At 66.3% G+C, this 56,204-nt stretch carries 54 protein-coding genes, 1 tRNA gene and 1 pseudogene (1 of these 56 running past the window's edge); 32 read left to right on the plus strand and 24 right to left on the minus strand.

Going from position 1 to position 56,204, the window contains the following annotated elements; genetic code table 11:
* The 4 genes from IEX72_RS02010 to IEX72_RS15135 all read left to right on the plus strand — a co-directional run.
* Positions 1-381, plus strand: a 381-nt coding sequence (locus IEX72_RS02010; RefSeq protein WP_188785723.1) for a zinc ribbon domain-containing protein, incomplete at its 5' end; no start/stop codon positions are given.
* A gap of 262 nt (positions 382-643) precedes the next feature.
* On the plus strand, positions 644-1,075 hold the full coding sequence (locus tag IEX72_RS02015; protein ID WP_188785724.1) for a DUF5805 domain-containing protein: 432 nt from the start codon (positions 644-646) through the stop codon (positions 1,073-1,075).
* Positions 1,072-2,130 carry a tyrosine-type recombinase/integrase gene (locus tag IEX72_RS02020; RefSeq protein ID WP_188785725.1) on the plus strand — a complete coding sequence of 353 codons (1,059 nt, stop codon included), beginning with the start codon at positions 1,072-1,074 and terminating at the stop codon, positions 2,128-2,130. The genes IEX72_RS02015 and IEX72_RS02020 overlap by 4 nt, the downstream gene beginning before the upstream one ends.
* 618 nt (positions 2,131-2,748) lie before the next feature.
* Positions 2,749-3,000: a hypothetical protein gene (locus IEX72_RS15135; RefSeq protein ID WP_229663708.1), complete on the plus strand. Its 252-nt coding sequence runs from the start codon at positions 2,749-2,751 to the stop codon at positions 2,998-3,000.
* 107 nt (positions 3,001-3,107) lie between these two features.
* On the opposite strand, the gene IEX72_RS02025 is transcribed toward IEX72_RS15135, so the two are convergent.
* Complete coding sequence (locus tag IEX72_RS02025; RefSeq protein ID WP_188785726.1) at positions 3,108-5,282, minus strand: amino acid permease; 2,175 nt, start codon at positions 5,280-5,282, stop codon at positions 3,108-3,110.
* Positions 5,283-5,721: 439 nt separating this feature from the next.
* Positions 5,722-6,210, minus strand: a complete 489-nt coding sequence (locus IEX72_RS02030) for an Lrp/AsnC family transcriptional regulator (protein ID WP_188785727.1) — start codon at positions 6,208-6,210, stop codon at positions 5,722-5,724.
* Positions 6,211-6,335: 125 nt separating this feature from the next.
* Here IEX72_RS02030 and IEX72_RS02035 point away from each other — a divergent pair, with 125 nt between their 5' ends.
* A complete protein-coding gene (locus tag IEX72_RS02035) occupies positions 6,336-6,839 on the plus strand; it encodes a phosphopantetheine adenylyltransferase (protein ID WP_188785728.1) in 504 nt (167 codons plus the stop codon).
* Between the two features lie 123 nt (positions 6,840-6,962).
* Here the strand turns inward: IEX72_RS02035 and IEX72_RS02040 are convergent, their stop codons facing one another.
* Positions 6,963-7,271, minus strand: a complete 309-nt coding sequence (locus IEX72_RS02040; RefSeq protein ID WP_188785729.1) for a transcription initiation factor IIB family protein — start codon at positions 7,269-7,271, stop codon at positions 6,963-6,965.
* 402 nt (positions 7,272-7,673) lie between these two features.
* Here IEX72_RS02040 and IEX72_RS02045 point away from each other — a divergent pair.
* The 7 genes from IEX72_RS02045 (at position 7,674) to IEX72_RS02075 (ending at position 14,585) form a co-directional block, all read left to right on the plus strand.
* Positions 7,674-7,758: transfer RNA gene (locus tag IEX72_RS02045), tRNA-Leu, on the plus strand.
* Between the two features lie 211 nt (positions 7,759-7,969).
* Positions 7,970-12,037, plus strand: coding sequence for an Eco57I restriction-modification methylase domain-containing protein (locus tag IEX72_RS02050; protein WP_188785730.1), 4,068 nt, complete (start codon positions 7,970-7,972; stop codon positions 12,035-12,037).
* A gap of 294 nt (positions 12,038-12,331) precedes the next feature.
* Positions 12,332-12,601: a type II toxin-antitoxin system HicB family antitoxin gene (locus IEX72_RS02055; RefSeq protein WP_188785731.1), complete on the plus strand. Its 270-nt coding sequence runs from the start codon at positions 12,332-12,334 to the stop codon at positions 12,599-12,601.
* Positions 12,602-12,853 (plus strand): type II toxin-antitoxin system HicA family toxin, encoded by a 252-nt coding sequence (locus tag IEX72_RS02060; protein WP_188785732.1) that lies wholly within the window; start codon positions 12,602-12,604, stop codon positions 12,851-12,853. It begins immediately after the preceding gene.
* 600 nt (positions 12,854-13,453) lie between these two features.
* Positions 13,454-13,729: a type II toxin-antitoxin system HicB family antitoxin gene (locus tag IEX72_RS02065; RefSeq protein ID WP_188785733.1), complete on the plus strand. Its 276-nt coding sequence runs from the start codon at positions 13,454-13,456 to the stop codon at positions 13,727-13,729.
* 2 nt (positions 13,730-13,731) lie between these two features.
* Positions 13,732-13,989 carry a type II toxin-antitoxin system HicA family toxin gene (locus tag IEX72_RS02070; protein WP_188785734.1) on the plus strand — a complete coding sequence of 86 codons (258 nt, stop codon included), beginning with the start codon at positions 13,732-13,734 and terminating at the stop codon, positions 13,987-13,989.
* Between the two features lie 176 nt (positions 13,990-14,165).
* Positions 14,166-14,585 (plus strand): VOC family protein, encoded by a 420-nt coding sequence (locus IEX72_RS02075; RefSeq protein WP_188785735.1) that lies wholly within the window; start codon positions 14,166-14,168, stop codon positions 14,583-14,585.
* A gap of 13 nt (positions 14,586-14,598) precedes the next feature.
* On the opposite strand, the gene IEX72_RS02080 is transcribed toward IEX72_RS02075, so the two are convergent.
* Complete coding sequence (locus IEX72_RS02080) at positions 14,599-15,042, minus strand: SRPBCC family protein (RefSeq protein WP_188785736.1); 444 nt, start codon at positions 15,040-15,042, stop codon at positions 14,599-14,601.
* 85 nt (positions 15,043-15,127) lie between these two features.
* Between IEX72_RS02080 and IEX72_RS02085 the strand changes: the two genes are divergently transcribed.
* The 3 genes from IEX72_RS02085 to IEX72_RS02095 all read left to right on the plus strand — a co-directional run bounded on the left by IEX72_RS02085 (position 15,128) and on the right by IEX72_RS02095 (position 18,661).
* Positions 15,128-16,252, plus strand: a complete 1,125-nt coding sequence (locus tag IEX72_RS02085; RefSeq protein ID WP_188785737.1) for an ABC transporter ATP-binding protein — start codon at positions 15,128-15,130, stop codon at positions 16,250-16,252.
* Complete coding sequence (locus IEX72_RS02090) at positions 16,249-17,061, plus strand: ABC transporter permease (protein ID WP_188785738.1); 813 nt, start codon at positions 16,249-16,251, stop codon at positions 17,059-17,061. Before IEX72_RS02085 ends, IEX72_RS02090 begins: the two co-directional genes overlap by 4 nt.
* A gap of 862 nt (positions 17,062-17,923) precedes the next feature.
* Complete coding sequence (locus IEX72_RS02095) at positions 17,924-18,661, plus strand: SDR family NAD(P)-dependent oxidoreductase (RefSeq protein WP_188785739.1); 738 nt, start codon at positions 17,924-17,926, stop codon at positions 18,659-18,661.
* Positions 18,662-19,120: 459 nt separating this feature from the next.
* Here the strand turns inward: IEX72_RS02095 and IEX72_RS02100 are convergent, their stop codons facing one another.
* From IEX72_RS02100 to IEX72_RS02110, 3 genes are read right to left on the minus strand one after another with little or no spacing between them, the layout of a single operon-like run.
* Complete coding sequence (locus IEX72_RS02100; RefSeq protein WP_188785740.1) at positions 19,121-19,288, minus strand: hypothetical protein; 168 nt, start codon at positions 19,286-19,288, stop codon at positions 19,121-19,123.
* Between the two features lie 60 nt (positions 19,289-19,348).
* A complete protein-coding gene (locus IEX72_RS02105; protein ID WP_188785741.1) occupies positions 19,349-20,845 on the minus strand; it encodes an ATP-binding response regulator in 1,497 nt (498 codons plus the stop codon).
* Between the two features lie 53 nt (positions 20,846-20,898).
* Positions 20,899-21,816: an SDR family NAD(P)-dependent oxidoreductase gene (locus IEX72_RS02110; RefSeq protein WP_188785742.1), complete on the minus strand. Its 918-nt coding sequence runs from the start codon at positions 21,814-21,816 to the stop codon at positions 20,899-20,901.
* 192 nt (positions 21,817-22,008) lie between these two features.
* Between IEX72_RS02110 and IEX72_RS02115 the strand changes: the two genes are divergently transcribed.
* Together IEX72_RS02115 and IEX72_RS02120 are read left to right on the plus strand one after the other, a co-directional pair.
* Positions 22,009-22,824, plus strand: a complete 816-nt coding sequence (locus IEX72_RS02115) for a bacteriorhodopsin (protein WP_188785743.1) — start codon at positions 22,009-22,011, stop codon at positions 22,822-22,824.
* A gap of 301 nt (positions 22,825-23,125) precedes the next feature.
* On the plus strand, positions 23,126-23,458 hold the full coding sequence (locus tag IEX72_RS02120; RefSeq protein ID WP_188785744.1) for an FUN14 domain-containing protein: 333 nt from the start codon (positions 23,126-23,128) through the stop codon (positions 23,456-23,458).
* Positions 23,459-23,473: 15 nt separating this feature from the next.
* Here the strand turns inward: IEX72_RS02120 and IEX72_RS02125 are convergent, their stop codons facing one another.
* On the minus strand, positions 23,474-24,199 hold the full coding sequence (locus IEX72_RS02125; RefSeq protein WP_188785745.1) for a ribosome assembly factor SBDS: 726 nt from the start codon (positions 24,197-24,199) through the stop codon (positions 23,474-23,476).
* 163 nt (positions 24,200-24,362) lie between these two features.
* On the opposite strand from IEX72_RS02125, the gene IEX72_RS02130 reads away from it, so the two are divergent.
* The gene (locus IEX72_RS02130) at positions 24,363-24,554 is read left to right on the plus strand and encodes a hypothetical protein (protein ID WP_188785746.1); all 192 of its coding nucleotides are present in this window, start codon (positions 24,363-24,365) and stop codon (positions 24,552-24,554) included.
* A gap of 18 nt (positions 24,555-24,572) precedes the next feature.
* Here IEX72_RS02130 and trxA read toward each other — a convergent pair whose 3' ends face one another.
* The 3 genes and pseudogenes from trxA to IEX72_RS15495 form a co-directional block, all read right to left on the minus strand.
* Positions 24,573-24,911 (minus strand): thioredoxin, encoded by a 339-nt coding sequence (gene trxA, locus IEX72_RS02135; RefSeq protein WP_188785747.1) that lies wholly within the window; start codon positions 24,909-24,911, stop codon positions 24,573-24,575.
* Between the two features lie 107 nt (positions 24,912-25,018).
* Positions 25,019-25,702: a 2,5-diamino-6-(ribosylamino)-4(3H)-pyrimidinone 5'-phosphate reductase gene (locus IEX72_RS02140; protein WP_188785748.1), complete on the minus strand. Its 684-nt coding sequence runs from the start codon at positions 25,700-25,702 to the stop codon at positions 25,019-25,021.
* Positions 25,703-25,878: 176 nt separating this feature from the next.
* Positions 25,879-26,037: pseudogene (locus IEX72_RS15495) on the minus strand (RNA-guided endonuclease TnpB family protein); the annotation flags it as partial.
* Positions 26,038-26,152: 115 nt separating this feature from the next.
* Between IEX72_RS15495 and IEX72_RS02145 the strand changes: the two are divergent.
* Positions 26,153-27,178 (plus strand): glycosyltransferase family 4 protein, encoded by a 1,026-nt coding sequence (locus tag IEX72_RS02145; RefSeq protein ID WP_188785973.1) that lies wholly within the window; start codon positions 26,153-26,155, stop codon positions 27,176-27,178.
* Between the two features lie 61 nt (positions 27,179-27,239).
* On the opposite strand, the gene IEX72_RS02150 is transcribed toward IEX72_RS02145, so the two are convergent.
* The gene (locus IEX72_RS02150) at positions 27,240-27,719 is read right to left on the minus strand and encodes a DUF7510 family protein (RefSeq protein ID WP_188785749.1); all 480 of its coding nucleotides are present in this window, start codon (positions 27,717-27,719) and stop codon (positions 27,240-27,242) included.
* Positions 27,720-27,844: 125 nt separating this feature from the next.
* Here IEX72_RS02150 and IEX72_RS02155 point away from each other — a divergent pair, with 125 nt between their 5' ends.
* Positions 27,845-28,600 (plus strand): GNAT family N-acetyltransferase, encoded by a 756-nt coding sequence (locus tag IEX72_RS02155; protein WP_188785750.1) that lies wholly within the window; start codon positions 27,845-27,847, stop codon positions 28,598-28,600.
* Positions 28,601-28,630: 30 nt separating this feature from the next.
* Here IEX72_RS02155 and acs read toward each other — a convergent pair whose 3' ends face one another.
* A complete protein-coding gene (gene acs / locus IEX72_RS02160) occupies positions 28,631-30,619 on the minus strand; it encodes an acetate--CoA ligase (protein ID WP_188785751.1) in 1,989 nt (662 codons plus the stop codon).
* Positions 30,620-30,783: 164 nt separating this feature from the next.
* Here acs and IEX72_RS02165 point away from each other — a divergent pair, with 164 nt between their 5' ends.
* The 4 genes from IEX72_RS02165 to IEX72_RS02180 are packed head-to-tail and all read left to right on the plus strand — an operon-like array spanning position 30,784 to position 35,174.
* On the plus strand, positions 30,784-31,389 hold the full coding sequence (locus tag IEX72_RS02165) for a nitrous oxide reductase accessory protein NosL (protein ID WP_188785752.1): 606 nt from the start codon (positions 30,784-30,786) through the stop codon (positions 31,387-31,389).
* A complete protein-coding gene (locus IEX72_RS02170; protein WP_188785753.1) occupies positions 31,389-33,395 on the plus strand; it encodes a NosD domain-containing protein in 2,007 nt (668 codons plus the stop codon). The genes IEX72_RS02165 and IEX72_RS02170 overlap by 1 nt, the downstream gene beginning before the upstream one ends.
* The gene (locus IEX72_RS02175) at positions 33,392-34,192 is read left to right on the plus strand and encodes an ABC transporter ATP-binding protein (RefSeq protein ID WP_188785754.1); all 801 of its coding nucleotides are present in this window, start codon (positions 33,392-33,394) and stop codon (positions 34,190-34,192) included. Before IEX72_RS02170 ends, IEX72_RS02175 begins: the two co-directional genes overlap by 4 nt.
* Positions 34,185-35,174, plus strand: coding sequence for an ABC transporter permease (locus IEX72_RS02180; RefSeq protein WP_188785755.1), 990 nt, complete (start codon positions 34,185-34,187; stop codon positions 35,172-35,174). Before IEX72_RS02175 ends, IEX72_RS02180 begins: the two co-directional genes overlap by 8 nt.
* A 123-nt stretch (positions 35,175-35,297) precedes the next feature.
* Here IEX72_RS02180 and IEX72_RS02185 read toward each other — a convergent pair whose 3' ends face one another.
* On the minus strand, positions 35,298-35,936 hold the full coding sequence (locus tag IEX72_RS02185) for an FAD-dependent oxidoreductase (protein ID WP_188785756.1): 639 nt from the start codon (positions 35,934-35,936) through the stop codon (positions 35,298-35,300).
* A 769-nt stretch (positions 35,937-36,705) separates the two neighbouring features.
* Here IEX72_RS02185 and IEX72_RS02190 point away from each other — a divergent pair.
* The 7 genes from IEX72_RS02190 to IEX72_RS02220 all read left to right on the plus strand — a co-directional run bounded on the left by IEX72_RS02190 (position 36,706) and on the right by IEX72_RS02220 (position 45,130).
* On the plus strand, positions 36,706-38,466 hold the full coding sequence (locus tag IEX72_RS02190) for a 2-oxoacid:acceptor oxidoreductase subunit alpha (protein WP_188785757.1): 1,761 nt from the start codon (positions 36,706-36,708) through the stop codon (positions 38,464-38,466).
* Positions 38,463-39,326 carry a 2-oxoacid:ferredoxin oxidoreductase subunit beta gene (locus tag IEX72_RS02195; RefSeq protein WP_188785758.1) on the plus strand — a complete coding sequence of 288 codons (864 nt, stop codon included), beginning with the start codon at positions 38,463-38,465 and terminating at the stop codon, positions 39,324-39,326. The genes IEX72_RS02190 and IEX72_RS02195 overlap by 4 nt, the downstream gene beginning before the upstream one ends.
* A gap of 253 nt (positions 39,327-39,579) precedes the next feature.
* Positions 39,580-40,719 carry an outer membrane protein assembly factor BamB family protein gene (locus IEX72_RS02200; protein ID WP_188785759.1) on the plus strand — a complete coding sequence of 380 codons (1,140 nt, stop codon included), beginning with the start codon at positions 39,580-39,582 and terminating at the stop codon, positions 40,717-40,719.
* Positions 40,720-40,927: 208 nt separating this feature from the next.
* Positions 40,928-42,163, plus strand: a complete 1,236-nt coding sequence (locus IEX72_RS02205) for a digeranylgeranylglycerophospholipid reductase (protein ID WP_188785760.1) — start codon at positions 40,928-40,930, stop codon at positions 42,161-42,163.
* A 55-nt stretch (positions 42,164-42,218) separates the two neighbouring features.
* Positions 42,219-43,049 carry an aldo/keto reductase gene (locus IEX72_RS02210; protein ID WP_345782300.1) on the plus strand — a complete coding sequence of 277 codons (831 nt, stop codon included), beginning with the start codon at positions 42,219-42,221 and terminating at the stop codon, positions 43,047-43,049.
* A 641-nt stretch (positions 43,050-43,690) separates the two neighbouring features.
* Entirely contained in the window at positions 43,691-44,173 is a 483-nt protein-coding gene (locus IEX72_RS02215; protein WP_188785761.1) for a DUF7529 family protein, read from the plus strand.
* A 138-nt stretch (positions 44,174-44,311) separates the two neighbouring features.
* Complete coding sequence (locus tag IEX72_RS02220; RefSeq protein ID WP_188785762.1) at positions 44,312-45,130, plus strand: class I fructose-bisphosphate aldolase; 819 nt, start codon at positions 44,312-44,314, stop codon at positions 45,128-45,130.
* A 15-nt stretch (positions 45,131-45,145) separates the two neighbouring features.
* On the opposite strand, the gene ptsP is transcribed toward IEX72_RS02220, so the two are convergent.
* The 9 genes from ptsP to IEX72_RS02265 form a co-directional block, all read right to left on the minus strand.
* The gene (gene ptsP / locus IEX72_RS02225) at positions 45,146-46,897 is read right to left on the minus strand and encodes a phosphoenolpyruvate--protein phosphotransferase (RefSeq protein WP_188785763.1); all 1,752 of its coding nucleotides are present in this window, start codon (positions 46,895-46,897) and stop codon (positions 45,146-45,148) included.
* 3 nt (positions 46,898-46,900) lie between these two features.
* Positions 46,901-47,170 carry an HPr family phosphocarrier protein gene (locus IEX72_RS02230; RefSeq protein WP_188785764.1) on the minus strand — a complete coding sequence of 90 codons (270 nt, stop codon included), beginning with the start codon at positions 47,168-47,170 and terminating at the stop codon, positions 46,901-46,903.
* Positions 47,171-47,315: 145 nt separating this feature from the next.
* A complete protein-coding gene (locus tag IEX72_RS02235; protein ID WP_188785765.1) occupies positions 47,316-48,314 on the minus strand; it encodes an isocitrate/isopropylmalate dehydrogenase family protein in 999 nt (332 codons plus the stop codon).
* A gap of 57 nt (positions 48,315-48,371) precedes the next feature.
* Entirely contained in the window at positions 48,372-48,980 is a 609-nt protein-coding gene (leuD, locus tag IEX72_RS02240; RefSeq protein ID WP_188785766.1) for a 3-isopropylmalate dehydratase small subunit, read from the minus strand.
* Between the two features lie 55 nt (positions 48,981-49,035).
* Entirely contained in the window at positions 49,036-50,457 is a 1,422-nt protein-coding gene (leuC, locus tag IEX72_RS02245; RefSeq protein WP_188785767.1) for a 3-isopropylmalate dehydratase large subunit, read from the minus strand.
* Positions 50,458-50,496: 39 nt separating this feature from the next.
* Positions 50,497-51,531 (minus strand): ketol-acid reductoisomerase, encoded by a 1,035-nt coding sequence (ilvC, locus tag IEX72_RS02250; protein WP_188785768.1) that lies wholly within the window; start codon positions 51,529-51,531, stop codon positions 50,497-50,499.
* Positions 51,532-51,538: 7 nt separating this feature from the next.
* Positions 51,539-52,234, minus strand: a complete 696-nt coding sequence (gene ilvN, locus IEX72_RS02255) for an acetolactate synthase small subunit (protein ID WP_188785769.1) — start codon at positions 52,232-52,234, stop codon at positions 51,539-51,541.
* On the minus strand, positions 52,231-54,039 hold the full coding sequence (gene ilvB, locus IEX72_RS02260; RefSeq protein ID WP_188785770.1) for a biosynthetic-type acetolactate synthase large subunit: 1,809 nt from the start codon (positions 54,037-54,039) through the stop codon (positions 52,231-52,233). Before ilvB ends, ilvN begins: the two co-directional genes overlap by 4 nt.
* A gap of 397 nt (positions 54,040-54,436) precedes the next feature.
* Entirely contained in the window at positions 54,437-55,684 is a 1,248-nt protein-coding gene (locus tag IEX72_RS02265; protein ID WP_326838255.1) for a LeuA family protein, read from the minus strand.
* A gap of 177 nt (positions 55,685-55,861) precedes the next feature.
* On the opposite strand from IEX72_RS02265, the gene IEX72_RS02270 reads away from it, so the two are divergent.
* Positions 55,862-56,143, plus strand: a complete 282-nt coding sequence (locus IEX72_RS02270; protein WP_188785771.1) for a DUF5779 family protein — start codon at positions 55,862-55,864, stop codon at positions 56,141-56,143.
* Positions 56,144-56,173: 30 nt separating this feature from the next.
* Here the strand turns inward: IEX72_RS02270 and IEX72_RS02275 are convergent, their stop codons facing one another.
* Positions 56,174-56,204: the 3' portion of a VOC family protein gene (locus IEX72_RS02275; protein WP_188785772.1), read on the minus strand. It continues 782 nt past the right edge of the window; 31 of the gene's 813 nt are visible here — the last part of the coding sequence; the start codon falls outside the window, past its right edge; the stop codon is at positions 56,174-56,176.

Below are 56,204 nucleotides of genomic sequence, written 5' to 3' on the forward strand. Positions count from 1 at the left end.
TTCGCCCGGCTCGAAGGGCGCATCGAGGACAAGGCGACGGAAGCAGGCATCCCGGTCGAGTACGTGAACCCGGCGTACACGTCGCAGACGTGCCACTCGTGCCGCCATATCGGTCGGCGGGACTCACAAGCTGAGTTCCGGTGTCCGAACGACGATTGCCACGTTTCGACGTTTCAGGCTGACATCAACGCTTCCGCGAATATCGCACGGCGGGTTGACCCGTGGGGAGAGAGCGTCCCTCTTGACAAGGCGGAACGCGATGACTCACCTCGGGATGGGAGCGGTTGTGACACCGCCACGACTCACCGTGAGAAGAGCGTACCAGCGCAGATGACGCTCACGGGCTACAAAGAGTCGAAACCCTCTGCCAGCGACGACTGACTGGTATTCCCGATGCGTGGGAAGCCTCGCCGTTTACGGCGAGGAGGATGTCACCAACGGGTGAACTCCGGAGAGAGGCCACACGCTAGTGCGCTAGTCGGTCGGTGACGCAGCCAACTTTATTTGTGTACCTAGAGCCTTTTTGAGAAAGTAAAACTGTATACACAACTAAAAAGATAAAATATGATACTACGTGCCCATCTAATCTTCCTTATTCTGATGTATGCAGTACACTGAAGTGAGACGCGGTCGCAGGACCGGTATGGCGACCGAGAATCCCGACACGGACCGGGCGACGGTCTCGACGTACGTCCCGGAGTACCAGAAACAACGGTGGGCCGACCACGCCGATCGGATGGGGATGAGCCAAAGCGAGTTCGTCCGGACGATGGTGCAGGCCGGGCGCCGTGAGTTCGCGGTTGAGGGGGCCGAAGCCGGGGGCGAGACGGCAGAAACCGAAGGCCGTGAAGACCTGTCTCGGCCGTCTAACCCCAGGGGTGAAGCATTCGAAGACCGGGTTGTAGAGACCCTCTCGGAATCCGGGCATCTGTCGTGGGACGAACTGGTCGCGTCGCTCACTGACAACATCGAGGGTCGGCTCGACGAGACCCTCCAAGAACTACAGGCGGACAACGTCGTGCAGTACAGCGGCCGACACGGGGGCTACAGCCTCGCTTCGGAGGGCCCGGAATGAGCACCGGACCAACGCCGGATGCGGAGCAGGACGTCGACGACCCGGTCGCATATTTCCTCCAAGACATGACGTACCACGGGAAGTCCGGCCGGACACGGACGGCCTACGAGCGCGTGCTCCGGCGGTTCGAGAGGTTCCTCTCCGAGGAGGCCCCAACATCGGTTGTGGCAGCATCACACCGAGACTGTATGGCGTGGGTCCATACGTTGCGTCGCTCCGGAGCCGCGGACAGCACGATCGCGACGTACGCATCGTACCTCCACCGTTTCTACGCGTATATGACACAGGTTGGCGTCTTCGAGTCGAACCCGATGGCGCTCGTCGTCGATGAGATGGACGAAGCGATCGATACCAACCCATCCAGACGCGAGATCTCGCTCCCGGAGATGCGGGAATTTCTCAGTGGGGTCGCACACCCGCTCGACCGCACGGTGATCGTGACCCTGCTCAAGACGGGAATGCGGGTCGGAGAGCTGTGTAACCTCGACCTGCGAGACGTGACCCTCGCCGACCGGACGCCCATAGAGGCCGTCGCGAGCACCGAGATCACACCGCGAGCACAACTCGACGGGCGCGGTCCGTCGGTCTACGTCTCCTCGGACCCCGCTGCCGGCGAGGTGGTCGCCGGCGAGGAGCGCTCAGCGTCCAACAAGCGCAAACGAAATACGGTGATTCCGGTGGATTCGGGGCTCGAAACCGCGCTCCGGCAGTGGCTCGCGATCCGCCCGGACACACGGTCGGAGGCGGAGCCGCTGTTCGTGAGCACCTCGGGGAGTTGGGGCGCCCGGCTCACGCCTGATATGGTCCACCACATCGTTGAACGGCACGCGGGCGCCTTCGGGTGGCACCGTCCCGGCGGCGGCGCCGAGGAGAACGTCACCCCGCACTACTTCCGTCACTTTTTCACGACACACCTCCGGGACCGTACCGGAGACCGGGGAATCGTGAAATATCTCCGTGGGGATGTCGGTGGCGACATCATCGACACGTACACACACAACTGGGGCGACCGGGTTCGCGAAACCTACGAAACGCATATTTATTCACTGGAGTAATGTTTTTTCGACGCGTGCAGAACTAGTAAATTCTATATTGCTATATCAAAATCCGGGCCTTCCGCACGATGGGAGCGAGGTCGTACCGGGGGCGAGTCCCGCCCGCCGCAGGATCGGTCACGCTAGATGACACCGGCCGCAACGATGGCAGAACCACCAGAAACCGCGGGCCTTGAGAGGCGCTCTCGTCGGAATCGGGGGGAAACGGGAGGGTCGTCGGACGCTTGGAGCAGCGACCGGAGTCGGTGTGGTCCGTTGAGGATGAGCCGGTAGTGGCCCAGGTGGTCGATCAGTTCGTGCACTCGAAACCTGACTTCCTCGGCGATCTCCACAGTGTACAGTTCAGCGAGGAGCAAACCATTGCGGCGGGGATCGTCGCACACTGGGACTCTGGAGGTGTTCACGAGCGATCACGGGGGGCGGCAGAGCAGTACGGACTGAGGACGAGGAAATGCGAGGTGCGAACCGATCCGAACGACCGAACCACCGACAACACCAGTCACACGGGAACAGAAACACCGCCCGGAGCCGCGGGATTCGAGAACGCAAACTACAGCAGCGGTTGCAAGTCCGTACTCACTCGATCGCACGCAGTCGTGCGGTCTGCTGCGCAATCAGTTGCAAACGCCACCGTACGCCGGGAGCAAGAGCGGCGGCGAGGCCGTCGCACAGGTGGCGCAGAGGCCAGCCACGATCATAATGAGTTCGGAGTTCGCGGGGCTCGGTCTGATATTGGAGAGTCTCATCGACGATATCGGAGACGACTCGGCGGACGGATCCGGTCGAACACGGTTCGGAAGGCTCGACGAGACGGGAACAACGGTCGGGGTGACCGCGGTTGGGACGGACTGGGTGACACGGGTCGACTGAGTCGAGCAGTACAGACGGCTACGGTCCTTCTACCGGCTGATCGGTCGCGCGTAGTTGACCGACACCCCCCGAAGACCCGTGGTGGGTGCGAGTGGAAGGACCGATATTCAGAACGTCAGTCGTTCGAGCAGCCGGTGGATGAACCCGCGCTGCCGCGATTCGTGGGGGTAGACCGTGATCGTCGTACACCCCGGGCTGGGAACGAGGGGTCGGTCGTCGAACACCACGTCCCGAAGCCGGTCGTCGGCACCACGTCTAACCACGAGGTCTGGGGTGTGCCCTCCGTCGGGTCGAGACGGCTCGGCCGTGACAGGAACGGAAAGCAGTTCAGCAAGCTCCGTGCGGTAGTCGTCGATCGTGGTGACGTGTGGGCCACTTTCGCCCGCCTCAATCGGATACCGGAGCGCGAGGCTCCCGGTGTTCGCCGCGGCGACGGCGCCGGCGACATCCACGGCGGCCGGTGAGTAGGGGCCGCCCTGCCCGGAGAGCACCACCTGCTGTGGTGAGTCGTAGCCGAGGTTATCCACGAGCAACACGTCACAGGGCGCGTGTCGGACCACCCAGTCGATGGGGTCGCCGACGATCCGAGAACGGAGCCGGAGGGGTTCGTGTTCCGCGATGATGGTTTTCACCCCGCGGCGGTCGGCGAAATTGATGATCGCGTGTTTGGTGTCGTGGCTGACGATCTCGTCAGCCTCAATAGCGACACCGAGTTCTTCGGAGTGCGCTGTCGTCCGGGCCTCGAAGGAGCGGTCCGACGACGACTGGTCGGTCACGTCCTGGGTCAACGGCGCCTGGTCGGGGACCTCTTGGAACTGGACTGCCACCACGCGTCCGTCGTCACCCCGGACGAGATCCGCGGCGAACGCGAGCAGCGAGCGCTCCCGCTCCTCGTCGGTGCCTCGGGTGAGTGCGACGAGCACCTCGTGGGTGCTGTCGTCGCGAGCGGAGGCTACTTCGGTGATCGTCTCCCGGCCGACCTGCCGCCGGATCGCGTCGGTCGCAGCGCCCTCGCGGTCCACTCGCGGGCGGACGTACGCGAAATACCACAGCACGCTCCCAGCGGTGATGACGACGGCGCCGAAAAGCGCGGTCGTCCCCATCTGCGTCAGCAGCAACACGCCGGTTATTGCGCCGAAAATCTGCGTCCACGGGTATAGCGGCGAGGTAAACTCGGGTTCGTACGCCGCGTTTCCCTCCCGAAAGGCGATCAATGCAAGATTGATCAGCGCAAACACCATAATCTGGAAGGCGCTCGCGAGTTTCGCGATGTCGAGGATCGGGACGAACGCGATGAGGATCAAAAGCACCGCACCCGTCAGTGTGATCGAGGCGACCGGGGTCCCGAACCGGTCGCTCACGCTCGCCAGCGACGGGGGAGCGAGTTTGTCACGACTCATCGCGAGGGGGTACCGCGACGACGACAGGATCCCCGCGTTCGCAGTGGAGATCAGCGCGAGGATCGCCGCGAGGATGACAGCCACCACACCCGCTCGGCCGAGGGTGGCCTCCGCGGCGACCGCCACCGGCGTCAGCGACCCCGCGACCGAACCGGGGTCGGTCACGCCAACCAGAACCGCCACGATCGCAACGTAGAGAAGGGACGTAAACGCGAGCGAACCCAAGATGCCGAGCGGAATGTTCCGACCGGGGTCTTCAACCTCCTCGGCGACGCTCGCGACCTTGGTAACACCCGCGTACGACACGAACACCAGCCCGGTGGCGGCCAACAGGCCGCCGATCCCGTCGGCGAAAAAGGCGGCGTAGTTCGTGGAATCGACGCTGGGGGCGCTGCCAGCCGCGAACCACCCGAGCGCCGCCAGCATCACGACCACGATGCCGACTTGGAGCCGCCCGGTCTGTTTGGCGCCGGCGACGTTCACCAGAATCAGGACGGCCGCGAGCCCCAGCGCGACCGGCTTCAGCGGGAGGTCGAACAGCAAAAGCAGGTACGGTACCCCGCCGACCAGAGCGAGCGCACCCTTAAACGAGAGCGAAAACCAGGTTCCGACGCCCGCGACCGTCCCCAAGAGCGGGCCCATCCCGCGCTCGATGTAGATGTATGTCCCGCCGGCCTCGGGCATCGCGGTCGCCATCTCCGATTTCGAGAGCGCGGCGGGAACGACTAACAGTCCCGCGAGGCCGTAGGCGACAATCACGGCCGGACCCGCGATCCCCAAAGCGAGCGCGGGGAGAATGAAGATCCCGCTTCCGATCATCGCCCCGACGCTGATCGCAAGCACCGATGGCAGTCCGAGGTCGCGCTCGAGGTCCTTCGTCATCGGTTGCGGCGGTCTGGGAGTGGTACGTCGTCGAGCCCCCAAGCGGAGCGCCCCGGCGGGCCGGCGGTGCGGGCGAGCGGTCCGGAATGTGTGTCGTGTGTCATGTGAGCCACCGAAGGGAGTAGTTCGCAGTCGGACGGATTCGACGGGTCAGGTCGAACCGACCGGGACGTTCGTCGTGGGTGATCGTGGGTCACGATCGATATCTCTCGTTGAGTTCCGACCCGGATAAAAGAGTTGTTTCTATCTCTGGTCTGGAAGGATTGTTCGACACAAATCAGGGTGCGGAACCGGAAGCCGAAACCGGAGTCGAACGTGGTCCGGCTATCGCCGAACTCCGTGGGCGGCTACCGGCCTCGACACCGTCGGCTCCTGGGCCGTGACGGACTCCGACGTCCGCAACCGGGTCGGCAATCCGTTGCGGGTTCCGTCGCCGGTCTCACTCAACGGCGTCGGTCGGGGTGTCCCGGAACTGGTGGAACGGGCGGGTGTACTCGTTGCGGATCAGGTCTTCGTCGACCACTTCGAGCCCGATCTCGTTGAGGTCGCGCCCGATCCGGCTGAGGTCGTTGCTGTCGATCCCGACGACCTCAACGTGGACGTTCTCCGCCCCGGTCATCACCTCCCTGATCGCCACCACGCCCTCGACGTCGAGCGCGCGGCGGGCAACCTCCTCACGCTGGTGGATCGGCGCAGTACAGACGATCAGGGTGTGGAGTTGGTAGCCCGCGGTCTCGTAGTCTACGTCCACGTCGTACCCGCGGATCACCCCGGCGTCTTCGAGTTTGTGAATTCGGTTCCGGACGGTCCGCGCAGAGACGTCGAGAGACTCCGCAATCGTCGTCGCTGACGTGTGTCGCGCGTCCCGCTGGAGCGCGTGGATAATGTGCCTGTCGAGGTCGTCGATCGAGTGCTCCGAACCGGGCATACGTTTCCGTAGGACGGGTGCGATACAAAAACGACCGGGCAGCACCCGCTCGTGTCGGGTGTCGGGTGTCGGGTGTCGGGTGTCGGTTTCGCCCCGTTTAAGTTTCGGGGGGTACTGGCCGCGGTATGTATGTCGCGCTGGGTGGGACATTCGATCCGGTCCACGACGGCCACCGCGCGCTGTTCGAGCGCGCCTTCGAGTTGGGGGACGTGACTGTCGGGTTGACCACCGACGACCTGGCCGCCGAGACGCGCCACGTTGACCGGTACGTCCGCGCGTTCGCCGACCGGAAGCGTGACCTCCGCACCGAGCTGTCCGAGGCCGCGACCGAACACGAGCGTGACTTCGAGATACGGCCCCTGGAGACGCCCACGGGTATCGCAACGGAACCGGGCTTCGACGCGCTCGTGGTCTCGCCCGAGACCCGGGAGGGCGGCGAGTTGATCAACGAGATCCGTCGGGACCGTGGTCTCGATCCGCTGGACATCGATGTCGTCGACCACGTCACCGCGGCGGACGGGGACCGGATCTCATCGACCCGAATCGTGCGCGGCGAGATCGACCACCACGGCAACCCCACTCCGGACCGCGACGGCCGCGGTCCCGACCGCCCCACCGAGAGTGGGTGATACTGTCGGCTATAATTATGTGAATATTTTCGACACCCCGGGGTGTCGAAATACGTCACGCGACTATAGCCGACAGTATGAGTCCCCGTCGTGGATCGGACGCGTGGGCGTTGTGAGCCGAGGTCACCACGATGGCGGTTGAAACCCCGCGGCCGCCAGGATCGGCTTCCAGTGCTGGTGGACGCTGAGTCGGCTGACCTCCATCGCGTCGGCGACACGTGACTGCGAGCGCTGCTCGCCCGCGACGAGCGCGCCGGCGTAGAGGCTCGCAGCCGCCACCGCGGGCTTCGACCGGTCGGCGTCGGGCGCCTCCGAGAGGAACAGGTCGGCCGCGACCGACCGGGCGTCGGCCCCGAGTTCGAGCCTGTCGGCGCCGCGCTCGATTCGGTTGAGCCACCGCTTGTTTTCGACCCGGTCCCGGGCACTGTACATACCCGGTAATGAGCCGGCGTGGTATAAGAAGCCACCGCGCGCCGGGTGGTCCTCGGACGTCGCTCTGCGGTCGTCGGGGCCGCCACCCCGCGAGTTCGATCCTGGTGATCTCGGATCGCGCACCGTCTCGTGTCCCCGCAACGGCGCGGACCGACCACCCGTAGGCCTCGACGATGCGTTTCACGACACGACGCGTGAAGCCGAGTCCATTGTCCGGCGCGGAGGACGCGAACGCGGCCGTCCGTACACCGCACCGTACGGAGACCGTGTTGAACACAGGGATGAACTCCCGTTTGGACCGGAAACGCCCTGGGTCGTCTGAGCAGCCTGGTGGACCCGCGGCGACAACGTAACATTATCAACCCGACGCCTCGAACACGCGGTTGGATTCGGAAACTCCGGGCGCGGGTAGCCAAGCCAGGCCAACGGCGCAGCGCTTAGGACGCTGTCCCATAGGGGTCCGCCGGTTCGAATCCGGTCCCGCGCATATTCTGCCCGAGCGACAGCGAGGGCGAATATCGGTACGGAGGATTCGAGCCAGGGAGGTCGCGCGCAGCGGAGCGAGCACGTCCGACCGTGGTTCGAATCCGGTCCCGCGTGGAGTACACACACGACACCGGGCGGCGTGTTCGGGGGCAGGCAGCCGCGTGTCGGCATCATCTATTTGTGAGTGCCACGGTGCATACGTGATAGATCAGATGAGCCAAGCGACCATCTCGGAACGGCCCTACCTCAACGCGGCGCTGTTCTCCAGCCACTACTTGGACGAGCGTGTTCGAGAGCGTGACGAGTGGGACTGCGACGACGCGGCCCGCGAAGCGATGAACGACCTGCGGACGCTCTACGAGTTGGAGGGGCCGCTGGTCGAGGGGTACGGCGAGGACGCGCTCGTCGACAACTGGATCGACGAGGTGCTCGACGTGCTCGGGTTCGGGACCCAACAGGAGGTGGCGCTTCCGGACGGCGGCGGCTTCGTCGACGAACTCCTCTTCGAGACGGCGGCCGCTCGCCGGGACGCTGCGGGCGTCTACCTCGATACCGACGACACCACCGACCTGTTCGCGCGCGGCCTCGGTATCGTCGAGGCCAAACAGCGGGACGCCGCGTTCGACGTGCGGTACGACGAGCGCCGGCCCTACCGGAACGCCTCCCACCAGACCAAACACTACCTGGAGAACACGCCGCCGAACATCCAGTGGGGCGTGCTCACGAACGGGCGGAAGTGGCGGCTCTACGGCACCAACGACTACGAGACGCAGACCTACTACGAGGTCGACCTGCCCGAACTGCTGGAACGCGGCGACCTGGAGGCGTTCAAATACTTCTACGTGTTCTTCCGACCCGGCGCGTTCCACGAGTCCGGCGGCACGACCTTCCTCGACGAGGTGTGGTCCGAGAGCGAGACCGCGTCCCAGGAACTCGGGGAGAACCTCCAGGACAACGTCTTCACCGCGCTCCGGGTGCTCGGGCGCGGCTTCGTCGAGACCAACGACACCCTAGACATCGACCCGGACGACGAGGAGCGGCTGGACGAACTGAAAGAGCAGTCGCTCGTGTTCCTCTACCGGCTGATGTTCGTGCTCTACGCGGAGGCGCGCGGGCTCATCCACCCCGAGGGGCAGTCGGCGCAGGACGAGTACGAGGAGAACTTCAGCCTCGACGAGCTCCGGCTGGAGGTCCACGACGCCATCGGCGAGGTGGACGAGGGGTTCACCGAGGAGTTCAGCGACTACTCCACGACGATGTGGAGCCGACTCGAAGACCTGTTCCGGCTCATCGACGAGGGCGAGGCGGACCTGGGGATCCCGCCGTACAACGGCGGCCTGTTCGACCACGACGCCCACGACTTCCTCACGGACCACGAGGTGAGCAACCGGTACCTCGCGGAGGTGGTCTACCGGCTGTCGACCACGCGGAACGCCGAGGGCCGGTACGTGCTCGCGGACTACGCCGACCTCGACACGCGCCACCTCGGGAGCGTCTACGAGGGCCTGCTAGAGCATCAGTTCCGCATCGCGCCCGAGCAGTACGCCGCGGTGTCCGAGGACGGCGGGCAGGTCTGGAAACCGGCCACCGAGGTCTCGGTCGCCGACGCGGTCGAGACCGTGCCCGAGGGCGGGCTGTACGTCGTCAACGACGAGGGCGAGCGGAAGGCCACAGGGGCGTACTACACGCCCGACTACGTGGTGACGTACATCGTCGAGGAGACGGTGGGGCCGCTGGTCGAGGAGATCCGCGCGGACCTCCGAGAGCAGGGGTTCGAGCCGGGGACACAGGAGTTCATCGGCCCGTTCATCCGGCGGATCACCGACCTGCGAATTCTCGACCCCGCGATGGGCAGCGGGCACTTCCTCACGAAGGCCACGGGGTATCTGTCGAGCGAGGTGCTGACCGAGTACCGCGCGGCGGAGGTGGAGATGGGGCAGGCGTTCGACGAGGAGTCGCTGCGGCGCGACATCGCCAAGGAGTGCATCTACGGCGTCGACCTGAACGGGATGGCCGTCGAACTCGCGAAGTTGTCGATGTGGCTGGAGACGCTCGCCTCCGACCGCCCGCTGGCGTTCCTGGATCACCACTTCAAACAGGGCAACTCGCTGGTCGGGTCGGACATCGAGGCGATCGAGGAGTTGGAGTCCGACGCGAGCGCCGACGACGACTCCCAGGCGTCGCTGGCGGAGTTCGGCGCGACCCGGGAGGGAACCATCGAGCGGCTGATGGCGGTCTACAGCGAGTTCCTCGCGATCGAAAACGAGGGGATCGACGACGTCCAGGCGATGAAGCGGAAGTACGCCGAGATCGAGCAGGACGACCTCCGGCAGCGGCTGGTGGCGATGGCGAACGTGCACACCGCGGAGCGGTTCGATCTCGACGTGCCCGGCGGGGCGTACGAGCGGATGGCGAAAGCGCTGGAGGACGACGGGGAGTGGGCCGATGTTGTGGAAACGGATTGGTTCGAGTCGGCGCAGGCGTTGGCTGAGAATAAAGACTTCTTCCACTGGAAGCTGGCGTTTCCTGAGGCTTTTTACCGGGAAGATGGCGGGGTAAGAGGCGATGCAGGGTTTGATGCGGTAATCGGAAATCCACCATATGGGGCTGAGTTCTCTAAGTCGCTACAGTCGTACTTGGATTATAGATATACTGTCCGTGGGATTGAGTATGATAGCTATATTTTTTTCGTCGAGTTGGGGCATAAATTGCTACGTACGAATGGAGAATTTGGATATATCATCCCAACGGTTTGGACGAAGCTGGAGAATAACGAGCCTCTGAGGACCTTTTTACTCAAAAATTCGCGGATTCGACATATCGTTGATTGCGGAAAAATATTCAAATCTACTGGGAGACAGCCGATTGTAGACACGCTTATCCTGATTGTTAGAAAATCAATAGAAGACCAATCTACACTCGTACGGTCAGTTCCGGGGAATTCGGTAGAAGACCGACTTGCCAACCTTGGAGAACGACGATGGGATGTCGAATATGAAACCGATCAAGAGCGTTTTACCCAAAATCAACCCAATTCTATAAAATACCATACATATGACCCAGATCATCTTAATCTAATTAGAAAAATAGAGGAGCAATCAGTTAGACTCGAAGAAATTTCTAAAATCGGACAGGGAGTTACAGCATATGATCGTCGAGCAGGTCAACCAGATGAGGTTGTTGAAAATAGAGCATACCATTCAAATAATAAAGAAAATGAAACATATGGGAGATGGTTGAACGGGAGAAACATTAGCAGATATGAATTGAGTTGGTCTGGTGAGTGGTTAAGTTATGGCGATTGGCTGGTGTTCTCAAGGGACAAAGATCTGTTCACTAAAGAGCGGCTCCTGTTCCGTGAAGTTACTGGCGGTTTAAATCGAATTATTGCAACCCACTCGGACGAAGAATATTATTATGGGCACAGTATCATTCCAGCAGTAGTTAGTGAATCAAAATTCGACGGGCTCACTCTATTGGGTATTGTAAACTCTAATGTACTCAGTTATTACCACTTATCAGAATCTCCGAATGCTCAAAAGGAGGTCTTTCCAAAAATGAATCCCAGTGATGTTGAGTCGCTACCTATTACCTCAGGTATTCCTCCCGAAGCTGAGGATAAAATTTCCTCAAATTGCAATGAAATGCTGAGTCTCAAACAAGATCGGAACGATATTAATCTAAATCTGCTTGATTACCTTGGCAACTATAGAGTGAAGTCTACATTGCCTGATATCGGGTTCTACACACCAGTTGCAGACTCCAGCTCGTACCTTCATCGAACCACCAAGGAAATGCCGAATCTCCGCATCGGGTCTGTGGAAGTTGAACGCGAAGCTGAGGACACCGTACGCATCCACGCCACAGCACGCTACAAGCCCGACAACGAAGACGAGTACGACACCGACCGCTGGGGCTACACCGAGACCGACCCGATCCCCGCGATGCGGCTGACCGACCTGACCGGCACCGAGGCCGCGCTGGTCGAGGCGTTCGTCCCGGTCGCCGTCGACGAGGCCGGGGGGTTCGCGAACTTCCGCGAGACCGCGACCAAGACCAACTCCTTGATCGACCGCCTCGAAGCGTTGACGCTTCCCGATCCCGACGACGTCGCCGACGGGCTGGAGCGGTACGTCGACGCGAGAGACCGCGCCGCGGACCTCGACGCGAAGATCGAGCGCACCGACGCGCTGATCGACGAAATCGTGTACGAGTTGTACGGGCTGACCGACGAGGAAGTCGAGATAGTCGAGGAGGCGGTCGGCGAGGACGAGGAGTAGCACCGCGCGAGCGACCAGCGGGAGCGAGCGCGGGGGTGTTTTGGTCCAGCTTTTGCGACGAGCGGTGGCGAGCGAAAGCGAGCCACCCGAGGAGTAAAAGGTGGGAGTGAGATCGCGATCGTCGAGGAGGCGGTTGACGGAGACGAGGAGTAGCACCGCGCGAGCGACCAGCGGGAGCGAGCGCGGGAGTTTTTCGCCCACGTTTTTGCGGTGAGCGGTGTGCTCGCTTTCGCTCGCACACCGCTCACCGCAAAAACGTGGGTTTTAATCCGATCCATCGGCATACAGTACGTGATGGCAGCCTCGACGCGGGACGGTGACGATCGCGACGAGGAGATCCGCCTGTGGCGGGAAGGCAGTGGTTGGATCGCCGAAGACGTCGAGACGGGCGTGACGACGCAGGGTGCCTCGCGAACCGCGGCGCTGGAGAACCTCGACGACGCGGTCGCTCTCAGAAGGGGCGAAGCGGGACGGGAGCCCACCGAGGCGGAACTCAGGGCGGCGGGGGTCGATCCCGAAGCCAACACGACCGGTGATCGTGCTCCTCCGGACGTACTCGAGTAGATGGGGAGACGAACGTTCGCTGGACTCGAAGTGGTCTCGGTCCTCGTCAACATCGGCAGGTTCGAGTGGCGTCGGACGACCGGCGACCACGCGCAACTGTACTACGAGCACCCGACAAACGACGACGACCGGCGGCAGGTGACTGTTCCACTTCACGACGAGCTACGGATCGGCACGTTGCGGGCGATCGCCGACGACGCCGGTGCGGAGGACTTCGACGCGTTCTGCGAGTGGATCGACCGGAACTCGTGAGACGGACAGTAAGTAGTGGAGGAGAGGTAGCACCGCGCGAGCCCGGGGGCCGGCTTTTGCGACGAGCGGTGGCGAGCGAAAGCGAGCCACCCGCAGAATAAAAAGTGAGAGTGAGATCGCGACCGTCGAGAACGCAGTTGGGGGACAAGGAGTAGCACCGCGCGAGCGACCAGCGGGAGCGAGCGCGGGAGAGTTTTGGTCCAGCTTTTGCGACGAGCGGTGGCGAGCGAAAGCGAGCCACCCGAGGAGTAAAAGGTGGGAGTGAGATCGCGATCGTCGAGAACGCAGTTGGGGGACAAGGAGTAGCACCGCGCGAGCGACCAGCGGGAGCGAGCGCGGGAGAGTTTTGGTCCAGCTTTTGCGACGAGCGGTGGCGAGCGAAAGCGAGCCACCCGAGGAGTAAAAGGTGGGAGTGAGATCGAGATCGTCCAGGAGGCGGTCGGCGGAGACGAGGAGTAGCACCGCGCGAGCGACCGGAGGGAGCGAGCGCGGGGAGTTTTGGTCCAGCTTTTGCGACGAGCGGTGGCGAGCGGAGCGAGCCACCCGAGGAGTAAAAGGTGGAGGGAAGCAGTTTTGAGCGTGGGGACGGTATCGAACGGTATGGCACGGGCCGACTCGGGCGAGGCCGACGCCCCGGACCGGGAGATCCGGCTGGTGGGAAATCCCGACGGACAGTGGACGGCCCGCGACCTCCGCGTCGGGGTTACCGCACAAGGGGAGAGCCGGGGCGCCGCGCTTGAAAACCTCGACAGCGTCGTCGACGCTATCGAAAACGACGGCGGACATCCCCCGACCGACGACGAGATTCGTGACCTCGGCGTCGATCCCGACATCGCTCGGTCCCGGGGCGACGAACTCCCCGACGTACTACAGTAGGGATGGCGAAGCGGGATTTCTCGGGCGAGGACGTGTACAAGGTTTTAGTGAACGTCGGGGGCTTTCGGCACATTCGGACGGCGGGCGACCACCTGATCCTGCGGTGGGAGCCACCGGACAGTCACGGGGAAACGAAACCGCGTACCGTGGTCGTCCCAGCGCACGATTCGCTCAGTATCGGCACGTTGCGTGACATCGCAGACGACGCCGGTGCGGAGGACTTCGACGCGTTCTGCGAGTGGATCGACCGGAACTCGTGACCCCGGGGAGCCGAAGCAACACCCGAGGAGTAGCACCGCGCGAGCGACCGGGGGGAGCGAGCGCGGGAGAGTTTTGGTCCAGCTTTTGCGACGAGCGGTGGCGAGCGGAGCGAGCCACCCGAGGAGTAAAAGGTGGCGAGCGAAGCGACTTTGAACCCGCCGCTTGTCGCCTCGGTATGCCCGAACCAACAGCCCACCACGTCGGCATCACGGTTGCGGATCTCGACCGCGCGGTGGCGTTCTACACCGACACCTTCGACCTCGACGTGGTGGCGGAGTTTTCCGTCGGCGGCGACGCCTTCGCCGACGCCGTTGCTGTCGACGGCGCAACCGGATCGTTCGCCCACCTCGACGCCGGCGGCGCCCGGATCGAGTTGGTGGAGTACGACCCGGAGGCGGCCGGCAGCGACCCGCCCGAACTCAACCACCCGGGCGCGGTCCACGTCGGGCTGGCAGTCGACGACCTGGACGCGTTCTACGAGGGCCTCGACGACGACATCGAGACGCTGAGCCAACCGCGGACCACCGACAGCGGGACGCGGATCCTGTTCGTCAGGGATCCCGAGGCGAACCTGATCGAGGTGCTGGAAGCGTAACCGGGGTACCGAGTCAGTTCTCCGCGGGAGCCGTCAGCCCGTCCGCGAGGTTCCGGACGGTCGCCTCCAGCTCCCGGCGATTGAACCGGTTCGTCAGCGGGGAGACCAGCCACCGAACCAGCCACGGGAGCCCGAGGTCGTAGGTCGCGGTGTAGGTGAGTCGGGTCCCGGCGTCGACCGGCTCGAACTCCCACTCGATCCGCCCGTCGATGTCGCCGGAGAGCTCGAAGACGATGCGCTCCGGCGGGTCGTGGACGACACCCCGAACCTCGCCCTCGAACGAGAGCCCAAACAGCCGGTAGGTGTAGGTCGCGCGCTTGCCACCGTTGTCGAGGACGCCGACAGTTTCGACGCCGGAGAGCCGCGGGGAGATACGGCCCTGGTTCTCGGGGACGTCCATGTACTCGAACACCGCTTCTGGCGGCCGATCGATGACGGTCCGGACGGAGGCTTTCATACGCATTCGTTCGGACGCGACCAATAAAACCTCCGAGGGTCGGCGTCGGGTGGAGCTTTTCCCTGCGGACACCCTGAAGGCGGTAATGGCCACGCGCGAGGGGCGGTCGACCGACGCGACAGCAGGGAGCGACCCGGCCGCCGGTGAAGACGGCGCGGATCGAGTTGCCGACACTCCTGACAGCGGCGACCGCCGCAGGGATCGCCGGAGCGCAGAGGCTTCCGAATCCGGGCCCGGTGGCGCCGGCGCCGCCGTCCCGGCGGTGGCCGTCTCGGGGCTCTCGAAACGGTTCGGGAGCGGGCCGGACGCCGTGACGGCGGTCGACGACGTCTCCGTCGAGATCGAAGCCGGCTCGATCGTCGGGTTGCTCGGCCCGAACGGTGCGGGGAAGACAACGCTCATCAAGTCGATTCTCGGGATGGTGCTGCCCGACGAGGGGTCGGTCCGGCTGCACGGCATCGATGTGCGCGAGGACTCCCGGGCGGCGTACGCACGTGTCGACGCGATGCTCGAGGGCGCGCGCAACGACTACTGGCGGCTGACCGTCCGGGAGAACCTCAGATACTTCGCCGCGATCGGCGGTGTCGACCCCGACTCGGTCGCGGAGCGTCACGACCGGCTGCTCGACCGGTTCGGGCTCGACTCGAAGGTCGACACGGCGGTCCGGAACCTCTCGCGGGGCATGAAACAGAAGGTGTCGATCGCGAGCGTGCTCGCGGGCGACGCCGACGTGGTGTTTCTCGACGAACCGACGCTCGGCCTCGACGTGGAGAGTTCGCGCACGCTCAGGGCGGAACTGCGGCGGATCGCGGAGGAGCGTGGGCTGACAGTCGTCGTGAGTAGTCACGACATGGACGTCGTTGAGGCGGTCTGTGACAGGGTTTTGATCATGTCCGGCGGCCGGATCGTCGCCGACGACGCCGTCGAGGCGCTGCTCGCGGGCGACGACCGGCACCGTCTCCGGGTCGTCGCCCGCGGCATAGACCCCGGGCTGGTCGCCGACCTCAGGCGGGAGTTCGACGGCGTCGCCGTCGACACCGAGGCCGGGCGCACGCGACTCCGGGTTGCCGTCGATACCGACGACCTCTACGCGCTCGTGGCCCGACTCCGCGAGCACGACGTCACCATCGACCGGTTAGACACGGTCGAACCGGATCTCGAAGACGTGTTCGTGGATTTGACCCGCGGCACCGGGGGCCACAGTAGATGAGCCGCGAGCCCCGACGCGGGAGCGACGGACCCAGCCCCGCGGGCCACTACCGACTGGCGCGGGCGGTTCTCTACCGGGAGGCCGTCCTGTTCGTGCGGTACCCTGCAAACGCGATCGGCGGCGTCGTGATCGCGGTGTTCTTCTTCGGGGTGCTGTTCTACGGCGGCCGGATGGTCGCGGGGCAGGCGCTGACCGACTCCATCGAGGGGATCATCGTGGGATACTTCCTGTGGACCCTCTCGGTGGGGGCGTACTCCGCGATCTCGAATGACATCGGCAGCGAGGTGCAGTGGGGGACCCTAGAGCGTCACGTCATGACTCCGTTCGGGTTCGCGCCGGTGGCGCTGCTGAAAGGCCTCGCGAAGGTGATTCGGACGTTCCTCACTTCCGGGGTCGTTCTGGGCGTGATGCTCGCCGTCACCGGGACGGCGCTCGAACTCAACGTCCTCACGATTGTGCTCGTCTCTGGGCTGTCAATCACCTCGGTCCTGGGGTTGGGCTTCGCTGCGGGTGGGATCACCCTGCTGTACAAGCGAATCGGAAACTGGCTGAACCTGCTACAGTTCGGGTTCGTGGTGCTCGTCTCGGCGCCCTCGCTGGACGTTCCGTGGCTCCGAGTTCTGCCGTTGGCCCACGGCAGTGGCCTCCTCCAGCGGGCGATGGTGAACGGCACCCGGATCTGGGAGTTCCCCGTCGCCGACCTGGCGCTACTGGTCGTTGTCGCCGTGGGCTACTTGGGGGCGGGCTACCTCGTCTTCCAGTACGCGACGCGCCGCGCTCGGCGGCTGGGCGTGCTCGGCGACTACTGACGACCAGGTGTCCGGTGGTGGTCGGCCGCAGGTTCGTCCGGACACACGGCGGCCGACGCTCCTATGGGGACTCATACTGTCGGCTATAGTCGCGTGACGTATTTCGACACCCCGGGGTGTCGAAAATCTTCATGTAGTTATAGCCGACGGTATCAAAACGCTGCGCATTCGGATGGGTACTGTGAGCGGGGAGTGAACTCAGTGAGAACCGGAGAGAGACGAGCGTGGAAGCCCCCGCGCTCTCGACTCGATGGGCTTGCTGTCGCTCACGGGGTCGCTGCTCACGGGCGCTTCGCGCCCGTTCGTACGGCTTGCGGCGGCGAAGCCGCCGGGGGCGCAGACCACTTCCGAGTCCACGGCGGCTGCGCCGCCGCGAACGCTTCACTGCTTGCGTCGCGCGCCTGCACCAGAACGTGTCGCGTTCTGGGTGGCTGACGAGAGCTCTCCCGTCACCGTCGTTGAGACCGCGGCCCCGTGTCCAGTCTCACCCAGCGGCGGTTCGCCGGTCGGTCGTCGCTTACCTAAACACGACCTTCGGACGGGTCGTGTTCAGATAAGCTGGTGACCCTGTGACCACCTCGAAAGTCCCGGCCGGCGGCGGCCGGTTAGCCAGCCGATGTGGGCGGGACTGAAACGGGCCGGTCGCTCGTCAGCCGAGACGACGTAAGCACCGCAACGTAGTGAGGAGCGCAACGAGTCGCAGGCAGGGAGGGACCTGCGGTCCCTCTGGCAGCCGGCGCAAAGTGCCGGCGACGGCGAGCGACCGGGGGCTTTCGAGGTGTCTCCAGTCGCACCGCCCTCATCTCAACACTGCCTTCGGACGCCCGGACGAATTCAAGTACGTCGGGTCACAGGTGGCGGTATGGAGTTGACACCCGATCTCAATGGCCGGACCGCGCTCGTGACCGGGAGCGCAACCCGGGTTGGCCGCGAACTGCTTCTGACACTCGCCGCGTGCGGCGCTGACGTGGTTGTCCACTACCGGACGAGCGAGGCCGCCGCCGAAGCGACCGCCGAGGAGGCACGCGAGTGCGGCGTCAACACCACGACCGTCGCAGGCGACGTCACCGATCCCGACGCAGTCGACGCGCTGTTCGAGAACGCCGAGTCCGCGCTCGGACCGGTCGATATCCTCGTCAACAACGTTGGCAACTTCGATCCCAGACATTGGTCGGAGATCGAGTGGCCGGCGTGGCGCGATGCCGTCGAGAGCACGTTCTACGGGACGGTCCTCTGCTCGCGCCGGGCGCTCAAGGGGATGCGCGAACAGGGGTGGGGTCGGATCGTGAACATCGGCTTCGCCGACAGCGATCGGATGCACGCCCACCCGGTGAACTTCCCGTACTTCGTCGGAAAGACGGGGGTCGTGATGTTCACCCGAATGCTCGGGGCGGACACGCAGGACGACGGCATCACCGTCAACGCGGTCTCGCCGTTCGCCGTCGAGAACACCGTGTCGGACGTGTCGTCATTCCCGCGTGGGCGGGCAGCGAGCGTCGAGGAAGTCGCTGCACCGGTGCTTTTCTTTCTCGGTGACCACGCCGGGTACATCAGTGGCGAGAACGTGGCCGTCGACGGCGGTCGCCTTCCGGAGCGCTGATACAGATACGATCGGGTACCCCTGTGGTGGGGGTCAAGCGGACACGTGGCCCAGTTGTCGGTGTATGTATACCCGTGGTGCTTGGGAGTGTGGATGCTACGGACTCGGTGAGATGCCGTCCCCGAACCACAAGGGGTGGCGGGCAGTGGGTCACACGGCGATGACACGGAGTTCGATGGGGGCTCAGTGGCCGGGCCACAGCCCTACGAGAGACAACCGAGAGTTCCCCCGGCGTGTGGCCGGGTCCCCCCGAGTGCGGGGTGGAGCCGACGGGCGACGACCACCCGAATCCAGTGGTCGGATCGCCGCGCCTTCAGCCGCGGGAGGAGGACGAACCGTGGTCTCTCGTCACGAGACGGCGTTCAACACTCGAGGGAGTGTCGAAGACCTACGCGTGGTTGCGGCCGCCAGTACGCCTCCGTGGCCGGAGCCACGAGGCGGCGCGTGCTCCGGCCCGTGTCACTCCGAACGGTCGTGGAGCCCCCGGGTGAAGTACGCGGCAGCCGCCGGATCCGACGGAAGTGGGTCGAGCCCCGTCGCTCCGCACTGATCGCACTCGTCGTGATCCTCGGGGACTGCATAGACCGTGCCGCAGTCGGGACACGAGCGGTAGTGAAGGCCAGACATTACGTTGGTAACCCTCGCCGTCGGCAAAACCGTGTCGCCGTGCCGCGCGATCCGCGCGATTCACGTCGCCGAGTTGACCGGATCTGCGCTCTTCGAGGGCTGCTCGACGCCGGTGAACTCGAACCGGGCGCCGCCCGCGTCGCTCTCCGTGAGCGTCACTTCCCACCCGTGGGCCGCCGCGATCCGCCCCACGATCGCCAGCCCGAAGCCGGTCCCCGCTTCGGCGGTGGTGTAGCCGGGCTCGAAGACGGAGTCGCGCGTCCCCGGGGGGATGCCCGGGCCGTCGTCGGCGACGTAGAACCCAGTCCCGTCGTCGAGCGACCCGACCGTGATCGCGACGCCGGGAGCCTCGTGAGCCACCGCGTCCTCGGACGCCGACCGACTTCCCGTCGAGCCGTGCTCTGTGCTGTTCCGGAACAGGTTCTCGAGCAGCCGCCGCAGCCGTCCGGTGTCGGCCTCAACCGTCGGAGACGACGTCACCGAGAGGTCCGCCGCGTCGGAGCCGACGGTCTCCCACGCCGTCCGTACGGCAGCCTCAAGATCGATCGTCTCGGTCACGGCCACGCCGTCACCCTCGCGGGCGAGCGTCAGGAGTTCGTCGAGCATCCGCTCGAACCGGTCGTGAGCGTCGTCGATTTTCTCAAAGAACTCCGCCTCACCGGTCTCTCTAGCCAACTCAGCTGCGGTTCGCGCGGTCATCAGCGGGGTTCGGAGGTCGTGTGAGGCCACGGAGACGAACTCCTCTAACCGCTCGTTCTTTCTCGCTAACTCCTCGCGCCGGCGGTGCTGAGAGGTGATGTCGCGGAGGATTCCGGCACACCCACGGTACTCGTCGTCGAAGGGCAACGGCGCGAGGTGGTCTCGGCACGGGATCACGTCGCCCTCCTTGGTCCGGATCTCGATCTCGAACTGCTCGGCGTCGGGGCCCGACGAGGACACGACCGACCGCAACGCGTCATCGGCGTGCTCGACGCTCGCGTCGGTCTTGACGATCGAGGGCTCGGCCCCGACGAGTTCATCCCGGTTGTAGCCGGTGAGGTCGGCAAACGCATCGTCGACGTACGCGAAGCGACCCTCGGCGTCAACCACGTAGGTCGGATACCCAAGCGCCTGCAGAACCGCGGAGTATCGCTCTGTTTCCAGACCGGCGCGGTACTCCCGTACCGCGTGCTCGACACGGTTTGCCAGCCGTTCGTGTTGTTCGGGGCCACCCTTCTGGAGGTAGCCGGTGACGCCCGCGTTGATCGCCCGACTCGCGATCGACTCGCTGCCCTTTCCCGTGTACAGCAGGAACGGCAGGTCCGGGGACCGCGCTCTGACCTGTGACAACAGCTCCAACCCGTCGGTTCCGGGCATCTCGTAATCGCTGACAACACAATCGAACGACTCCTCTCGGAGCCGCTCGATCGCCGCCGCCGGCTGGCCGACTGTCGTGATCTCGACCGACTGGAGTTCCCGGGTCAGAAACGCTTCGGTCACGTCCAGAAACGCCGGGTCGTCGTCAACGTGGAGCAGACGGATTCGACCGGGTGCGTACCGATGCTCGGTTCCGTTCATCTCTCGTGCGCGCACGTACGAGCGCGAGAAATAATATGGGTTTCCCTTACACGTTAGGTTCCGTCCACCGCGCCCGGAAGCGGCTCGTTGATGCCGAGGAGGACCGTGCTCCGTTCCCAGAGCCGCCGGGCCGCCCCGTTGTCGCGGGCCGTTGCCGACGGCGTCTCCGGGTCTTGGCCCGAGAAATACCGCCCGGAGACGCCGGCGACCCGGGGGGAGACCCCGAGGAACAGAAGCGCCGCCGCGCCGTCGGCGACCGATGTGACCCCGGGAATCGAATCGAACAGCCGGATGACGGCCGGGAGCGGCCCGGGGAGGAACCGGCTGAACCCGCTGCCGGGGATCGCACCCGGGTGGAGGCTGTTTGCGGTGATCGGCCGTCCGGCGGCGTCGAGCCGGCGGGCGAGTTCGTTCGTGAAGAGCACGTTCGCGAGTTTGGAGTGGCTGTACGCCCAGGTGCCCGAGTATCGGTCAAGTGTCGTGGTTCGGTCGAGATCCAGGTCGGTGCCGCGGTGGGCCGCCGAGGCGGTCGTGACCACGCGGGCACCCTCTCGCAGGTGATCCACCAACTCGGCGGTCACCAGAAACGGCGACAGGTGGTTGACGTGGAACGTCCGTTCGACGCCGAGTTCGGTGATTCGGCCGTCGCGGAAGAATCCCCCGGCGTTGTTGACCAGCAGGTCCACCCCGTCGGTCTCGGCGCGGACGGTTGTCGCAAACTCCCGGACGGCCGACCGGTCCGTGAAATCAGCCGGTACAAACGTCGCGTCCGCGCCGACGGCGTTGAGTTCGGCAACCACCGCCGACCCGGCGTCGCGGTCGCGCCCGTGGACGACCACGTCCGCACCCAACCGCCCCAGCGCCACCGCCGCGGCGCGGCCGATTCCGCTCGTCGACCCGGTGACAACCGCTTGTGTTCCGGCGCGGTCGGCGTCCGCAACGCCGGCGCGGGCTTCCGGAGGTGTCTCCATACGGTCGGAACGGGCCCGACGGACAAAAACGACCCGCGCGTGGACACCGCGCGACTCGTGTTGGAGGTGTCGGAGGTGGAAACGCATCCCCGGGGTCACCGCCGGAAAGTTGGGCAATTGAAAAAGATTGTGGCCGTTTATTTTCCGAATCGGTTGTACTTATTTATACAGCGAGTCCGTACGTGTTGATGTATGCCGGGAGTAAACGCACTGAACGGAATCGCCGTACCGCTGCAGCAAACACAGGCCGACGCGGCCACGGAGATCGCGAACAACGCGTTGCTCGCTTCGTCGCTGTGGGTCAACGTCGCCCTCGCCGGGTTGTCGGCCCTGCTGTTCGTGTATATGGGTCGGAGCATAACAAACGGTCGCGTGAAGGCCATCTGGGGTGCGACGCTCATGATCCCGCTGGTGTCGATCTCTAGTTACCTCGGGCTTTTATCCGGACTCACAGTCGGATTCATCCAGATGCCGGCGGGGCACGCACTCGCCAACGAAGTGATACTCAGCCAGTGGGGCCGGTATCTCACGTGGGCGCTGTCAACACCGATGATCCTGCTCGCGCTCGGCCTGCTCGCCGACGTCGACCTCGGTAGCATCTTCACCGTCATCGCCGCCGATATCGGGATGTGTATCACGGGGCTTGCGGCCGCGCTGATCACGTCTTCCTACGGGCTTCGGTGGGCGTTCTACGCCGTCAGTTGTGCGTTCTTCCTGGCCGTGCTGTACGCCCTGGTCGCCCAGTGGCCGGACGCCGCTGCGGACGCCGGAACAAGCGAGATCTTCAGCACGCTGCGGGCGCTCACGATCGTGCTGTGGCTGGGGTACCCCATCATCTGGGCGATCGCTCCCGAGGGTCTCGCGCTCATTCCGGTCGGCATCTCGTCGTGGGGGTACTCCGCGCTCGATATCTTTGCGAAGTACATTTTCGCGTTCCTTCTGATTCGGTGGGTCACCGACAACGAGTCGTCGATCCGCGATTTCGCACTGCACTCCTCCTCCGCGTGACGCGGAGGAGTCCCGCCACGGGGTTTCAGGCCGAGTGAAGCGGCCTGTTGGGTTCAACAGTCATACGTTCTGCTCTGTTGAATAGCGGGTTCTGTGTTAAGCCGAAGGCACGCCAATGCTGAGACCACCGGCCACAGAGGCGTACAAGGGTACGCAGATTCCGACTGTCGACGGGGACACCCCTATGCAACGGCAGATTGTCACACCATAATTCGGCTCAACGCCCGGCTGTGCGGTGTTTTCGTTCCGGGCACCCGGTTCCTCCACAAACCACTTATACCGTCACCGGGGAGTGAGTGGTATGCTTGACCCGCTGCAACTGTCGCTTGACCCCACGCAACTCGGCCTCGAGTTCGGGAGCGGCGCAGTCATCGGCGGCATCGTCGGCTTCGCCGCCAAGAAGGTCGCCAAGATCATCGCCGTGCTTGTCGGACTGGAACTGGCGCTGTTCAAATTCTTGGAATCCCGCGGCATCCTAACGGTCGACTGGGAGCGGTTGAGTTCCGGGGCCCTCCAGAACGCGCAGGTGGCGGCCGGCGGTACGCCGCCGGGGTGGGTCTCGACGATTCTCTCGACGCTGTCGATTTCGGCGGGGTTCACCGGCGGGTTCCTAGCCGGGTTCAAGAAGGGATAGTTCGGATCGACGCCGCTACCGCGTACTGAGTTCGTCCTTGTCTTTGATGACCTGGGTCTCGGCCTCGCCCGAGGTCAGTTCGTTGACCAGGTCGTAGAAGTCGTTCCGCATCCCTGCGGGGAACGTCACGACGCCCACCCACGAGCCGTCGGGTTGCCACTCCTCACGCGCTAAGTCGCCGTACTGCCGGACCTGTGCCTGAGTGCTGCCGGCGTAGTCGGCGGGGACCTGCACGGCGACGGTCACCTCGTCGAACCGGATGGGGATCACCGGTCGGAGCGCGTCCAGAGCGTCGTCGACTTGCGTCTCTACGGGTTCCATCGGGTCGACCTGGAACCCCCCCTCCTCGAGGGCGCGCTCGATCCGCTCGGGCGGGTGCGGAGCGTTGTCCATCTGGGGGTTGACCGCGTTCCGTGCGATCCGGGTTATGAGGTTCTTCCGCTTCTGTTCCTGCATCTCTCGCCGTTGTTCGGCGGTAATCTGGATCTCGCCGTCCCGGACGACCTCCGGGATGATCTCTAAGGGGTCGGTCGTCTCGAACACCGTCTCGAGGTCGGACTCCGCAGGGCGGTCGCCGCGGGAGGCGTCCGAGAAGACGTCTTCAGCCGCGATCACGTCTTCCAGCTCGTCCTCGAATTCCCCGCGCTTCATCGAGAGCGCCGCGTCGGGATCAACGAGAACCTCGAACCGCTCGCCGTGCGATTCGAGCCTGGCCGTCACCGCTTCGTCGAGCGAGATCATACCGTCTCCTACTGGCTCCGAGGTAAAAAGCCCTCCCTGCCGGGGGACCGACCGCGGGCGCTCGCAGGACGGGATTAAGCGGTCGTTAACCCCGTATTTGACCGTGGTATCGATCGGCAACCGGCGATTAACTAAATACCCTTGCCCTGAATCGTGGGGTACGATGGTACCTGGAACAGCCGACACCGCAAACGACGACCTCGGCGCCTACCACATCGTCTGCCACGACTGCCCGACGGAGCTGCTCGCCGACGGGGAAGCGGAGGCCCAACGACACCTTTCGGAGCACCGGTCCTCCACGGGCCATAACGTGGAGTTCGCGGCGCTGCGTGGTGTGGATATGGAAAACGAGTGACCGGGCGGTCGACCGAGATCAGGCCGACAACTGCTCGATGACACCGACCAGATCTGACTTGTCCTGCACACCGACGACGCGTTCGGCTTCCTCGCCGTTCTCGTAGAACGCCAGGGTGGGAACCGACCTAACGCCGGCGTCCTGTGCGACCGCCCGCAGATCGTCGATGTCGACTTTCAGAACCGTGGCTTCGGTTTCGGCCGCGACCTCCTCAACGGTCGGTTCGAGCATCTTGCACGGACCACACCACTCGGCGTGGAAGTCGACGAGCACGACGTCGTGTTCGCCCAGTAGCTCTTCGAGGTGGTCTTCGCTCTCAACGTGGATCGGCGCGCCGGTCGTTTCGGGTGTACTCATCACCTGTTCATTGAACGGGCAGCCTCTTACTTATTTCGTAGGTGGGACTGCGGGCCGCACGACCGCACCGAGCGGGTGGTGGGCCTCGACGCTCCCGTGAACGGCCCTTACCCGTTCGCCCCGGATCGCCCGGTCACCGTATACTCGAGGAGGACGCCGTCGTCGACCGCCCGGACGTCCTCCAACGACAGGTCCGGAAACGACCCCACGAAGCCGTCGCCGTCGGCGAGTGTCGGCGCGTCCCGGCCACCAACGATCACCGACCCGACGTACACGGAGAGTTCGTCGACCAGCCCCGCAGCGAAAAACGAGTAGATGACCTCTCCACCGCCTTCGATCATCAGCGTCTCGATTCCGCGGGTCGCCAGTGCCGAGACCGCGTCGTCGAGAGCAACGCGGTCGTCGCCGGCGACAACGACCTCGGCGCCCGCGTCGGCGAGCGCCTGCCGCCGCGACCGGGTCGCGGCCGACGAGACGACCGCGTAGGTCGTGGCTGCGTTGTCGAGGATCCGCGCGTCGGTCGGCGTCCGGCCGGTTGAGTCGAGCACCACGCGCGCGGGGGTCGCCGGGTCGTCGCGGTCGGTCCGCGCCGCCCGGAGCGACGAGTCGTCGACAGTCAGGTGCGGATCGTCGGCGAGCACCGTCCCGACACCGACCAGCACCGCATCGGCGCCGGCACGGAGCCGATCCACCCGAGCGAAGTCCTCGGGGCCGCTGATCCGAACCTGCTCGCGACGGCGGGTCGAGAGTTTGCCGTCCGCGCTCGCTGCGGCGTTGACGAAAACGTGCACACAGACGGGTGACACCGGGGGGCAAAGCGGGTTTCGGTGCGGTGAGTGTGGTCCGGTACCACCTACACGGGGATACTGTGGTGATTGTATCGGATGGACTTTTGACCTCTTCGTCCGCGTGAACGCGGAGGAACCCCGACACGGGGTTTCAGGCCGAGTGTAGCGGCCTGGTAGTTTCAAGACGCGTACGTTCCACGCGTCACCTGCTGGGCTTCAGGATCGTCCCCAGAAATCGAAGATTTCTGGTGTGTGAACGAATCGCTGCGCGATTCGGTAACGGCGTGGCTGTTTTGTGGCCCGGTCAACGAGCCCCCATCCGTAGCCGAGTCATCATCGGGATGAATCGGGCGAAAAAACACAGCAGTGCGGCTGAATACGGAAACCGTATTACCAACAACTGTTATGTGCCGGTGCGTGGTGGGATAATCAACGATGTCGCCGAACGTACTGATGCTCGGCTGGGGGTTCCCGCCGAACGTGAGCGGCGGACTCGACACCCACGTTGGCGAGCTGTTCGACGGGATGCAGACCCGGGAAGTCGACATCGAACTCGTGCTGCCCGCGGAGTACGCACCCGAGGACAGAGCCGGGATCGTGGGCGTCCCCACCGGCGACGGCGACATCATCACCCGAGTGGGGCGGCTGAGCGAGACGTTCGCGGAACGCGCCGCTGACGCTGACATCGTCCACACACACGATTGGTTCGGCTACGGTCCGGGGTCGCGGGCAAAGTCGAACGCCGACGTCGAGTGGGTCTCGACGTTCCACTCGCTGTCGACCGATCGGAACCTCGACCCCCCACAGCGGGAGGTCGAGACCGAGCGCCGGCTCGCCCAGCGCGCGGACCACCTCATCGCGGTGAGCGAACTCACCGCCGCGAACGTGCGCGAACAGTACGGCGGCGACCCCACCGTGATCTACAACGGGTTCTCGGAGTGTCCAACCACCGGCCGCGAGCTCAAATCCGAACTCGGCGTCGACGGCGAGATGCTGTTTTTCGTCGGACGGCACACCGATCAGAAAGGGATCGCCCACCTGGTGTACGCGATGGAACGCCTCGACCGCGCGAACGTCACCTTAGTGATCGGCGGCTCCGGCCACCTGACCGACCAACTCGAGCGGTTCGCGGAACTGCTCGGGGTCAACGACCGGATCGAGTGGGTGGGCTACGTCCCCGAGACCGAACTCGGCGACTACTACGCCGCCGCGGACCTGTTCGTGTCGCCGTCGCTGGCGGAGCCGTTCGGGATCACGATCACGGAGGCGCTGTCGGCGGGGACGCGGGTGGTCGCCACCGAGAGCGGTGTCAATGAGGTGCTCTCCGAGGCGTCGGTCGTGGAGGTGAAACCGGACTCGAAGTCCATCGCCGCCGGGATCGAACGCGCGCTCGAACTCGACGGCCGACCCGAGTTCGACCCGATCACGTGGGCGGACGTGGTCGACGAGACGCTCACGTTCTACGACGAGATCCTGTAGAACGGGAGTCGGCGCGTCGTGGCCCCGTTCGAGGCCCTACCGCCCTTTCATCGACCGTGCGTTACCGCAGGACCCGCACGTCGGTCACGGGCTCGGGGTGTCTGATCCGGTAGCCGTCTGTGGTCGCGGTGAGCCCTTCGCTTGGTGTCGTCTCGCCGGCCGCCTGGTAGGGGCTGTCGCTCTCGGCGCCCTGATACGGGCTGTCCATCGGCATCGATTGATATGGGCTCTCGCTCTCTACGCCTCGGTAGGGGCTGTCCGTCGGCACCGACTGGTAGGGGCTATCAGGTCGGAGCCCGCCGTAGGGGCTGTCGGCCCCCGCTGACGGGGATGCGCCGCCGCTTCCGGAGGCCGCGCGATCGAACCCTTCGGGTGGGAGGTAGATCCGCTCGCCGGACGCCGAACGGACCACCACTGCGGTGTCGCGGTCGCCGCGCATCCTGATCACGGTCTCTCCACCCTCGATGGTCACCGAAAACGAGACGGTGTCGTCGCCGGCTCCCCCGTCGGCCCCGGCGGATTCCTCGTGCGGTGGCGTCATACCGAACGGGTCGGCGGCAAGGCACTTATAGTACGGTCGTGCGCGTCGACGGCAGCGTGCGCCCACGCGGAACGAGCCGGTGATGTGGCCCCGAACCTCAAGTGGGGGGCCCACGAACTGCGGGTATGGATATTCGGGACGCGAGCACGGACGACGTCGATGCGATCCGCCGGGTTGCGATCGAATCGATGCGGGCGTCGTACGGCCACGCCATCGACGAGGAGACAATCGCGGCGGCCGTCGACGAGTGGTACAGCGCCGAGCGGCTAACCGACGCTCTAGCCGATGACGACGCGGTGTTCGTCGTCGCGATCGATGCGGGGTCGGTGGTCGGATTCGCACAGAGCGAGGTTTCGGAGGGTCGCGAGTCAGTCGGGTACCTAGACTGGCTCCACGTGGTACCCGACCACCGCGGCGCCGGGATCGGCTCGCAACTCCTCACCCGGCTCAAACAGGAACTGGTCGCCGCCGGTGTCGACCGCCTCGAAGGCCGGGTTCTGGTCGATAATCAAGAGGGGGTGTCGTTCTACGAGGAACAGGGGTTCAGCGAGGTCGGGACCCGGCCCGTCGAGATTCACGGCGAGACGTTCGAGGAGTGCGTCCACACGACGTTCCTCGAGGATACCGACTCCGACCCCAGCGGGCTCGTGGAACGGGAGATCGACGGCCAGACCGTCTACGTTGCGTACGACGAGTCCGCGCGCGGGTCAGACTCGCCGTTCTTCGCGGTCTATCTCGACGAGAGCCGGGAGAACCCCTACGGGTGGATGTGCGGCGGCGACGAGGGGTTCGACATCGCGATGGACACGATGGAGCGACTGGAGTGCAACGAGTGCGGCAACCGCCGGAAGGCGGCGCGGTGGGACGCCGCGTATCTGTAGGTTCGGACGCTCACGTCCGCAGGATCCGCCTCAGTCGCCGCTCGCCTGCTCTTGGATGTCGCTGACGACCTCGGGGTTCCGGAGGGTCGTCGTGTCGCCGAGTTCCTCGCCGTTCGCGATCTCTTCGAGCAGCCGACGCATGATCTTCCCTGAGCGGGTCTTCGGGAGTTCGGGCGTGAACGTCACTGACTCGGGCTTGGCGATCGGGCCGATAGCGTCGTCGACGCCCGCGACGATCCGGTCGCGCATTTCGTCGTCTCCCCCGTAGCCGTCCTCGAGGATGACGTACGCGTAGACCGCCTCGCCTTTGATATCGTGGTCCCCGCCGACGACCGCGGCCTCGGCGACTCCCTCGACGCCGACGATCGCGGACTCGATCTCCATGGTCCCCAGCCGGTGGCCGGAGACGTTGACAACGTCGTCGACGCGGCCGAGGATCGTGATGTAGCCGTCGTCGTCGATCTTCGCGCCGTCCTCCGGGAAGTAGACCCACTCCCCGGCGTCGGCATCGGAGTGTGTCTGCCAGTACTCATCGACGAACCGCTCGTCGTTCCGGTAGAGCGTCCGCAACATCCCGGGCCACGGGCGGTCGACCGTGAGGTAGCCCGCCTGTCCCGCCTCGACCTCGTCGCCGCCGGTGTCGACGACGTGGGCGCCGATCCCCGGAAGCGGCGGGCCCGCCGACCCGGGCTTCATCGTGCCGACACCGGGGAGCGTCGACACCATCATGCCGCCGGTCTCGGTCTGCCACCAGGTGTCGACGATCGGACACTCCTCGCCGCCGATGTGTTTGTAGTACCACTTCCACGCACGGGGGTTGATCGGTTCGCCGACCGTCCCCAGCAGCCGGAGCGTGGAGAGGTCGTACTCCGCGGGATACTCCGGGCCCCACTTCATGAACGCCCGAATGGCGGTCGGGGCGGTGTAGAACACGTCGACCGCGTACTTCTCGACGAGTTCCCACAGCCGACCGCGGTCGGGGTAGTCCGGCGTGCCTTCGTACATCACCGTGGTCGTCCCGAGCGCCAGCGGGCCGTAGACGATGTAGGAGTGGCCCGTGATCCACCCGATGTCGGCCGAACACCAGTAGGTGTCTTCGGGTTCCAGATCCAGGACGGAGTGAGAGGTCCACGCGGTGTACGCGAGGTAGCCGCCGGTGGTGTGTTTCACCCCTTTGGGCTTCCCGGTGGTGCCGGAGGTGTACATCAGGAAGAGCATGTCCTCGGCGCCTCGCTCAACGGGGTCGACCCGGTCGCCCTGATGAGCAGACATCAGGCTATCCCAGTCGTGTTGGTTACGCTGCAGGTCGTGACCGAACCCGTTGTCCCCGAGGCGGTCAACGACAACGGTCGCGTCTACCTCGTGGTCGACGTTCGACAGCCCCTCGTTGGCCTTCGCCTGGTGGTCGAGCGGGTCGCCGCGGCGGTAGTAGCCGTCACAGGTGACGAGATACCGGGATTCGGCCGCGTTCATCCGCGTCGCGAGTGCCTCCGCGGAAAACCCCGCGAAGACGACCGAGTGTGGCGCGCCGATCCGAGCGCACGCGAGCATCGCGACCGGCAGCTCCGGCACCATCGGCATGTACAGCGTGACGACGTCATCCTCTTCGACGCCGAGGTCGCGGAGCGCGGCGGCGAACTCGTTGACCTCGCGGAAGAGATCCTGGTAGGTGTACGTTCGCGTCTCCCCGTGCTCGCCTTCCCACTTGATCGCGACGCGGTTTTTCGCGCCGTTTTCCACGTGGCGGTCGACACAGTTGTACGACGCGTTCAGCGTGCCGTCCGCGAACCACTCGTAGAACGGCTCCTCGGAGTCGTCGAGCACCTGCGTGTACTCTTCGTCCCAGTCGAGAAGGTCGGCGGCGCGAGTCCAACACGCCGGCCAGTTGTCCGCGAACTCGTCGTAGATGGACGCATCGGACACGTTCGCCTGCTCGACGAAGTCGTCGCTGGGCTCGAATGCCTCCTGCTCGGCCAGTCGCGCTTCGAGTTGTCCGTCACCGCTCTCGTCGTCTGCCATATTCATCCTCATTATTCGAACACCAGTTCATAAATCCCGGCGACGGAACCGCGCCCCGTCCCCCGGCCACGCCGTCGGCGCCGCCCGGGCGGTCCGCGGCGACGATTCCCACTCGTTCGGAATCTCCCGGGCACGCTTTTGACGTTGGCGTCCGACGTAGAGGTATGCTTGGTGTGTCGATCCGGTCGGGCCGCACAGCAGCGTCAACACCGGTCACTCGACGCCGAGTCTTGGTCGCGGGCGCGGGGACAGCGGCCGTCTCCGTCGCGGGGTGTCTCGGCGGCGGGGAGGCCGAGACCCCGGATCCCGTCACTGTCCCCGAGAAAGCGACGTGCGACGTCTGTGGCATGGTGATCAGCCAGCACCCCGGACCAACGGCCGAGGTCTTCTATCCCGACCGCGACCCGAGCGGCCACGACAACCCCGCCCGCTTCGACAGCGTGTGGGAGGCCTACCAGTACGAGTTCGGGAAGGACAGCGCAGGCTGGGAGGACGCCGCCTTCTACGTCACCGACCACTCGAGTGTGTCGTACGAGACGTTCGAGGACGGCAGCGACACGCTGATTTCACGCCACTACGATGCATCCTCGTTCGCCGCTGCGAGCGACGTGACCTACGTCGTCGGTTCGGCGGTCAAAGGGACGATGGGACGGGACCTGCTCGGATTCTCAGGCCGGAGTGACGCGGAGGCGTTCCAGTCGGAGTGGGGCGGGTCGCTCACGACACACGACGGCGTCACACCCGAGGTCGTCGCCGGGCTCGGACGCTGATGGCGGTTCTGACGCCGGCCACGACACAGTGGCTCGCAGCGGCGGTGGCGGGAGTCGTCGTGCTCGCCGGCGTTTCGTTCGTGCTGACGCCCGCGGGCGGGGCGTCGCTGCGCCCGGCGGAGTTCTCCGAGACGGTGACCGTTGGCGGGACGGGAGTCGACCAGCGCCGCGCCGAGAGCGAAGGGTTCGTGCTCCCCCGGGCGCAGGTGTTTTACTCCGGGTACCGGTACGTCGTCGGATACGTCGGCGTCGAGACGGCGGCGAGCGCGCTCGCCGACGGGGACGCGAGCCGACAGTTCGGCGACCCGCTGACCGTCTACGTCTCGGATCTCTCCGATATCACGCCGACGCTCACCGATCAAGGGTACGTCGTTGCCGAACGGGGTCGGCACGTGGGGTGGGCCACCGCCGACACGGCGTCGTTCGTCGTCGGGAGCGACGCCGCGATCCCCTCCGGGCCGGTGGCGGTTCCGTTCTCCGAGCGCGCGGACGCGGAGCGGTTCGCCGCGGCCCACGGCGGCGAGGTGATCGACTGGGAGACGCTCCGCGCGACCGTCGCCGACCCGCTCCCCGGCCGACTCGACCGGTTCGAGGCAGCCACCGAGCGGCTCCACTCGTGGGGCGACCGGGTGGCCGCGGCCGCGGCGGACCGTCGGGAGCGGCCGGTGGGGGCGGTCGTCGGGAATCGGTCCGACATCCCGGAGCGGATCGGGCCCGGCCGGCAGCTGGGGGAAGGAGTTGTGGCCGAACCGACGGTCGAGGACGCGATCGCCGCCGCGCCGACAAACACGACCGTGTACGTCCCGCCGGGGACCCACGCAGTCGACCAGGTCGTCGTGAACCGCTCCGTGACGCTCGCGGGTGCCGGGAACGGAACGGTCGTTCGCGGCGACGGGAACGGCAGCGTCGTGCACCTACGGGCCGACGGCGCGGCGGTCGCCGACCTCCGGATCACCGGCGTCGGTCCGGTCGGGAGCCGAGGCGGCGACAGCCGAAACGACACCGTCGACTGGGACACGACCGTCCAGTTGGCGTACGGGTACGGGGACGCGGGCGTGGTCCTCGACGGCGCGGCCGACGCGTCGGTGTCGAACATAGAAATCGACACGCCTGCAAGCGGCGTGATCGTCCGCGAGAGCCCCCGGTCGGCGGTGACGAACCTGACAGTCCGCGGGGCGCCGACCGCGCGTGAGGGCTTCATGGGCGCCGTACTCATCGGCGCACCGAGTCTGGTGCAGAACTCGACGTTCCACGACGGTCGCGACGGGATCTACACCCACCGCGCGGACGGGAGCGTGGTGCGCGACAACCACGCCGAACCGGGGAGGTACGGCGTCCACGAGATGTACACCTCCAAGTCGCTGGTGGCCGAAAACACCGTCGAGGACGCACAGGCGGGCGTCATCGTGATGACGCGCCCGACCCGGAACCTCGTCGTCGACAACGCCGTCCGCGGGAGTACGTACGGCGTCGTACCTGCGGGCGGAGATTCCTACTACGCGGACAACGTCGTTGTCGACAATGAGTACGGTCTCCAGGTGGCCGGCGGCCGGAACGTTTTCGTCGACAACGTCGTCGTCGGCAACGATGTCGGCGTGCGGGCCAACGAGATCCTGCCCTCGAACCAGGTGCTCCGGAACGACGTTGTTCACAACGACCGGGCGGTGGCGTCAACCATCGGCCCGCTCCGAGTGTGGGCCCACGGCGGGGTGGGCAACCACTGGGGACGGCTGCCGATCGCCGACAGTGATGCCGACGGCGTCTACGACCGGGCGTACCGGCCGTCGGGAACGGTCGACTCGCGGCTCGGGACGGTCCGTGGCGCGACCGCGTTAGCGGAGTCCCCGGCCGTCGCGGTGCTCCGGCGGGTCCAACAGGCCGTCTCCGGACTCCGGCAGTCGGGCGTTGTCGACACCGCGGCAAGAACCCGACCGTTCGACCCCGACACGGTCCGGAACGCGACCGACCGACGGCAAAACGCCACCCGCGCGGGTGACGAACCGTGACCGGGGAGTCGACACCGCTTCGGGCGACCGGTATCGAACAGGCGTTCGGCAACGTTGTGGTCCTCTCGGGGGTCTCGGTGACCGCCGACCGCGGTGAGGTCGTCGCCGTCGTGGGACCGAACGGCTCCGGGAAGTCGACGCTGCTCCGCATCCTTGCGGGTGTTCGTCCGCCCGATCGGGGGACCGTGGCCCTCCCTCCCGCCGCGGGCGGCGCCCGCCGCCTCGGCTACCTCCCACAGCGGCCGGCGTTCAGGTCGGGGTTCACCGCTCGCGACACACTGCAGTTCTACGCGCAGTTGCTCGACGGCGTCAGCGGCGACGACGTCGTCCGAACGCTCGACCGCGTGGGGCTTGCCGGCGTCGCCGACCGGGACGTGGGGTCGCTGTCGGGCGGAATGACGCGGCTGCTGGGGCTGGGGCAGGCCGTGCTCGGTAACCCTGGGGTGTTGCTTCTGGACGAACCCGGAAGCGGGCTCGATCCGGGGATGGTCGAGCGGCTGTTCACCGTCGTCGGCGACCTCGCGAGTGACGGGACAGCAGTGATGGTCGCCTCTCACGAACTCCCGGCCGTCGAGACGCACGCCGACACCGTCGCAGTGCTCGCCGACGGCGGATTTCGCGCGGTCGACACGCCGGCAGCACTGCTCGACGACACCGACACCGACTCGCTGTCGGCGGCGTTCCTCCGACTCGTCGGGACCGAACCGGACAACGCAACAGTCGCGTCGGGAGCCGAGCGGTCGACGACCGAAGCCGGGTCGGACACCGACTCGGGGGGTGGACGCGACAATGCCTGACGGACCCGCGCCCGGAGGCGACCCGCCGGACGCGACCGAGCACACCCCGTCCGGAGGCGACCCGCCGGACGCGACCGAGCACACCCCGTCCGGTGGGCGAGAGGCCGGACCGACGGATGGACCCGGGTGGACAGACCGTGCGGCGGTCGTCCGCACCTGGCAGGACCTCCTGACGGTCGCGACGCGGGAACTCCGGACGGTCGTCCGGACGCCCGCGCTGCTGGTCATCTCGATCGCGTTCGTGGTGAGTGTGGTCGGCGTCGCGTGGGCCGGCACCGGCGCCGGGGGCGGGTTCGTGCCGCTGACGCTCGATCTCCTCACGTTCATCGAGGTGCTGGTACCGCTTCTGGCCGTCGCGTTCGGCTACCGATCGATCCTGGGGGACCGTCAGACCGGGGAACTCGACGTGCTTCGAACCTTTGACGTGGACCGGGTCGCGTACGTCGGCGGCGTCTACCTGGGGCGGGCGCTCGCGCTCGTCGGTTTGGTCGTCGCCGCGCTGCTGGGTGTGGGGCTATTGGTCCCGGTTCTCACAGCGGACATCCCGACGTTCCTGGCGATCAACGAGGCGGTCGATTCGGGGGTCCGGTACGTCCGGTTCGTCGTGTTGTCCGTGGCGTTCGCCCTCGTGGTACTCGCCGCGACGGTGGCGATCTCGGCCGCGGCCCGAACCGTCCGGACGGCGCTCGCGCTGGCTGTCGCGCTCGTGATCGCGCTCGTCCTCGGGTTCGACACGGTACTGGTTGCCGGGATCGCCGGCGGCGCGATCCCGGATGACGGGCTCGCAGTCCTGGTGGCCGCCAGCCCGAACAGCGCCTACCGTGGCCTTGTGCTCTCGGCCGCGGTCGGTGTGGTCGGCGGCGCGGACGTCACCGCGGGGAACGCGGCGGTGAACCTGCTGGGACTGGCCGCGTGGTGGCTCGGAAGCGTGGCCGTGGCCGTCTGGCGGGTGTGGCCGGCGGTCGGGGAGACGACAGCGTGACCGCGGTCCCGCAGTGGACAACCGAACGAACTCGGCTCTCGCCGCGGGATCGATTCCGTTCGCTCGAAACGGCTCCGGGCTGCTCGTTCGTCGGGGGGTCCGTTTCGTTTCGGTGGCGGCGTCTCACCCGAAGTTCTCGGCTTTCGCGTCGTCGGGGTCGACCCCCGCGGCGTCGAGCGCCGCGGACGCGTCGTCGATGAACCCCTCGAACCCGTAGACGAACACCTGTTCGGCAGCATCGGTCCCGACGGCCGCTGCGACGTGCTCGTCGATGTCACCGTCGGTGACGACGACGGACGCGCCCGTGTCCCGGAGCGCCTCAAGCCGGTCCTGGTGGGCCGGCGCGTCCGTCCGGTAGACGATTGCGACCTCGTTCCCGTCGGCCACCGCGGCCTCGCCGATTCCGACTGCGGGACCGACACCCGGGCCGCCAGCGAGCACGACCGCGCGGGGCTCACCCTCGTAGAAACTCCGCCCGAACGGTCCGGCGATATCGATGGTGTCGCCGGCCCCGAGCTCCAGGAGGAACTCGCTGAACGGGCCGGCTTCTTCGGGGTCGATCCCGACGGTGATCTCGAAGGTGTCGTCGACGCCGGGCGAGGAGAGGGTGTAAAACCGCGCGTACTCCTCGCCGTTGACGACGCCTGTGAGCTTCAGGAACTGTCCGGGCTCGGCGTCGAGCCCCGCCGGCGCCTCGAACTCGATCGCGATCGTCTGCGGCCCGGCGTCCCGGACGGCGGTGACGGCGACTGTCGCATCCATACCTCCAATTACGGGTGCGGTGAGAAGGGCCTTGCCTTTGACAGCGCGACCGACCGGGGCGGTCGGCGGACCGATCGATCCGATAGCGCCTGCGTGTCCGCTGCTGTCGACCTGCTCCCCGGCGGCCAGCGCCTCGCCGGTCCCGGTCGTGGCGTAGGCGGTTCCCGGGGCGACCCGCTCGAAGTTCTCGACGTGGGCCCGGTAGGTCGGAGTGCCGCGGCGGCTCGGCGGGGCGATGGGTCAGGTCGCGTGGTGGGAGAGCGCCGCCAGCGTCCTCGACCGTGGGGACACGACCCTGCCGGGCCACGAGTGGGGGATTCTCGACGCCGAACCGGTCGGGGTGACCGACGTCGTCCACCACGTCGGTTCCGCCGACATCGAACTGATCAGGCTCGTCCTCGTGAACAACAGCGGGGTTCCCCGCGGCCGGGTCGCCGACAGCGAGTCGCTGCACGGGTCGTTCCTTGCTGTGAAGCGCAGCGAGCGGGAGCAGTCCACCGAGGACGGCGACGCGGACACCGACTACGCCGGAGCTTCTGACGCGAGACGTCGCAGCCGGCGCCGACTACCGGTATCTGGTGGGTCTCCCGAGGCACGGCTTCTGTGGAATAACAGAATTTTACTACATATTTTATCAGTGTGTTGTAAATCCTCCCGGATTTTCGAGGCTATATATTCACGTTTGTACATTACCGTTCCGACACGGGGGGCGTCGAGTCGCGTCTCGTTCCGAAGGCTTTTGGTCGGTCCACAGAAACGAGTAGGCCATATGCCCGCGGACTTCAATTGGGCCATCGGCGGGGAGGCCGGCGATGGCATCGACTCGACGGGGAAGATATTCGCCCAGGCCCTGTCCCGGGCGGGGCGGCACGTGTTCACGTCCAAGGACTTCGCGTCCCGGATCCGCGGCGGGTACACCGCGTACAAGATCCGGACATCAGTCGACCCTGTCCAAAGCGTCGTGGACCGCCTCGACGTGCTCATCGCGCTCACCCCGCGGACGATCGAAGAGAACCTCGACGAACTCCACGAGAACTCGGTGATCGTCTACGACGGCGAGCGCACCACGATGGCGAACGTCGAGATCCCTGAGGGGATGACCGGGCTTGATGTTCCGCTCAAGCGGCTGGCCGAGGAGGCCGGCGGCGCGATCATGCGCAACGTCGTCGCGCTCGGCGCGGCGTGTGAGGTCACGGGGTTCCCGATCGAGAACCTCGACAGCGCCCTCGAAAAGCGGTTCGCCTCCAAGGGCCAGGCGCTTGTCGATAACAACAAGGAGGCCGCCAGAAGCGGGCAGGACTACGTGGCAGAGGCGTCCGACGTCGACACCGGGTACGAGTTGGAGACCACCGACGCCGACTACGTCCTGCTCAACGGCGACGAGGCGATCGGCATGGGCGCGATCGCGGCGGGGTGTAAGTTCTACGCAGGGTACCCGATCACCCCCGCTACCGACGTCATGGAGTATCTCGTGGGGCGGATCGAACGGTTCGGCGGCCACGTGGTTCAGGCCGAGGACGAACTCTCGGCGATCAACATCGCGCTCGGCGCGGCGCGGGCCGGCGCGCGGTCTATGACCGCGACCTCCGGGCCCGGGATCGACCTGATGACCGAGACGTTCGGACTGGTGGCCACGAGCGAGACGCCGTTGGTGATCGTCGACGTGATGCGGTCGGGGCCCTCCACGGGGATGCCGACCAAACAGGAGCAGGGCGACCTGAACGGGCTGCTGTACGGCGGCCACGGCGAGATCCCGCGGTTCGTGCTCGCGCCCACCACCATCTCGGAGTGTTTCTGGAAAACTATCGAGGCGTTCAACCTCGCCGAGAAGTACCAGACACCGGTGTATCTCACCGCGGACCTCTCGCTCGCGGTGACCGAGCAGACGTTCTCCCCCGAGGCGTTCGACATGGACAACGTCGAGATCGACCGGGGGAAGGTCGTCGACGAGGAGACGATCGAGGAGTGGCAGAACGAGAAGGGGCAGTTCCAGCCGCACGCACTCACCGACGACGGCGTGTCGCCGCGGGCGTTCCCCGGGACCATCGACGGCGCACACATGTCAACGGGGCTCGAACACGACGAACTCGGCCGGCGGACAGAGGACACCGGGATGCGCGTCGAGCAGGTCGACAAGCGCAACCGGAAAGTCGAGACCGCCCGTGAGGCGGAAGATTGGGGTCCTCGGGAGTTCGGGGACCCCGACTCGGACAGCCTCGTGATCTCGTGGGGGTCCAACGAGGGCCCGATGACCGAGGCGATCGAGATACTCGACGACGAGGGGATCGATCTCCGGTTCATCTCGGTCCCGTACGTCTTCCCGCGGCCGGACCTCACCGAGGCGGTTGAGGCCGCCGAGACGGTGGTCGTCGTGGAGTGTAACGCCACCGGACAGTTCGCAGACATTGTCGAACACGACACCCTCACACGGGTGGAGCGAATCAACAAATATGACGGCGTACGGTTCGACGCCGACGAACTCGCTGCGGAGATCGAGGCGGCAGTCCAAGAACAGGAGGTAATCCAATGAGCTCAGACGTACGTTTCACCGACTTCAAATCGGACAAGCAGCCGACGTGGTGTCCCGGATGCGGCGACTTCGGGACCATGAACGGCATGATGAAAGCGCTCGCAAACACCGGCAACGATCCGGACAACACGTTCATCGTGGCCGGCATCGGGTGTTCCGGCAAGATCGGGACCTACATGCACTCCTACGCCCTCCACGGCGTCCACGGCCGTGCACTGCCGGTCGGCACGGGTGTCAAACTCGCCAACCCGGACCTCGAGGTGATGGTCGCGGGCGGCGACGGCGACGGCTACTCCATCGGTGCGGGCCACTTCGTCCACGCGGTCCGCCGGAACGTGGACATGAGCTACATCGTGATGGACAACCGGATCTACGGCCTCACGAAGGGGCAGGCCTCCCCGACCTCGCGTGACGACTTCGAGACGGCGACGACGCCTGAGGGCCCCCAGCAGCCGCCGGTGAACCCGCTGGCGCTGGCGTTGGCGTCGGGCGCGACGTTCATCGCGCAATCCTTCTCGACGGACGCTCAGCGCCACGCCGAGATCGTCCAGGAGGCGATCGAACACGACGGCTTCGGGTTCGTGAACGTCTTCAGCCCGTGCGTCACGTTCAACGACGTCGACACCTACGACTACTTCCGCGACAGCCTGGTTGATCTCGCGGAAGAGGGCCACGACCGGACCGACTACGACGCCGCGAAAAACAAGATCCTAGACGCCAGCAAGGAGTATCAAGGCGTCGTCTGGCAGAGCGAGAAGTCGGTCCCCTACGGCGAGAAACACGGGCTCGACACGGACATGTCCCGGGTTGATGACGGCGCACCCGAGGGCGCGATGGATCTGGTTCGGGAGTTCTACTAGCGGACCATCTTCGGTCGGTGGGTTCCCGCAACGCGGGGTCCCACCTCACAAAAAGCTCCAGCAAAACCACCCGCTCGCCTTCGGCTCACGGCGAACGGCGCGCACGGCGCGCCGATGCTGGCCTTTCGATTACGTGGCGTTCTGCAACCGCCCGGCGAACTCCCGGTAGGGCAGACCGGAGCACAACTGAACACGAAATGCAACCCAAAATTGAACTGTGTCGGGTGGAATCGGGATAGATACTTGATCTGTAATGAGTGATTCCAACGGGAGTCGGGCACCGGGAGCGGAACGGTGGAGCGTCGAGATGTCTGGTCGGGTGAACTCACCCGCAGCAGCGGACGGCACGGTCTACGTCGGGAGCGGTCAGAGCGGCAATCTGCACGCGGTGGATTCTCAGACGGGCGAACAGGAGTGGGTTCGCAACTTCGAGATGGGCCTCTACTCGTCACCGACAGTGGCTGACGACACGGTGTACGTAGGAAGTGATCACCTGTACGCGCTGGAAGCTGACACGGGCGAAGACGTGTGGGTATTCGAGACTGACAGTCTCGTGAAAGCGGTCCCGACGGTGTCGCAGGGGACAGTGTATATCGGAAGTTACGACAACAACCTGTACGCGGTGAACACGCTCACTGGGACCGAACAGTGGACGTTCGAGACCGGCGCCTCCGTGCGCTCGTCACCGACGGTGGCCGACGGAACCGTGTACGCCGGGAGTGGTGACGAGACCCTGTACGCGCTGGATGCCGGTACCGGCGAACCGGAGTGGGAGTTCCCCACTGGCGACTCTGTGAGTTCGTCACCAACGGTGAGAGACGGGACGGTGTACGTCGGGAGTAGCGACGACAATCTGTATGCGATCGACGCTGAGACCGGCGAAGAAGAGTGGGTGTTCAATACCGGTGACACTGTGAGCTCGTCGCCAGCAGTGGTAGACGGGACAGTGTACGTCGGAAGCTTCAGTAATCGGCTGTACGCGGTGGACGCGGACACCGGTACGGGCAGGTGGGGCTTCAGAACCGCCGCGTCCGAACTCTCGTCGCCGACAGTGGCCGATGGGACCGTGTACGTCGGGAGTTACGACAACGGTCTGTATGCGGTCGGCACCGACACCGGCGACAAGGAGTGGGTGTTTGAGACCGAGAGGGTAGTACATTCGTCCCCGACAGTCGCCGGTGGGACGGTGTATTTCGGGGGTGACGAAAACCTGTACGCGGTGAACGCAGACACACCCGACAGGACACCGACCATCTCTTCGGACCGGGCCACCGACGGGGAACGCACCGATCCCTCGAGGCGTTCGAACGGTTTCTGCGACGGCTGTGCGGAGGATCTGGGACAGGTCGGTGTCCCCGTCACATACTGCCCCTTTTGCGGGGAGAAACAGTAGCTGGAATTCCGCCCTCTCACAGGCGTCAGGAACGTTCCCGCGCGCTTTTTTATCTGCGCCCCGATTTTCCGAGTGAGAATGATCGCTGACGCCGCGGCGGCCGGCCGAGGAGTCGGGCCGGCCAGTCGACATCTGGAGCGCGGCTTCCGTGTGACCGTCACACCGGGGAGCCGGGACGCGCAGCCGACGCACGCCACGGGAATACGCCATGTCTGAGCACTACGACGTCGTCATCGCCGGCGCAGGCCCGGCCGGAGCACAGTGCGCGCGCGACCTCGCACAGCGGGAGTACGACGTGCTCGTGTTGGAGGCCGAACCCGAAGACGGGTTCCCACGGCAGTCGAACAAGTCCACGGCAGGGACGTTCGCGTCGATGACGGGCGCGTTCGGGATCCCCGACGACGTCGTGATGAACTACACCGACGAGGTGGTGCTTGAGTCCCCCAACGAGTATTTCGTCCAAGATCAACCCGGCGCGGTGCTTGAGTTCGCGGACTTCAAGCGGTGGCTGGTCGCCGAGGGGCGCGAGCACGGCGCGGAGTACCGTTTCGACGCGCGCGTGAACAACCCGATCACCGAGGACGGCGGTGTCGTCGGGGTGCAGTACGCCGGCGACGAGGAGGTGTTCGCCGACATCGTCGTCGACGCCACGGGGCCGGCGGCGCCGCTCGCGAAGAAACTCGACGTGTGTACCCTCGAACGAAAGAACCAGGCGGTCGGCATCGAGTGGGAGATGGAGGGCGTCGACGTTGACCACCCCGACTTCGCGGACCTCACCGACGCCATGATGTTACGGCTCGACCACGAGTACGCCCCCGGCGGCTACTCGTGGGTCTTCCACACGGGCGGCGACACCGCGAAGGTCGGGGTGTGTTACATCCAAAGCGAGAGCTACCAGCAGTACGGCGACACCTCAAAGAGCATCGACGGCCACCTCAACCACTGGCTGGAGGTCGACCCGCGCTTCGCCGACGCCCAGCGTCTCGGTGACAAACAGCAGCACCGCGGGAGCGCACACATCCAGATGCCTGACGACCTCAGCACGGACAGTTTCTTAGCCATCGGCGACACCGTGCCGACCATCGACCCGCTGTGGGGAGAGGGCATCCACAAGTGTATGGAGTCCGCACGCGTCGCCGCCATCACGGCGGACCGGTGTCTGATGGGATCGGAGACCGACACCTCCGCCGGCGCGATGTCGATCTACGACGACCTCTGGCACGCCCGCGTCGCACCGGACATGCGCACCCGGCTGACGATGACCCAGTTGCTGTACCTCGCGCCGAACGAGCGCTACGACCGCCTGATGGACGACCTGAATGCGATGGACGTCGACACACTCAGCGACGCCAACAACGGGAGCATCCGAAGTCTCGCGCGGCTCACGCACCTCGACGACCTGCCGTTGCTCGCGCGGTTCGCGAAGCAGCGGCTCGCTGAGTGACCGACGGACCGCTGCCGCAACGGCTTTCGGCGCGACACGACTATGTCGGCCCGAGATGTCTCGACAATCGACAGCCGAGGCGGGCGGCCCGCGCGCAGCCGCGATGCCGATGCTCGGGTTAGGTACGTGGAAGAACGACGATCCGGAGGCCTGCACGAACGCGGTCGCAACGGCGCTCGAGGCGGGCTACCGCCACATCGACACGGCACAGGCGTACGGCAACGAGGAACACGTCGGGCGCGGGATCGAACGCGCGGACGTGCCCCGCGACGACGTCTTCCTCGCCACGAAGGTCTGGATCGACCGGCTTGCCTACGACGACGTGCTCGCTTCCACCGCGGAGAGCCTCCGGAAGCTCGGCGTCAACGCCGTCGACCTCCTGTACGTCCACTGGCCGGCCGGTGAGTACGCCCCCGAAGACACGTTCCGCGCGTTCGACGAACTCGTTGACAACGAGAGGGTCGACCGGATCGGGATCAGCAACTTCGAGCCCGAGCAGGTCGACGACGCCATCGACCGCACTGACGCGCCGATCTTCGCCAACCAGGTCGAACTCCACCCCCTGTTACCGCAGGAGGAACTGCGGGCCCACTGCGTCGACCGCGGGGTCGAAGTCGTCGCGTACTCGCCGCTGGCGCGTGGGGCGGTGTTCGACGTCCCGGAGGTGACCGAGATCGCCGCGAAACACGGCGTGAGCGAGGCGCAGGTGTCGCTGGCGTGGCTCCGGGAGAAGGGGGTCACTGCGATCCCGAAGGCGACGGGCGGGTCCCACATCCGCGACAACCTGGCGTCGCGCGATCTCTCCCTTGACGCCGAGGACGTGGCGGCGATCGACGCCATCGACCGGACCGACCGGCGGGTCGATCCCGGGTTCGCACCCTGGTGACGGTACTGGTTAGATAAGACCGCAAGTGCGGAGAGAGTCTCGGAGACGATTTTGAAAGCCCCCGCGGTCTCGGCGAACCCGGACGTTCACGCCGGCGAGCCGGCGTGAGCTCGGGAGAGCTCCGCTCTCCCGGCGACGCAAGGACCGCAGGAGTGAGCCGGGCGAGACCGGAGGTCTCGCTGGAAACCGGCGGCTCGCCGCCGGTGACGCCGCGAACGACGAGGACCGCAGCCCCTTTCAGTCCCGCCCGGGGTCGGTTTCTTGATCACGCATCGCTTATCTGAACACTGCCCTCTACGGGGATCAAAACGGACCGCGTGGAGGGGCCGCCGTGGAGGGGCCGCCGTAGACCGGCCCTGAATCCGGGGACAACGAAGCCAGACGAATGGCCGAAGAACACCGGAAATTACACTCGGGTGGGACGGCTTCGGACTTCGGCCACGGGACGAAACACCGCGCAGGAACCCCCTCCGCGTGCTCGTCCTGCCGCTGTGAATCGCGCCACGTCCACGCACGGGGGCGGATGGAAACCGCACGGGGAACGCCCCGCCCTCAACAAGCGAACCGAACGGCGAGCGAGTAGGGCGGGGTAGTTTGCACCCTTGGGAACGTTTTTCCGGGACGAAACCACGAGTGTGGGTATGAGCGACCGCTCACCCTCCGGGACGCCGACCAACGTGCAGGCGCAGGCGGGGTGGACCGACGTCATCGATGACATGGAGTCGACCGCGGCCTCGTACCGCGACAGCGGGTGGGAGACCCTGGAGCTTCACCCGGGGGATTCGGTACTCGTCGACTCCGATCGCCGAACTGGGCTCGATGTGCTCCTCCCCGGGCCGGAGTTCGAGGCGCTCGAAGCCCTCGCCGACGACTCTCCGTTCGAGAGCGTCGAGGTGTTCCGCGCCGAACGCGGCGGCATCGTCTACGTGTTGGTCGCCGAACTGGACCCCGAAACCGAGACGGTCGCGTTCGTCCCCGCGTACTACGACCGGGCGTCCTCGAACGAGACGATCGAGGCGATCCGCGACGCCGGTGAGATCCGGCTGTTCTGTCGCCGGTTGGACGACGACGCCGTGGCGTTCGTCCACGACGACCCCGAGCCGTTCCTGCCCGAACCACCCTGACGCCCCCTACGGGCCCCCTCCGCTGTGCCCTGGCGTCGTTCCCGGTGCCATCGATTACAACACGGTTCTCAAGCAATATTTTTCACCCGTGCACCGAGGACAAAAAATTGAAACCCTCTCGGGTCGCTACCACGTCGTATGCACCCCATCGACGACTCCCCCATCACCCGAGACGGGAACTCTCTCATCCTCGCGTACGACCACGGGACCGAACACGGTCCCGTCGACTTCGAGCCGATGCCGAAGAGCGCCGACCCCACGCACGTCTTTGAGGTGGCGCGACACGACGCGGTCACCGCCATCGCGTTGCAGAAGGGGATCGCCGAGTACTACCGGACCTGGGAGGCCGACCACGGGATCGACGACGGGGCGCCGCTTCTGGTGAAGGTGAACGGCAACTCCAACCTCCCGGTGCGCGAGGACTACTACTCGCCCACCCAGTGTTCGGTGGGGTACGCCGTCGAGGAACTCGACGCCGACGCGATCGGGTACACGATGTACGCGGGGTCGCGCCACGAGGATCGGATGTGGACGGAGTTCCGCGAGATCCAAGAGGCAGCCAGAGCGTACGGCGTCCCCGTGGTGATGTGGAGCTACCCGCGCGGACAGGGGATTCAGGCCAACGACGCCTACAGCGGCCAGTCGGACCCGGCTGTCGTCGCGTACGGGGCCCGGCTGGGGCTCGAACTCGGCGCCGACGTGGTCAAATGCAAATACCCCGGAACCAGAGACGGGTGGCAGCAGCTCGAGGACGCCGTCGGCGGCCTGAAAACGGTCATGAGCGGCGGGTCGAAGCGGAGCGACGAGGCCTTCCTCGAAGACGTCTACACCACGATCTCCGCCGGTGGGAACGGCCTCGCGGTCGGGCGGAATATCTTCCAGCGGCAGGATCCCGAGCCGCTCTTGGACGACCTCGAGCGCGTGATCTTCGAGGGGACCGATCCCCGGGAGGTGTAGGGTCTCACCGCCCCGTCACGACACTGTCCCGTCCAACACCGCCGCAACCTCTTCGCGCGTTCCGGCGGCGAGCGCACGCTCGGCGAGGTCGCGCGCAGCGTCGTCTCGGACCTCGCTCACGGCCCGCTTCACCCGGGGTGCCGACGCGGGGGCCACGCTCAACTCGTCAACCCCGAGCCCGACGAGCAGCGGCGTCACCGCGGGATCGCTGGCCATCTCACCGCAGACTCCGACCCACACGTCGGTGCCCTCGGTCGCCGCGACACCCCGGCGGATCGCCCGGAGCACCGCGGGCTGGCGCGGGTCGGCGAGGTCTGCCACCCGGCGGTTCCCCCGCGCGGCGGCCATCACGTACTGCGCGAGGTCGTTGGTGCCGACGCTGACGAAGTCGACGTGGCCGACCAGTGGCTCCGCCAGCAACGCCGCGGCCGGGGTCTCGATCATTACGCCGAACTCCGGGGTCGCGTACGCCTCGCCCGCGGCGTCAAGGGCCGCCGCCACCGACTCTATCGCCTCGCGCGCTGCGACGACCTCATCGACAGTCGTGACCAGCGGTACCATCACCGAGAGCCGCCCGCCGGCGTCGGTCGCGGCCGCACGCAGGAGCGCACGGAGTTGTGTCTCGAAGACGTCGGCATCGGGCCCCAGCGACCGCCGGATCCCGCGCTCGCCCAAGAACGGGTTCTCGTCGTCCGCCGGGTCGAGGTACCCGACGGGCTTGTCGCCGCCGACGTCGAGGGTCCGCACCACGACCCGCCCGTCGGGGAACGTCGCCAGCGCCTCCCGGTAGGCCTCGTACTGCTCGTCCTCGTCGGGCGGGGACGCACGATCGAAAAATAGGAACTCCGTGCGGAACAACCCGATCCCGTCGGCGCCGTGGTCGGCTGCGGCGGCGAGATCGGCCTGCTGGCCGACGTTCGCCGCCACCTCGATCGGTGTCCCTTCGGCGGTCGTGACGGGCGCCGTCCGGATCTCGACGCGCTCGTCTCCCCCGGCCGCCTCCCGGGTCGCGGCGTCGGGACCGATGACGACCTCCCCCTCGGTACCGTCGACGACCACCTCGGCTCCCGCCGCGACGTCGTGGAGGCCCTCGCCGACGCCGACGACCGCGGGCAGCCCCAGCGACCGCGCGAAGATCGCGGCGTGGGCGGTCGGGCCACCCGTGACGGTCGCAAACCCCGCAACGCGGTCGGGATCCAGACGGGCGGTGTCGCTCGGTGTGAGGCGCTCTGCGAGCACGACGCTGCCAGCCGGGAGGTCGGCGAGGTCGTCGCGGTCCCCGCCGACCAACTCCCGAAGGAGCCGGTCGCGCACGTCGCGGAGGTCGTCGGCCCGCTCGGCCGTCCGGCCGCCCGTCCCCTCGAAGCGGTCGACGAACGCCGCGAACGCCCGGTCGACGGCGTGTTCGGCGGGTAGCCCCGACTCGATCCGCGCAGCGACGGTCTCGGCGAGTTGTGGGTCGTCGAGAAACTGGACGTGGGCGTCGAAGACCGCAGCCGCGGCGTCGTCCAGGCGCTCGGTGGCTCGCTCGCGCTCGGCGCGGATCGCCTTCCGCGCCGCGTCGCGCGCCGACTCGAACCGTTCGGTCTCGGTCTCGGTCTCGGTCTCGGTGTCGGTGTCGGTGTCGGTGTCGGGGTCGGGGTCGGGGTCGGGGTCGACCGTACCGATGGCCGGCGGGTCGCCGAGGTCCGGCTCCGACCCGTACCACACCGCCGTCCCGGTGCCCGCGGCCCGGATCGCGCCGACGCCGGAGAGCCGCCGCACCATCGCTCAGCGGTCGTCTTCCGGGGTCGTCAGTATCCGCTCGAGTTCGTCGAGCGTGGCGTCGGCGTCCTCGCCCTCGGCGACGAGGCGGACCTCGTCCCCGTGCTCGACACCGAGTCCCGTCACTGCGAGCATGCTCGCCGCGTTCACCAGGTCGCCCCCGGTGTGGCCGACCTGCACGTCGGCGTCGCTGTCGGCTGCCGTCTCCACGAACGTCGCGCCGGGCCGGGCGTGGAGGCCGTCCTCGGGCACAACTGTCGCGATCCGTTCGGGCATCAGCGCGTCTCCTCCCGGACCTCCGCCCGGGCACTCCAGCGGGTCGAGTGGAGTGTGCGCTCGACGTGTCCGTACATCACTACCGGAACGAGGGACCCGGAGCCTCCTAAGTGTTCCTCGGGGGTTCCGGACGGTCGCGGTCAGCTCAGTCGAGCCGGTCGATGACGGCGCCGGTGACCGCGTCGGTACCGGCGTCGCCGCCGAGGTCGGGCGTCCGGGGGCCCGACTCCAGCACCGACTCCACCGCGCCGCGGACGGCCGCGGCTTCCCCGTCGTAGCCGAGGTGCTCCAGCAACATCGCCGCCGAGAGGATCGCCGCCGAGGGGTTCGCGACACCCTCGCCCGCGATGTCCGGGGCGGTGCCGTGGACCGGCTCGAACAGCGCGTTGTCCGGGCCGATGTTTGCCGAGGGCAGCAGCCCCAGCCCGCCCACCAGTCCGGCCGCCAGATCCGATAGCACGTCGCCCGCGAGGTTGGGACAGACCACCACGTCGAACTGGGTGGGATCCAGACAGATCCGCGTCGCAAACGCGTCCATCAGCACCTCTTCGGTGTCGAGGCCGTGGTCGTCAGCGACGGAGACGACGGCGTCCCGGAACCGACCGTCGGTTTCGCGCATAACGTTCGACTTGTGGACCACCTGGAAGGCGTCCCCGCCCCGGTCTGCGACGAACTCGCAGGCGAACGCCGCCAGCCGTTCGGACGCGGAGGTGGTCACCACGCGGGTGAGCGTCGAGAGATCCTCGGAGAGGCGGTCCTCGTGGCCCGCGTAGACGCCTTCGGTGTTCTCACGCAGAAAGACCACGTCCGTCTCGGGTTGGACCGCATCCACGCCGGGGTACGCCCGCGCGGGGCGGACGTTCACGAACGACCCCACCGCGGTCCGGAGCGGCAAGATTACGTCCGCGGCGGTCTCGCCCGCCGCGCCGAACAGCGTCGCGTCGGCGTCGGCGACCGTGTCGTAGGTCTCCTGTGGGAGCGCCTCGCCTGTCTCCGCCCGCACCGCGTCACCGGCCCTCGCAGTCCGGAACTCGAAGTCGCCGACGGCGTCGAGCACCTCGACCGCGGCGGGCACGACCTCGCGACCGATCCCGTCGCCCTCGATGACGGCAACCTCCTCATAACTATTACTCTCACTGTTCACCACCGAGCGCCACCCCCACTGACGGCGCTCGGCGGTGAGAGACGACCGTAATCATCATCAGACATCGGTGTAGGAAAGCGATGTGGCCCTGTCGGCGACGGCGTCGGCGTTGGACTTCATGAGCGCCGTGGTGTCCCAGACACCCTCGGTGAGCGCCCGCCGCTGGGCGTCGTCGACCGTCGCCTCGATCGTGTTCCCGCCGTAGGTGACGGTCTCGGTCTCGACATCGACGTGGATCTCACCGTCGGGGTTGTCGTCGATCCACGCCTGGAGGTCGGCGATGGCGTCGTGGTCGGCGGTGACCGTCGGGATCCCCAGCGCGAGGCAGTTGCCCGCGAAGATCTCCGCGAACGACTCGCCCACGATGGCGTCGATCCCCCAGCGCATCAGCGCCTGTGGGGCGTGCTCCCGCGAGGAGCCACAGCCGAAGTTGGCGTTGACCGCGAGCACCGACGCGCTCTGGAACGCCGACTCGTTGAACGGGTGATCCTTCTGTTCGTCGTCCTCGTCGAACCGGAGGTCGAAGAAGGCGAACTCGCCGAGGCCGTCGAAGGTGACGACTTTCATGAACCGCGCGGGGATGACCTGGTCGGTGTCGATGTCGTTGCCGCGGACCGGCACGCCCGTGCCGGTCACCGAGCCAATCTCGGGGATCTCATCGGTCATACCATCACCTCCGGAGCGGCGCTCCGGCGTACTCGCATTCGCCGTCGCGGACAGTTCATGCGACCGTCACCTCCTTCAGGTCGCGCACGTCTGTCACTTCGCCTTCGACCGCCGCGGCGGCGACCATCCGAGGGTTCATGAGGACGGTCCGCCCGTCCTTTGACCCCTGCCGGCCGACGAAGTTGCGGTTCGACGACGACGCACACGCCTCGTCGCCCTCAAGTTGGTCCTCGTTCATGCCGAGACACATCGAACACCCCGCGTTGCGCCACTCGAAGCCGGCTTCCTCGAAGATCTCGTCGAGGCCCTCGGCTTCGGCGGCGGCCTTTACGCGCTGGCTCCCGGGGACGACCATCGCGCGAACGTCGTCGTGGACCTCGCGACCCTCGACAACCGCCGCTGCACGCCGGAGGTCGGGGAGGCGAGCGTTCGTACACGACCCAAGGAACGCGACGTCAACCTCGTACCCCTCCATCGTGTCGCCGGGCGTGACGCGCATGTGCTCCTGGGCGCGCCGTGCGGTGTCCTGTTTGTCGGCCGCAAGCGACGCCGGCTCGGGGATCGGGTCGTCGATACCGATCCCCTGGCCGGGCGTGGTTCCCCACGTGACGACGGGCTCCAGTTCGGAGCCGTCGATGGTGACGACGTCGTCGTACTCCGCGTCGTCGTCGGAGCGGATCGACTCCCAGTACGGCTTGAGTTCCTCGAAGCGCTCCGGGCGCTCCCGGAACTCGTCGGTTTCTTTCAGCCACTCGTAGGTGGTCTCGTCGGGGTTGACATACCCCGCGCGGGCGCCGCCCTCGATGGACATGTTGCAGATGCTCATCCGCCCCTCCATGTCGAGGGTCTCGATTGCCTCGCCGGCGTACTCGTAGACGTAGCCGACGCCACCCTCGGTGCCGAGACGACGGATCACCTCGAGGATAATGTCTTTGGCCTCGACGCCGGGGCCGAGTTCGCCCGTCACCTCGATTTTCCGGACGTCCTTCTTCTCCATCGCGACCGTCTGGGTCGCGAGCACGTCGCGGATCTGGCTCGTGCCGATCCCGAACGCCAGCGCGCCGAACGCGCCGTGTGTCGAGGTGTGAGAGTCGCCGCAGACGATCGTCTTCCCGGGCTGGGTCAGCCCCTGCTCGGGCCCGATGACGTGCACGATCCCTTGGTCGCCGGTCGTCGGATCCGAGAACTCGATGCCCGCGTCGCGGACGTTCTCCTCTAACTCTGCCATCATCTCCTCGGCGGCGCCGTCGCGGTAGGGCCGCGACTGGTCGGCCGTCGGGACGATGTGATCTACGGTCGCGTGGGTGAGTTCGGGGTACGCGACCTCCAGGTCGCGCTCCTGCAACATCCCGAACGCCTGCGGGCTCGTCACCTCGTGGATGAGGTGGAGGCCGACGAACAGCTGCGTCTGTCCCGTCGGAAGCTCAGAGACCGTGTGCTCCTCCCATACTTTGTCGTACAGCGTTCCCTCACTCATGTCGATCACCGGTTTGCAGTGTCACTGTCATCATCCCCGTCAGTCGTCCGCGGCCGCTTCGGCGGCCTCCTCTTTGTCGTCCCCCCACGCGAACAGGTCGCGCAGCGGCTCACCCACCTGCTCGATCTGGTGGGTCTCCTCGGCGTGTTTCAGCTGCGTGTACGAGGGCCGGCCGGCCTGGTTCTCCGTGATCCACTCGCGGGCGAACGTGCCGTCCTGGACCTCTTCTAACACTTCCTCCATCTCCTCGCGGACGTGCTCGTCGATGAGGCGGTCACCGCGGGAGAGGCCGCCGTACTCGGCGGTGTCGGAGACGGACTGCCACATCTCGGCGTGTCCGCCCTCGTACATGAGGTCCACGATCAGCTTCAGCTCGTTCAGACACTCGAAGTACGCCATCTCGGGGGAGTAGCCGGCGTCAACGAGCGTCTCGAAGCCCGTCTTCACCAGCGCGGTCACCCCGCCGCACAGCACCGCCTGCTCGCCGAAGAGGTCGGTTTCGGTCTCCTCGCGGAACGTGGTCTCGATGACACCTGCCCGCGTGCAGCCGATCGCGTGGGCGTACGACATCGCCTCGTCGAACGCCTCGCCCGTCTCGTCTTGGTAGATCGCAACCAGCCCGGGGGTGCCCTGACCGGCCTCGTAGTTCCGCCGCACCAGGTGTCCGGGCGACTTCGGCGCCACCATCGTCACGTCAACGTCCTCGGGCGGCCGGATCTGGTTGTAGTGGATGTTGAACCCGTGGGCGAACTGGAGGGTATCGCCGGGCTCTAGCCCGTCCCGGATGGTCTCGAACACCGTGGGCTGGACCGAATCCGGGACCAGCACCGACACGATGTCGGCTTCGGCGGCCGCGGCCGCGGGCGTTGCGACCCTGAGCCCGTCGGCTTTCACAGCCGAACGGGACGAGGAGCCCTTCCGCAGTCCGACGACCACGTCAACTCCGCTGTCAGAGAGGTTCTGTGCGTGGGCGTGGCCCTGGCTGCCGTAGCCGAGAACGGCTACGGTCTTGTCGTCGATCTGGGAGCGGTCGGCGTCGTCGTCGTAGTATACCGTCGTGTCTAAGTCTGTCATTCGTGGGTTACCGCATGTTGGTCGGCCGTGTCGGTTCGTCGGCGGTTCCCGGCTTTTCGCCGGGCGCGGTCGGCTGGTTGCCGCGGGCCAGCGCCGTGTAGCCCGTCCGCGCGATCTCGATGATGCCGAACTGCCGGAACGCGTCGATCGCGTCGTCGATCTCCTGTTCGTCTCCCGTGAGTTGCACGGTGATCGTCTCGGCGCCCGCATCAAGGGTCTGACCGTCGTACATCTCGGTGATCGCGTGCACCTTGTCCGGCTCCCCGCCCTCGACTTTCAGGAGGACAAGTTCGGTCCGCACCGCGTCGGCGTCGAGTTCACCGACGGTGATGACAGGTTTGAGTTTTCCGAGTTGCTTTTTGATCTGGTCGATGTCGGGTTCGGTCTCCTCGACGACCATCGTGATCCGTGAGTGCCCGTCCACGGTGGTTGGGCCGACGGTGAGGCTCTCGATGTTGAACTGTCGCCGGGAGATCAGGCCCGCGATCCGCGAGAGCACGCCGGGTTCGTCCTCCACCAGCGCGGAGAACACCGCGCGCCGCGGCTCGTGCTGGGCCTCGACCTCGGGGTCGATCCGGATCCCCTGTGCGTTCCGCCGCCCCTGGGGGTGAGGCCGCTCGTTGGGCTCCGGTCCGGCGAGTCCGTGTTTGGGTGGCCCCTCGCGTCCTCCCCGTCCGGCTTCGGTGTCGTCGCCCGAACTCATAGCTGGTCCTCCGTGAGGGCGAACTTGCCGTTCGCGCCGCCCGAGGCAACCATTGGGTAGACGTTTTCAGCGGGATCGATGTGGAAATCGATCACCGACGGGCCGTCGTAGGCGAGCGCCTCCTCGACGGTGTCTGTGACCTCGTCGTAGTCGTCAACCCGCCACCCGCGGGCGCCGAACGCCTCCGCGAGCATATCGAACTCCGGACACCAGTTGTACTCCGCGGCCATGCGCCGGCCCTCGAAGAAGGCGTCCTGCCACTGCCGGACCATCCCGATGTACTCGTTGTTGAGCACCGCAACGGTGATGTCCAGCTCCTCACGCACCGCGACCGACAGCGACTGGATAGTCATGAGAAACGACCCGTCGCCGTCGATGCAGACGACCTCTTGGTCGGCGGCGGCGGCGATCCGGGCGCCGATTGCGGCGGGGAGTCCGTAGCCCATCGTGCCGAGACCGTGGCTCGACACCCAGGTGCGTGGCTCCGTGTACGTCCAGTACTGCGACGCCCACATCTGGTGCTGGCCGACGCCGGTTGTGACGATGGTGTCGTCGGCGGTGGCCTCGTCGAGCACCTCCACGACGAACTGCGGCTTCAGCGGCTCGTCGTCGGGAGTGGCGTAGTCCATCGGATACTCGGCTTTCCAGGTCTGACACTGCTCGCGCCACTCGTCGACGTCTGGCGCCTCGTCGACAGCGTCGTCGACCTGGCCGAGCACGGTCCCCGCGTCGCCGATCAACGGGTAGTCCGCGTGAACGTTCTTCGAGATCTCCGCGGGATCGATGTCGATGTGGATCACCTCCGCTTCCGGTGCGAAGGTGTCGATGCCGCCGGTCAGTCGGTCGTCGAACCGGGTGCCGACCGCGATCAGCAGGTCGGTGTGGGTGATCGCCATGTTTGCGTATCCTGTGCCGTGCATCCCTGCCCACGACAGACACAGGTCGTCGTCTTCCGGGAACGACCCGATCCCGGGCATCGTGGTGACGACCGGGATCTCGTGATCGCGCGCGAATGCCCGCGCCTCCTCGGTGGCGTCAGCCTTGATCACGCCGCCGCCGAACAACAGCAGCGGGCGGTCGGCCGACTCGATCGCGTCGGCGGCGACCGCGACGTTCGCCTCGTCGGCGATGTACTGCGGTCGGGTGGTCTCGGGCGGTTCGGCCGGTCCCGGTTCCCTGTCGGTATCTGCGAGGGTGGTGTCTTTCGGGAGGTCGACAAGCGTGGGCCCGGGCCGTCCCTCGTCGGCCAGCGCCAGCGCCTCTCCGACGGTGTCACCCACGCTGTCGGGATCGTCGGCGAAGTAGTTGTGCTTCGTGAGCGGCGCGGTCACGCCGGTGGTGTCGGTTTCCTGGAACGCGTCGGAGCCAACCATGTCCGACGGGACCTGGCCGGTCAACGCCAACATCCCGTCGGAGTCCATGTTCGCGTCGGCAATCCCGGTCACCAGGTTGGTTGCGCCGGGGCCCGACGTGGCTAAACAGACTCCCGGCTCGTTCCGAACCACGCCGAACGCGTCGGCGGCGTGTGCGGCGCCCTGCTCGTGCGCCATAACGATGTGCCGGATATCGGAGTGGTACAGCGCGTCGTAGACGGGCATGATCGCGCCGCCCTGGACGCCGAAGGCGGCCTCGATGCCGGCGTTCTCCAGCGCGTGGACCACGGACTCGGCGCCAGTGGTCGCTGGAGTGTAGTCCGCCTCCGCGTCGGCTCCGGTGGCCTGCTCCGCGGCGGCTTCGGTGGCCTGCTCCGCGTCGGTTCCGGGCTCCGGGTCTGCGTCCTCGTCGGGCGTCGCCTGTTTGCTCATCGCCGGTCACCTCCGGTTCGGGCTGTCCGGTTCGTCGCGGTCTGGGGGCGGTGCGTCGGTGTCGGTCGTGCGGATCTGGCGTAGTGGGTCATACTGGGTGGCGGTGTCGTGGTCGGTCGGACGTCGATCGACGGTCGGGACGGCGAGAAATGGGTGTAGTGGGGGGCTATACGGCCCCTACTACGACACGAATCGGGGTGCTCCGGTACTCGGGGCGCGACCGCGGCAGCGACGCGGTTCGGGACCCAGCGGGGGCGCCCGTCGCGTCGGTTCGCCGGTGTCGCGTCATACCTGATGGGTCTCGCTCGTCCGTAATGAACGTTTCGTGGTCCGTCGCCGGGACGGGGTCTGCGGCGCGCCCGTGGCCCGGTGGACCGAGCACCCGGCGCGCGCGCCATCAGGCGTTGCCCTCCCCGTCGTCGTCGGCGCGATCGACGCCGACGTCGCGGGCGAACCCGGTCAGCGCGTCGACGGTGACCCGCTCCTTCTCGGCGCCGTAGTCTTTCACCAGACGGGTGACCTCGCGTACCTCCGCGTCGGTGGGTGCGAAGCCGGATTCGACCAGTCGCTTCCGGACCGAGTGGGTCCCGGTGTGTTTCCCGAGGACGAACTCGCGTTGCGCACCAACCATGTCGGGGGTCATCACACCCGGCTCGAACGTGTCGGAGTTCTCGATGACGCCCGCGGCGTGGATCCCGCTCTCGTGGGAGAAGGCGTTCCGACCGACAACCGGCTTGTTGCCGGGGACCGGAATGTCGCTGGCCTCCTCGACGATCCGCGAGAGCTCGGTGATCCGGGTGGTGTCGATCCCGGTGTCGACGTCGTACAGCGACTCCGCCGCCGTGACGACCTCCTCGAAGGCGGCGTTGCCGGCGCGCTCGCCGATACCGTTGACCGACACCTGCGCCTGCGACGCGCCGGCCTCGAAGCCGGCCATGGCGTTGGCCGCCGCGAGCCCGAAGTCGTCGTGGGCGTGGACGTCGATCTCGGCGTCGGTGAACGTCCGGATCTCTTTGACGAGGTTCGCGAACCGGGTCGGCGTCCCCACGCCGGTGGTGTCGGGGATGTTGACCCAGTCGACACCCGCCTCGTCGACGGCGCTCAGGATCTCCGCCAGGAAGTCCACGTCGGTCCGGGTGGCGTCCATGGGCGAGAACATCACCTCGACGCCCGCCTCCTTCACGCGCTCGACGCACTCGACCGCGCGGTCGACGGCCTCCTGCTTGGAGGCGTGCATCGAGTCCGCCAACTGGACGTCGCTGGTGGACACGAAGACGTGGACTAGTTCGACGCCGGAGTCGAGGGCGGCCTCGACGTCCTTGTCGACGACACGTGCCAGCCCGCAGACGGTGGTGTCGGTCGCGGCTGCGATGTCGCTCACGGACTCGAACTCGGCCTCGGAGTTGACCGGGAACCCCGCCTCGATGACGTGGGTTCCCATCTCGTCCAGTGTGGCCGCGATGCTACGCTTCTCGTCGTAGCTGAACGATGTACGTGGCGACTGTTCGCCGTCGCGGAGCGTGGTGTCGAAAATCCGTACGTTGTCGATCTCGGATTCAGTAATGTGGGCTAGTGTGCCCTGGAAGAACTCGACCAGCCGGGGTGTCCGACTGAGCCTCCTTGTCGTGAGACATTGTACCTGTATCGAGCCGCGGAACCGTATTAAAGGCTTTCGTGTTGCGTGTGGGCGCCCGTCGCCGAATCGACCCGGTTCCGTACGCACGGCGCGCGTTTCCCGCAGTTTCGCCGGCGAACACGTGCTCGTCGGGACCGGCGGCTCGCCGTCCGAACGCTTTTCGTCCCGCTTTCCCTCTGCGCCGGTATGAGCGACTTCAACCTGAACCTCTCGGAGGCCGAAGAGTACCTCGACAACGACGAGACCGACATCGTGCTCGGAACCCTCGACGGAACCACACCGGCCGACGAGTGGATCGGGACCGTCCACGCCGGCAACGTGCTCGTGCTCGCGGTGGAGGGCGACCTCAACGAACTCGCGACGGGGTTCGCTCGCCCGATCCGGGACCTGGGCGGCAACCTCACTCACTTCCGGCAGTTCCTGGTGGTGACCCCCCCGGATATCGAGGTCGACACCACCCGACTCTGAGCCGTCGGCGGCTCGGCCGCCCTCCCCGATTCAGCCCCCGTCCCCGACTCGGCCGCCGTCG

Source organism: Halobellus salinus (genome assembly GCF_014646875.1).
GTDB lineage: Archaea > Halobacteriota > Halobacteria > Halobacteriales > Haloferacaceae > Haloquadratum > Haloquadratum salinum.

Excerpts from the sequence above, each read along its gene's own strand:
- IEX72_RS02120 (WP_188785744.1), top strand. The coding sequence starts at position 23,126 with ATGCTTGACCCGCTGCAACTGTCGCTTGACCCCACGCAACTCGGCCTC.
- IEX72_RS02150 (WP_188785749.1), bottom strand. The coding sequence starts at position 27,719 with ATGACGCCACCGCACGAGGAATCCGCCGGGGCCGACGGGGGAGCCGGC.
- IEX72_RS02080 (WP_188785736.1), bottom strand. The coding sequence starts at position 15,042 with ATGAAAGCCTCCGTCCGGACCGTCATCGATCGGCCGCCAGAAGCGGTG.
- IEX72_RS02020 (WP_188785725.1), top strand. The coding sequence starts at position 1,072 with ATGAGCACCGGACCAACGCCGGATGCGGAGCAGGACGTCGACGACCCG.
- IEX72_RS02030 (WP_188785727.1), bottom strand. The coding sequence starts at position 6,210 with ATGCCCGGTTCGGAGCACTCGATCGACGACCTCGACAGGCACATTATC.
- IEX72_RS02180 (WP_188785755.1), top strand. The coding sequence starts at position 34,185 with ATGCCTGACGGACCCGCGCCCGGAGGCGACCCGCCGGACGCGACCGAG.
- IEX72_RS02165 (WP_188785752.1), top strand. The coding sequence starts at position 30,784 with ATGCTTGGTGTGTCGATCCGGTCGGGCCGCACAGCAGCGTCAACACCG.
- IEX72_RS02035 (WP_188785728.1), top strand. The coding sequence starts at position 6,336 with ATGTATGTCGCGCTGGGTGGGACATTCGATCCGGTCCACGACGGCCAC.
- IEX72_RS02110 (WP_188785742.1), bottom strand. The coding sequence starts at position 21,816 with ATGGAGACACCTCCGGAAGCCCGCGCCGGCGTTGCGGACGCCGACCGC.
- IEX72_RS02170 (WP_188785753.1), top strand. The coding sequence starts at position 31,389 with ATGGCGGTTCTGACGCCGGCCACGACACAGTGGCTCGCAGCGGCGGTG.
- IEX72_RS02185 (WP_188785756.1), bottom strand. The coding sequence starts at position 35,936 with ATGGATGCGACAGTCGCCGTCACCGCCGTCCGGGACGCCGGGCCGCAG.
- IEX72_RS02065 (WP_188785733.1), top strand. The coding sequence starts at position 13,454 with ATGGCACGGGCCGACTCGGGCGAGGCCGACGCCCCGGACCGGGAGATC.
- ilvB (WP_188785770.1), bottom strand. The coding sequence starts at position 54,039 with ATGAGCAAACAGGCGACGCCCGACGAGGACGCAGACCCGGAGCCCGGA.
- IEX72_RS02155 (WP_188785750.1), top strand. The coding sequence starts at position 27,845 with ATGGATATTCGGGACGCGAGCACGGACGACGTCGATGCGATCCGCCGG.
- IEX72_RS02040 (WP_188785729.1), bottom strand. The coding sequence starts at position 7,271 with ATGTACAGTGCCCGGGACCGGGTCGAAAACAAGCGGTGGCTCAACCGA.
- IEX72_RS02220 (WP_188785762.1), top strand. The coding sequence starts at position 44,312 with ATGCACCCCATCGACGACTCCCCCATCACCCGAGACGGGAACTCTCTC.
- IEX72_RS02200 (WP_188785759.1), top strand. The coding sequence starts at position 39,580 with ATGAGTGATTCCAACGGGAGTCGGGCACCGGGAGCGGAACGGTGGAGC.
- IEX72_RS02070 (WP_188785734.1), top strand. The coding sequence starts at position 13,732 with ATGGCGAAGCGGGATTTCTCGGGCGAGGACGTGTACAAGGTTTTAGTG.
- ilvN (WP_188785769.1), bottom strand. The coding sequence starts at position 52,234 with ATGAGTTCGGGCGACGACACCGAAGCCGGACGGGGAGGACGCGAGGGG.
- ptsP (WP_188785763.1), bottom strand. The coding sequence starts at position 46,897 with ATGGTGCGGCGGCTCTCCGGCGTCGGCGCGATCCGGGCCGCGGGCACC.
- leuC (WP_188785767.1), bottom strand. The coding sequence starts at position 50,457 with ATGAGTGAGGGAACGCTGTACGACAAAGTATGGGAGGAGCACACGGTC.
- IEX72_RS02205 (WP_188785760.1), top strand. The coding sequence starts at position 40,928 with ATGTCTGAGCACTACGACGTCGTCATCGCCGGCGCAGGCCCGGCCGGA.
- IEX72_RS02095 (WP_188785739.1), top strand. The coding sequence starts at position 17,924 with ATGGAGTTGACACCCGATCTCAATGGCCGGACCGCGCTCGTGACCGGG.
- IEX72_RS02115 (WP_188785743.1), top strand. The coding sequence starts at position 22,009 with ATGCCGGGAGTAAACGCACTGAACGGAATCGCCGTACCGCTGCAGCAA.
- ilvC (WP_188785768.1), bottom strand. The coding sequence starts at position 51,531 with ATGACAGACTTAGACACGACGGTATACTACGACGACGACGCCGACCGC.
- IEX72_RS02025 (WP_188785726.1), bottom strand. The coding sequence starts at position 5,282 with ATGACGAAGGACCTCGAGCGCGACCTCGGACTGCCATCGGTGCTTGCG.
- IEX72_RS02195 (WP_188785758.1), top strand. The coding sequence starts at position 38,463 with ATGAGCTCAGACGTACGTTTCACCGACTTCAAATCGGACAAGCAGCCG.
- IEX72_RS02075 (WP_188785735.1), top strand. The coding sequence starts at position 14,166 with ATGCCCGAACCAACAGCCCACCACGTCGGCATCACGGTTGCGGATCTC.
- IEX72_RS02190 (WP_188785757.1), top strand. The coding sequence starts at position 36,706 with ATGCCCGCGGACTTCAATTGGGCCATCGGCGGGGAGGCCGGCGATGGC.
- IEX72_RS02085 (WP_188785737.1), top strand. The coding sequence starts at position 15,128 with ATGGCCACGCGCGAGGGGCGGTCGACCGACGCGACAGCAGGGAGCGAC.
- IEX72_RS02105 (WP_188785741.1), bottom strand. The coding sequence starts at position 20,845 with ATGAACGGAACCGAGCATCGGTACGCACCCGGTCGAATCCGTCTGCTC.
- IEX72_RS02050 (WP_188785730.1), top strand. The coding sequence starts at position 7,970 with ATGAGCCAAGCGACCATCTCGGAACGGCCCTACCTCAACGCGGCGCTG.
- IEX72_RS02270 (WP_188785771.1), top strand. The coding sequence starts at position 55,862 with ATGAGCGACTTCAACCTGAACCTCTCGGAGGCCGAAGAGTACCTCGAC.
- IEX72_RS02015 (WP_188785724.1), top strand. The coding sequence starts at position 644 with ATGGCGACCGAGAATCCCGACACGGACCGGGCGACGGTCTCGACGTAC.
- IEX72_RS02145 (WP_188785973.1), top strand. The coding sequence starts at position 26,153 with ATGCTCGGCTGGGGGTTCCCGCCGAACGTGAGCGGCGGACTCGACACC.
- IEX72_RS02100 (WP_188785740.1), bottom strand. The coding sequence starts at position 19,288 with ATGTCTGGCCTTCACTACCGCTCGTGTCCCGACTGCGGCACGGTCTAT.
- IEX72_RS02125 (WP_188785745.1), bottom strand. The coding sequence starts at position 24,199 with ATGATCTCGCTCGACGAAGCGGTGACGGCCAGGCTCGAATCGCACGGC.
- IEX72_RS02210 (WP_345782300.1), top strand. The coding sequence starts at position 42,219 with ATGTCTCGACAATCGACAGCCGAGGCGGGCGGCCCGCGCGCAGCCGCG.
- IEX72_RS02215 (WP_188785761.1), top strand. The coding sequence starts at position 43,691 with ATGAGCGACCGCTCACCCTCCGGGACGCCGACCAACGTGCAGGCGCAG.
- acs (WP_188785751.1), bottom strand. The coding sequence starts at position 30,619 with ATGGCAGACGACGAGAGCGGTGACGGACAACTCGAAGCGCGACTGGCC.
- IEX72_RS02130 (WP_188785746.1), top strand. The coding sequence starts at position 24,363 with ATGGTACCTGGAACAGCCGACACCGCAAACGACGACCTCGGCGCCTAC.
- leuD (WP_188785766.1), bottom strand. The coding sequence starts at position 48,980 with ATGACCGATGAGATCCCCGAGATTGGCTCGGTGACCGGCACGGGCGTG.
- trxA (WP_188785747.1), bottom strand. The coding sequence starts at position 24,911 with ATGAGTACACCCGAAACGACCGGCGCGCCGATCCACGTTGAGAGCGAA.
- IEX72_RS02230 (WP_188785764.1), bottom strand. The coding sequence starts at position 47,170 with ATGCCCGAACGGATCGCGACAGTTGTGCCCGAGGACGGCCTCCACGCC.
- IEX72_RS02060 (WP_188785732.1), top strand. The coding sequence starts at position 12,602 with ATGGGGAGACGAACGTTCGCTGGACTCGAAGTGGTCTCGGTCCTCGTC.
- IEX72_RS02055 (WP_188785731.1), top strand. The coding sequence starts at position 12,332 with ATGGCAGCCTCGACGCGGGACGGTGACGATCGCGACGAGGAGATCCGC.
- IEX72_RS02090 (WP_188785738.1), top strand. The coding sequence starts at position 16,249 with ATGAGCCGCGAGCCCCGACGCGGGAGCGACGGACCCAGCCCCGCGGGC.